Genomic DNA, 56558 nt, shown 5'->3' on the forward strand with positions numbered 1-56558 from the left:
CAACATGGTCCGCTGGTCAGAACTCATTCCAGTTGCTCCGTGGTCGATGATAGCAAAAGAGCAGTGCGAATCAGTTCTTGCTTCCCGCTCGACTGCCGCCGCGATGTGCTCCGGCTGTTCATGCTCGAGGCCGACCACGTGGTTTCGGGTCTCACGCATGGATACGATGATTTCGTCGAGCTTGGCGTGGATGGCGAAGTGTCGCGATAGCCTTGAATCAGCCGCTTAAAAGCTTGAAGAAGGGACGTTGCGCTTTCGCCTCAGTTGAGGGAGTCGCGTCATGTATCCTGCCAGCCAAGTCACTTATGAATCTCCTCTCGGACCGGACGACCTCTGTCTGCTGCAGAGAGTTTTCGACTGCGAATTGGAGCTTCGAAAGCTCCGGGCCGACAGCGAAGAAGCGGAAATACTCGCGCAAAGGCTGATCGACCTGTTCCAGTCGGGCATAAGGAGGGAGGAAGCCCTGCGAGACGTGCTCACAAATAGTAATTGGTAAACTGCCGATCGGCGGGGGCATGGTTCGAGCGGCGTTGTCCCTTACGGACTTCCGGCAGCGCCTTTCGAAAAGGTCGTCCAGTTCAGCGCTCTTTATCGAGAGCAGTTGTTTTCGATGTTGCGGCAGAGCCATCGCCAAGCGGGCTCTGCCGACTCGAACTCTAGACATGTTTTCGCCTGCGGAATTATCTTAAGCCGGCCTTCATTTAGCCGATTGAGCAGGGCGATGACTATTTCCCCGTCACTGATACCGCTTTCGGGAGACAGATAGTTTCTAATGTCCCGCCGGCAGGGAACCCGCGAACGCCATCTTCGTTCTCCTGAACTACAAGGGAGGGCTCAATGTATCGCCTGCATCGTCAAGATATGCCCGAAAAGAAGGCCTCAACCGCGTTCCCGATCAGCCTGCTGTTGCTCTCGGTTGGCGTTATTCTGGCTTACCTCGCGATCGGCGGGGCTTGGTCGGAAAATAAAACGGAAATGGTCGTCTACACACCGCAGACCGCAGAGGTCCCGAACCCCCGCTAGGACTTGTCGTACGCGCCGGCTTTCCATGTTCGATGTAAGTTTGCGTGCATTTGGGAGGAGCCTTGATGGCGCATTCAACAAGAAAGATTCAGATTGCACCGACGATGGAGACCGAGGTCGAGCTTGTTGAGCAGGTCGTCTCCGACTGGTGCGAAGTGCACCAGGTCGACCCGAAAAGCCACACGGCGGTGATGGAGGGCTTGGGGGTCCTGTACCTGATGCGAGAGTTCGATATGAAGAACAGAAGGCAGCTTCTGAAAGCGCTACTCGACAGCGACGAAGGGATTAGTCCCGAAGCCTAGTATGTATCTAAGGCTTAATCGACAAGCCTGCCGCGCCTGTTAAGATGAACCCGCAGCAAAAATCACTTCCCGTCTCGACTGATGAGCTCGCTGGTCCCCCGTAAGCGATCGGGCTCATCTTTTCTCCACGAAATTTCGAGGGGGCGATCCGATTGGGGGCGTTTGCGTGTGAATGCACGAATGGCAAGAGCGTTCTCGAGGAAACCGCCTGACCCACCTACGCCCGGCTCCGTGCCGGGACGCGTCGATCCATACCTGGCGACGCTTGTCGACAGACCACCTTCCGGGGCCGGACTGGACCTTTGAGGTGAAGTGGGACGGGTACAGGCTAGCCGTTCAGTCCGGCCAGGTACGGATCATGACGCGGGGCGGCTATGACTGGACCGATCGCTTCCCGGCTATCGCAGCCGAGGCGCGGCTTCTTGGGCTGAAGACCGCAATCCTCGACGGCGAGGCGGTCGTGCTCGACGAGCACGGCCGCTCCGAATTCGGCATGCTGCAGCGTGTCCTCGGCTCGCACGCGAGCGCGGCCTCGAGGGGATAGTCCCCAACCGCCGTGACAAGCCCTATCACTCCGGCCGTCGGCCCGACTGGCAGAAGATCACGGGCGTGCGCAGCGACAGCTTCGTGATCGTTGGGTTCGAGCCGCCTACCGTACCTGGCGCGATCGGGCGGCCGCTGCTGGCGGCAAGGAGGAGGGGTGGGCTTGTCTATGTCGGCGGCTGCGCAACCGGCTGGACATGCGCGGAGTCGGCCAAGCTGCGCGAATTGCTCGAGGCAATCCGGACGGATTCGCCGGCGGTGAACCTGAAGAAGAAGAGGGCCGTCTTTGTCGAGCCTGTGCTGGTCGCTGCGGCCGAGAGCCGCGCCACCGAGAACCGCAGCAGAAAACCAGAGTAGATCTTGCACGTTCACTTCCTCGACCGACACGTAGCTGCGCCCGCTTCGGGAGAGAGGCTGGCCGGTCAGAACACCGATCATGAAGGGAAGTGCTAGGACCACGAGGAATATCCGTGCGGCATGGATCAACGAAATCATCCGCTCGTCCCCTCCGCGCTCGGCTCCTAGCGTGACCATCTCCACGAGGCCACCGGGCATGCCGGCAAAGAATGCTGCCGGCTGGTCAAATCCGGCAATCCATCTGAAGTAGAGGTAGGAAATCCCGCCCGCTGCACCGATGAAGACAGCCATGCCCGCCAGTGCTATCAACCAAGACGGTGCGTGCGCAAAGACTGCGGGAGAGAAGGATGTGCCAAGCATCGCGCCGATAGCAGCCGTCATTGCGGCCGCGGGACTGGCGGCATGGCGATAGGGAGCCGCATCAGCGCTGCCAAGCATTAGCGATCATTGCTCCGAGCAGCCAGGCGAGGGGCATGTGGAAATGCCACATGACCCAGCCGCCGCCATTCCTGGAAATCAGCAGAGTTGCGGAAATCGATCATGTGATTTTCGACTGTCTCCCATTTTACCAGAAGCCGCTAGATATTGGCGTTTCGACGACTCGGTGGAGGGACACGCCATGGCAACCCTTGGCGCGGAGGAAGAGCGACGCGGCTTTTGCCACGCCCGCCTCGAAGGCGCCTTCCTGTCCTGCCACAACCGCAATTTCCGCGACCTCAACAAACATTCCGGATCCCCTTATGGGTTTGCGGGGCTGTGCTCGGCATCGATCGTGCGGGTCTCTCCAGTCGCAATCATCGTCCGGGTCGCGTCAATGGACGCATAGGTCCAGAAGATGCGCATTGGCTTGTCGGTGGCGTTGATGAACCGATGCGGAACGTTTGCCGGAATCCAGGTCGTGTCATTGGTATCGAGGTGATGCTGGACGCCGTCTATCTCGGCAATCGCCTTGCCCTCGATGACCATTACGCTTTCTTCGCAGTTGTGCTTGTGCAGGCCGATGGCCGCTCCGGGATCGAACGCTGTGATGCCGTTGATCATGCTGGTGGAGCCGCAACCGCGGGTCACAAGCGGTGTGGTGCGAGCACCGCCCCCGCGATCGTTCGTCTTCAACTCCTTGGGCCGCAAAATTGCCGCTTGTGCCTTCGGCGGGCCGATCCAGACGGTCTTGATGTTGACGAACTCGCGAATGCCATAGACGCCGAGCTCGCGGCCATAGCCGGAGCGCTTGATGCCGCCGAAGGGGTAACGCGGGTCAGAGGCGACCATGCCGTTAATGAAGACCGCACCCGCCTCGATCTCGCGGGCGAGGGTGCGGGCCCGGTCTACATCGCGGCTCCAGATCGCCGAGCCGAGGCCGAATTCGGTCTGGTTGGCGAGCCGGATCGCCTCGCCGGCGTCCTTCACCCGAATGATCGCGGCGACGGGTCCGAAGGTCTCTTCTCGGAACGCCGTCATCTCCGGCGTCACATGGTCGAGCACCGTCGGCGAATAGTAGAAACCTTCTCCGTCGATCGGCCTGCCGCCCATCCTGAGCGTTGCGCCGGCAGCGACGGTCTTTTCGACCTGCGCATGCAGGCCGCCCATCAGATTGGCGCGCGCCATCGGACCGATGTTCGTGTCGCGCTTCATCGGATCGCCAATCTTCAGCTTTGCGACACCCGCGCAGAAAAGCTCGACGAAATGATCAGCGACCGCCTCCTCGACGATGAATCGCTTGGCGTTGACGCAGGACTGGCCGACATTGATGTAACGCGCCTTGACGGCGCCGGCGGCAGCCTCCTCGAGATCGGCATCGGCGAGCACGATGAACGGGTCCGATCCGCCGAGTTCGAGCACCTGCTTCTTCAGCGCCTTGCCAGCTTGCGACGCGACGATCGCACCGACTTCGGTCGACCCGGTCAGGGTGACTGCGGCGATCCGGTCATCGGCGATGATGGCGGCCACTTTTGCAGGCTCGATCAGCAGCGTGGCGAACAGCCCTTCGGGGCAGCCGGCCTCCTTCATGATTTCTTCGATCGCCAGCGCGCATTGCGGCACGTTGTTGGCATGCTTGAGGATCGCGCCGTTGCCGGCGGCAAAGGCCGGAGCGGCAAAGCGGAAGAACTGCCAGAACGGATAGTTCCACGGCATGATCGCCAGAACCACACCCAGCGGGTCGAAGGCGACGACGCTCTCCGACGCATTCGAGGCCACCGGTTCATCGGCGAGATACTGCGGCGCATGTTCGGCATAGAAATCGCAGTTATAGGCGCATTTCTCGATCTCGGCTTCCGATTCGACGATCGGCTTGCCCATCTCGAGGGTAATCATCTCGGCATATCTGGCCTTGCCTGCCCGCAGTACCCTTGCCATGCCGCGCAGCAGCCCGACCCGCTCTTCGACCGGCACCTTTCGCCAAGCCTTCTGGGCATCCGCCGCGGCGCTCAGCGCGGCATCGACATAGGCGTCGTCATGGGCTTCGAACCGTGCCAGTTCGCCGCCGTTCGCCGGATTGATTGCTGTGATCATGCGGGTCTCCTGTCTTGCCTCTTTTGCTCGAGCTTGACCGCCATGAGTTGCTTCCAGCGAGGCAGGAAGGCGGCGCTGTCGACTGTGGTCGTGGAAGGGGTGTATTCGAAGCCGATCGCGCCCCCGTAGGCCTGTTCTGCAAGAGTGCCGAGCAGCTCTTCGAAATCGATCGATCCGGTCCCCGGCTCATGCCTGCCCGGATGGTCGGCGATATGGACATGACCGATCCTGTGGGCATTGGCCGGAATCCAATTCTCCAGCGCGACGCCGTTGGCGCGGGCGTGGAATGCGTCCAGCAGCAGCGAGAGATTGCCGGGACCGAAGATATCCTGGATGCGGCTGGCATGGTCGAGCGTCGACATGAAATAGCCTGGCACCGCCGCCTCGCTGATCGCCTCGACCAGGATCTTGACGCTCGTTCCTGCCGTCCGCTCGACGGCATAGCCCAGATTGCGGTGATAGGTTTCCGCCACGGCGGAGACTTCGGCGTTTGTCGGAGCGCCTGCCATCGGATGCACAAAAGGGCAATCGACGGCGATCGCGTAATCGAGCGCCCGGTTGAATCCTTCGCGGAAATCCGGTTCCCGCCCGGGAAGCGCCGCGAGACCCTTCTCGCCTTTGCTGGAATCTTCCATGCCGGCGGCGACTTGCGACAGCACCAAGCCATGGCGGGCAAGTTCGGCCCGCATCTCGGTTGCGGGGATTGCAAAGGGCTGCGGATGCTCGACTGCGGTGAAGCCCGAGCCTGCGGCAGCCGCTATCCTCTCCAGCAGGGGCAGCTCGGTATAGAGATAGCCGATATGGGCGGAGAACAGATTGAGAGCCATCAGGCAGCCTCGCCAGACGACCGCCCAATGGGGAACATCACGCCGATGCGTTCGCCTTCCTTGGTCAGGTCGGCAATCACATTCTCGGTGATCGGGATGCCGGTTCTGAGCCGTTCTTCTTCCCGGCGTTGCTCCGGCTCGCCGGGCATCATGATTTCCTCGACGCCCGCTGCCTTGGGCAGCGCCTTAATGCGCTCGTAGAACTCGTCCATGCGCGCGGCGAAATTCTCGATCGACATGAAGAGGTCGGGCTTGATGGCGAAAAACAGGTGGCCGACATTCTGCGGCTCGCTGTGATCGAAATAGAGACTCTTCACGTCGCCGCCGAAATTCGCCCCGGTGAGCACGCCGGACATCAGGTCCATCAGTGTCGCGAGCACCGAGCCCTTGACGCCGCCGAAGGGCAGGCAAACGCCTTCGAAGGCCTTGGCCGCGTCCGTTGTCGGATTGCCGTCGACGTCGAGGGCAAGTCCTTCCGCGATGCTCTCGCCTTTCATCGCCGCCAGCCGGATCTTGCCTCGGGCAATCACCGTCATTGCCATGTCCATGACGTAGGGAGCGTATTCCCCGCCCGGAATGCCGGCCGCAATGGGGCTCGCGCCGAGGAAGGTGGTGCGGCCGCCCCACATCGGGATCGCCGGCGACGAATTGGTGAAGATCATGGAGATGTAGCCCGCTTCGATCGCTTGCAGCGCATAGAGCGCCCCCATTCCGAAATGCGTGCTGCGGTGGACGCCGACGAGGCCGATACCGTTGGTCTTGGCGAGTGCGATGGCTTCTTCGGTCGCTCGGTGCGAGGCGATGAAGCCCATGCCGTTGTCCCCATCAACGAGGGAGACTGCTCCAGCGACTTTCGACACGGTGACATTAGGCCTCGGATTTACCAGCCCCCGCTGTAATCGTTCGACATACATCGGGATCCGAGACACGCCATGAGAGTCGATGCCGCGGAGGTTGGCCTTGACCAGATCGCCAGCAATCGTCGCCGCATCGGCGTCGGACATTCTGGTCGCCGCGAATATCTTCGTCGCGAAGGCCATCAGTTCGTCGGCCGGGAGGTATTTTACGTTCGACATGGCGGTGTTCCTGGTTGATCGATGACAGACGGCATGGCTCAGACGTGGTTCGCGGCTTCTCTCGCCTGCCGCGCGGCACGCCAGCGCAAAGCGGTGGGAACGAGGACGAGCGTTAAGGCGATGACGATGAGCGCCAGCGAAATCGGATGGGTGAAGAAAACGCTCGCATCACCCTGGCTGATTGTCAGCGCACGGCGGAACTGCTGTTCGGCGAGCGGCCCGAGGATGAGACCAACAATGCAGGGCGCGACCGGGACGTTCAGGACCCGCATACCGAAGCCGATGAGACCGATGATCCACAGCAGCGCCACGTCGACGATGTTGTTGTTGAGGGTATAAGTACCCATCGTCGCAAACAGCAGGATTCCCGAGTAGAGCCAGGGGCGCGGGATGGCCAGCAGCTTCACCCAGACGCCGGCCAGTGGCAGGTTGAGCAGAAGCAGCATGACATTGCCGATATAGAGGCTGGCAATAAGCCCCCAGACGAGCTCGGGATTGCTGTCGAAGAGCAGCGGCCCGGGCTGGATGCCGTATTGCTGGAACGCCGCCAGCATGATCGCCGCCGTCGCGGAGGTCGGCAGACCGAGAGCCAACAGCGGAGCGAGCACGCCGGCCGCAGAGGCGTTGTTGGCTGCCTCCGGCCCCGCCACCGCCTCGATTGCGCCATGACCGAACTCTTCCGGGTTCTTCGAAAGACGCTTTTCGGTCAGGTAGGAGAGAAAGGTCGGAATCTCGCTGCCGCCCGCCGGCAGCGCGCCGATCGGAAAACCGAGCGCAGTTCCGCGCAGCCACGGCTTCCAAGAGCGGCGCCAGTCCTCGCGGCTCAGCCATTTCGAGCCCTTGAGCTGGTAGATTTCCTCGGTCTCGAAACAGTGGCGCGCGACGGTGAACAGCGTTTCGCCCACGGCAAAGAGACCCACGGCGACGACCACCACGTCAATGCCGTCCAGAAGCTCGGCAATCCCGAGCGTGAAGCGTGCCTGGCCCGTCTGCAGGTCGAGGCCGACAAGGCCGAGCGCCAGACCGAACAACAGGCTTGCGAGGCCGCGCGAGAGCGAGTCGCCCAGGACCGCAGTGACGGTCGTCAGCGCAAGCACCATGAGTGCGAAATACTCGGTGGGGCCGAAGAGAAGCGCCATCTTGACCATCAGCGGCGCGACGAAAGTGAGCGCGACCGTTGCAATGGTACCGGCGACGAAGGAGCCGATCGCGGCCGTCGCGAGCGCCTGCGCCCCGCGGCCCTTCCGGGCCATGGCATGCCCGTCGAGCGCCGTTACGATCGATGCGGATTCGCCCGGCGTGTTGAGCAGGATCGAGGTCGTCGAGCCGCCATACATGGCGCCGTAGTAGATGCCGGCGAACATGATGAAGGCGCTGGTCGGCTCGAGCCCGTAAGTGACGGGCAAAAGCAGGGCGACCGTGAGCGCCGGGCCGATGCCGGGAAGGACGCCGATTGCCGTGCCAAGCGTCACGCCGACCAGGGACCAGAACAGGTTGTAGGGCGTGACGGCAACGGCGAAGCCGTGGAAGAGTGCTGCAACGGTATCCATGATCAGTGCGCCCCTTGGAGAACTGGGCTCGGTATCGTCGACGTCGTTGGGTTGGCTGGGGTTCGCGGGTGCATCACACCGATCCTCCGAACATGATGATCAGCTCCTCGACGTAGCTGCCGGTTGGCAGATCGAGATCGAGCCCATAGTCGAACACGAGATAGGTGATCGCCGTCAGTGCCAGTCCGATCAGGACATTCCGGACATGCGCGCGGCTACCGAAAGCGATTGCCGAGACGGCGAACAAAAGCGTCCCCGAAATGACCCAGCCCAGCCGCTCCAACAATACGAGTTGCGAGGCAAAAGCGGCGGCGACGATGATCACCGCCTTCCAATCGAGTTCCGGAAACTCCTCCACCTGGAAGCGGTGGAGGAATGCCTCGTAGAGCAATTGCAGGCCGACGGGGACGAGGCCGGTGGCGATCAGGGCCGGAAACAATCCCGGTCCAATGACCGCCTGCGCCGCGATGGGAGGGGTCATCCATGTTTCGATCGCGATGAACAGTCCAAGACTGAGCGTGGCAAGTCCGAGGATTGTCTCACCGATACGGAGACTGGCCGACTTCGACATTGATGATGCCTCCCGATTGGGCGGGACGCTCGTCAGAGCAACCCGACTTCCTTCAGCGCGCTCTCGACACGTTTCTGTTCGTCCGCCAGAAAGGCACCGAATTCTTCGGCCGGAAGGTAGGTGTCGATCCAGCCGCGCTTCTCGAGGGCCGCCCTCCATTCGGGCGTCTTGACGAGCGTTGCGATCGCCTTTCCGAGCGCTTCGCGGTCTTCGTCGGCGAGCTTCGGATGGGCCATGATGCCGCGCCAGTTCATCACGGCGAGGTCGACGCCCGCTTCCTTGAGCGTCGGCACATCGACGCCCGGAATGCGCGCATCGCCGGTGACGGCGAGGGCGCGCAGTTGTCCGGCCTCAACCTGGGCGCGGAATTCCTCGTAGCCGCTGATGCCGACGGTCGCGTGGCCGCCGAGCGTTGAGGCGAGAACCTCGCCGCCACCGGCATGCACGACGTAGTTGATCTTCTTCGGATCGACGCCGACGGCTTTGGCGATCAGGCCGGCCGCGACGTGGTCGATGCCGCCGATCGAGCCGCCGGCCCAGGCAACCTTCGACGGATCGGCCTTCAGACGTGCCACCAGATCATCCATCGTCTTGATGTCGGAGTTCGCCGGAACCACGATGGCATCAGCCTCGCCCATCAGGCGGGCGACCGGAACGGTCTGGTCCAGCTTTACCGGAGACTTGGTCGTCAATACGCCGCCGACGAGGGCAAAGCCAATGACCATGGCGCTCGGGTGTCGCGGCTTTGTCGTCACGAACTGCGACAGGCCAACCGTTCCGCCGCCGCCGGCAACATTCTGCACCTCGACGGGTCCGGTGATCTTGTCCTCCTGCAGGATGGTCTGGACGGCTCGCGCCAACTGGTCGTAACCGCTGCCCGGACTGCTGGGCGCCATGATGTGCAGGGACTCGAGCTGTTCTTCCGCGAACGCGGGGACAGCCGTCTGGTGGATCAGCATTGCTGTCGCTGCAGCGGCGAGCAGTGTTGAGAAAACGCGTCGTGTCACTTTCTTCATGGAAATTCCTCCCATCCATGCGTTGTGTTGTTCGATCCCTGTGACCGCCACTCGGTCCCTTCCTCCAGGATCGCCGGAACACATTCCCGGCTTGCCCTTTCGGGATTTGCTGAGACCGCTTCAGGCGGCCGTGGTCGATGCGCCTGCGGCGCGGACAGCTTCGACCACCCTGGCGGTGAAGGCGTTGGTATCGAGCATTCCGCCGAGGTCGCGTGTACGCGATTGCGGCTGCTGCAACACGGCCTCGATCGCCTCCTCTATGAGGGCGGCGGCGCGCACCAGACGCTGGTCGTTTCGCCTGCGGCCGAGCCAGTCAAGCAGCATGGCGGCGGAAAGAATGAGCGAGGTCGGGTTCGCGACGTTCTTGCCAGCGATATCGGGGGCAGAGCCGTGCTGGGCCTGGGCGACGCAGATGTCGTCACCGGCATTGATCGAGCCGCCGAGACCGAGGCTGCCCGAGAGTTCCGAAGCCTCGTCGGAAAGAATGTCGCCGAACATGTTGGTGGTAACGATGACGTCGAACCGATCAGGCGACCGGATAAGATGCGCGGCGGCGGCATCGACGATAAGTTCTTCGAGGGCGACGTCCGGATAGGCTTCGGCCACCTTGCGAACCTCCCGCAAGAAGAGGCCGTCCGACAGCTTGACGACATTGGCCTTGTGGACCGCGGTCACCTTCTTGCGGCGGTGACGCGCCAACTCGAAGGCCGCCTCCGCCACACGCGAAGACGCCTTTGCGGTCACCTTGCGGATCGAAAATGCCATGTCCGGATCGGGCATGAATTCTCCCGCGCCGGCGAACATGTTGCGGTCGGAATAGAACCCTTCGGTGTTCTCGCGCACCAGGACGAGGTCCATGGGCTTGCGTAGGATGGTCAGCCCTTCGCGCGAACGGCAGGGGCGGATGTTGGCGTAGAGCTCGAATTTGGTCCTGAGCTCGGCGGAAGGATTGATGCCGCCCTTGTCGCGCGATGGGTACTCATAATGCGAAACCGGTCCGAGGATGACGCCATCCGCCTCCGGCACGCGCTTCATGACCGCATCCGGCAGCGTGGTGCCTTGCTCGGCAAGGGCCTTGAGGCCGATATCCTGCAGCTCAAAGTCAAGGCCCAGTCCGATTTCGGCATCGGCGGCCTTCAGAACCTCGAGCGCCGCGGCAGTGATGTCCGGCCCGATCCCGTCACCCGGCAGCACGAGAAGCTTCAAGGTCATGTTTTTTCCTCACCTCTTATGGAGAGTCGAGAAGACGCACGAGATCGTTCGCCGACATCTGCCGGCGTTGCGGAAACAGCGATCAAGATGGAGTCCTCCAGACCAATCGTGGTCTTTTTCTCCTCTAAAGTACCAAGTAAGGGAGGGAATGGTATTTTGCAAGTGGAAAATACCAAAAACGCTTGGCGCCGGCTTGGGCATATGGCATAGATGAGAAAAATCGGGAGCTTAGCCTTGCAGACGACACCCTTGATCGCCAGCCTTGCCGACCAGATCGTTGCCCATATCCGCACCGACAAGCTTGCCGAGGGCGATCGCCTCGTCGAGCGCAAGCTCGCCGAACAGTTTCGCGTTTCGCGGTCTCCGGTCAGAAATGCAATGAAACTCTTGCACGACGTCGGCGTGCTGAAGCACGGTGAAGGCGGCGGCTATCTGATCGCCGACGTCGAAGCCGCCGAGAAGCTGTCGCTGGAGTCCGCCTCGGCGGAGGATGACGAGCAGATCTATCTGACGATCGCGGATGACCGGCTGCATGGCCGGTTGCCGGAAAGGATCACCGAGAGCGAATTCCTGCGGCGCTACGACCTCACCAAGGGTCGCCTATCAAAGATCCTGCTGCGGATGGCCAACGAGGGCTGGATCGAGCGCCTTCCCGGCCACGGCTGGGCTTTCCTGCCGGTGCTGACTTCGCTCCAGGCGTACGAAGACAGTTACCGGTTTCGCCTGCTGATCGAACCTGCAGCACTATTGGAACCGACCTTCAGGCTGAATCGGCCGGTGCTATTGCGTTGCCGGGAGGAGCAGGAGTGGCTGGTGAACGGCGGCATCTGGACGGTTTCGGACGCGAAGCTCTTCGAACTGAACAGCGGCATGCATGAGGCGATCATTGAATGCTGCCACAACAGTTTCTTCATCGATGCGCTGAAGCGGCTGGATCGGCTTCGCAGACTGATCGACTATCGACAGATGCTGGATCGGGAAAGCGCTCGGGAGCGCAGCCGGGAGCACATCGAGTTGCTCGACCTCATTCTAGCCGGGAAGAACGAAGAGGCCTCACGCTACATGGCTCGGCACCTCCAAGATCTAAGTCGATTGAAGATCGTTGCACGGGAGCAGCGCGGCTAATACCTTGTCGGTCTGAGCGCTCAGGCTCTGAACGCATTCGAACTGACGCCCATTGCAGAAGAATGGCAACACACGTCAGCGGAGCTGGCATTGCCGCTGATCCTGCATCGCACGCTGCTTGATCCTGCGCTGAAATTCGGTTTCTGGCGCGAGAGCGGGCGTTTGGATGTCAAATATTGAACTTCCGCAACGGGTCGGTCATTCCGGTTTAAAAGTTTGCGGTTAGAAATTCCCGTACTTCGTCCGCTATCCGATTTCTGAATGCGCGAACCTTCGGGTGGTCTTGATTGCCCATCTGGTAAACAAGGTCGTATCCCCATTCGACCTCCAGCCTGGCTTGCGGGAATATCGACGCAAGGCGGCCTGCCACAAGGTCTTCTGCGACCAGAACGCTCCGCCCCAGGGCCACTCCTTCACCCCGGTAGCGCGCAGCCGATCCGACGTTGAGCGGGGCGATCTAATTAATAAGACTGCGCATGTTTCCGATGGACCGACTTGCCGTCAGTGCGCCGCCCGCTTGGATCATCAAGGATGCGGCGCAGTGGGCGGAAGTTCGGCTGTCTCGGCCGGTGAGATCGGAATGTGCCCAACAGCGGCCATCGCGCTAATAGGCACCGGTTACATCCGCCAAGCGGCTACCTCACATTCCACCGGCTCTGCCGGGCGCCACTCGTGCGGCACGTCTCCGCAAATGCTCCCGAAATAAGGTTCGAAGGTCTCGAAAGTTCTCGAAGCCGAGGAAGCCGGCGAGCCGAACGACGGTTGTCGGAGACACCGAACAGGCAAGCGCCACCGAGTTGGAACTACCAAAAGCAATTAGTTCCGGCGTGAGAAGCGCGTGGCGGATAACCCGTTCAAGCTGGTCTGGGAAGACGATCTCTCTCGAGGCAATCATCGACTTCAGCTCCGAAAGGCTGCTTGGTGGTGCGCTGTCGTGCCAATCTCGCATTGTCGCTGTTCTCCAGATGTGAGCGCACCGGCCGCCCTCCAATTCCCAAGGGCTTGACGCTCGTGTCCAAACGCACGCCGCGAAGCATGCCAGGAAACCGAGTTCGGGGAACTGCTTCACCCGTCCGAGGATGGGAGCGAACGGACACCATCTCGGCGCAGGCGACGAACGTGAACGGGAGGGTTGGGGGGACTATGTCAGCGCTCATAACCGCATTCCTTTACTAGCGATGGCGAGGTGGATTCGGATCGCGCCGGTGCGTCGTTCGAGCGTCAGATTGCCTGCGGTTTGAAGTCGCTTGGCGCGACGGGCATCACCCCCTTGAGCAGGGCGACGGATTTCTCCAACCCTTCGAGGCTATTGAGCAGCACATCCTCATGCTCGACCGACAGCCAGCCGTCATAGCCGGCCATCTTGAGCCGATAGCAGAATTGCCGCCACCATTCCTCGCCGTGGCCGAAGCCGAGCGTGATGTAGGACCAGCTACGCGCCGGGATGTTCATCAGCGAGCCGTTCTCCAGGAGCGAGGTCGTCGCCTGGATAGGAGCGTTGAGCATCGTGTCCTTGGCATGGACGTGATAGACCGCTTCTCCAAGGGCCTCGGTCGCGACGAGCGGATCGGCGCCCATCCAGAACAAATGCGAGGGATCGAGGTTGGCGCCGATCACCGGACCAATGGCGGCGCGAAGCTTCAGAAGGGACGGAACGTTGTAGACGCACTGATTGCCGTGCAGTTCCAGCGCGATGCGCTCGACGCCGCTCGCCCTGGCAAGCGCAGCAATCTCCATCCAAAACGGCAGCAGCTTCTCCTCCCATTGGTATCGCAGGATCTCCTGGGTCTCCGGCGGCCAGGAGGAGACGACCCAGTTCGGCATCAGGTCGCCGGCGCGGCCGGCCGGAAGGCCCGACATCGCGCAGACCGTCTTGATGCCCATCCCGCCGGCAACGCGGATCGTATCCTTGAGGCACTCGCCCTGTTCCGGCTGGGTCGGATGCAGGGGATTGCCGTTGGCGTTGAGCGCGATGATCTCAAGCCCGCGGCTCTCAAAGGATTTCATGAAGCTGCGGCGGGCATCGGCGCTCGCCTTCATCGCCTCGAGGTCGAAATGCGGCGCTGTCGACCATCCCCCGGTGTTCACCTCGACACCCGAGACGCCCAGGCGAGCGGCATTGTCGAGAAGCGCATCGAAGGCTAGGCCGCCAAGACTGTCGGAAACGAAGCCAAGTTTCATGTCTCTGTCCTTTTATCGGTTGTACAGGGACGGCTTTTCCGCCCTTGCGATCGTAACGCGCTCGCCCTTGCGCAGGGCCTCGACGCCGGCCTCGGCGACCAGGGCCGCGCAATAGCCGTCCCAGGCGTCGGAGGCGCTCGCCGGGAAAACGCCGGTTCGAACGAAGTTCAGGAACGCCTTGTTCTGCAGCCGGTACGCCTCGGCAAAGCGCGGGCGCCAATCGGGCGCATAGCGCTCGTAGGCCATCAGGTCGCCGTTGTGGCGCGTGTAGACGGGTGCGTTCAGGGAAATCGATCCCTTCTCGCCGATCAGTTCACCGCGAACGTCGTAGCCGTAGGCGGCGTTATTGTTGATCTCGATGTTGACGAGCTGTCCCTTGTCGGTTTCGAGAACCATGAACACCGGAGCGCCGGTCCTCGTTGCGTCGACGCCCGTTGGCTGGAAAACGGTGATGGCCGTATAGTCGGCGCCGAGCACGAAGCGAGCGACATCGAATTCATGCGGTGCGGAATTGGTGATTGCCATCTGACCGGTAAAATTCGCCGGTGCTTCGACGTTGCGATGGAAGTTGTGCATCATGATTGCGCCGCCGAGGGAACCGTCGTCGAGCAATGCCTTCATGTCACGGTATGACGGATCGAAGCGCCGCATAAAGCCGAGCTGGACGAACTGACGGCCGCGCGACACTTCTGCGTGGATCACGCCGAGGCACTCCTTCGCGCGCTGCGACAACGGCTTTTCACAGAGTACCGGCTTGCCGGCCTCGATTGCGGCGAGCGACAGCGACGCATGGGTTTCGTCGGGGCTGGCGATCAGCACGGCATCGACGTCCCCGCGCGTGATCGTTGCGAGGGGGTCGGAAGAGAGATCGGCCGCACCGCATTCCTCAGCCACCTTTCGGGCGCGCTCCGAAGAGGCATCGCACACCACCTGAAGGATTGCACCCGGCAAGTCTTCGGAGACAATCCGGGCATGGTCCGCGCCCATGATACCCGCGCCGATGATCGCTATTCTGACAGACATTAAAGACCTCTATTTCCGGAGTGCCCACTGACGCAGCGACCGGTCGCCATAGGCGGCGATCACCACGATGAGGCCCAGGATCAATATGAACCATTGCGGACGAACGCCCGTGACGACGAGATAGGATTGGATCGAGGACAGCACGAACGCGCCCATCAGTGCCCCGATCAAGGACACTCGCCCCCCAGCGAGCAGACAGCCACCCAGCACGCAGGAGGCAATCGCCTGCAGTTCCATCAGGCGGCCCATGGAACCGTCCGCGAAGCCGAGCTTGCCGGCCTCGAGCGTTCCGGCGAAAGCGGCGAGGACACCGCAGAGGACAAAGGCCGATAGCTTGACCCGACTGACCCGCACGCCGCGGGAATGGGCGCTCTCGGCCGAACCACCGACCGCAAGCAGCCGATTGCCGAAAGGCATCGCCTTCAGCATCACCGTCAGAATGACGAGCACGATAATCAGCCAGTAGAGCGCGGTGTTGAAACCGAGGAACTCGCCGCCCCCGAGCCCGAAGTAGGCCCAGCCTTTGCGGGCCGCATAGGGGATGGAAAAGGAGAATCCTTCGGTCAATGCGATCGCAATGCCGCGGAAGATCATCAACGTGCCGAGTGTGATGATAAGGGACGGCGTCCCCGTCCGTGTGACGAGCAGTCCGTTGACCAGGCCGATCGCGGCGCCGACAGCGATCGCGGCCACGGCGGCGAGCGACGGGTCAACGTGCGCGGCGAGCCAGAGATAGGCGAGCGCACCCATGCCGAAGGTCGAGCCGACGGAAATGTCGATCTCGCCCGTGCCTATCACCAAGGCCACGCCGAGGCTCATCAGCCCGAGCGTCGCGGTCACCTGCAGGATCGTTCCGATGTTGTAGAGATTGGCCCACTTTCCGTCCGAGGTAGCGGCGAATATCACGACCAGAATCGCCCCGATCAGAAAGATGCCTATGTCCGCATGACGCCTGATGAGGGGTTTGGCGGCCGAAAGTGTCATCAGACCGCCTCCCGCTTCTCAACAAGGCGGCCGCCCTGCCGGATGACCTCTTCGAGTTCTTCCGCCGTCATCGCGTCGGTCGAGGCATCGGCGACCTTCTCGCCGTTCTCCATAATGACGATGCGATCGGCGAGTTTGTGCACCTGGAAGATGTCGTGTGTGATGTAGATGACCAGCAGACCTTGCTCCTTGAGCTGCACCGCAAGCTCGTTGACATGCTCGCGCTCGCGCACCGACAGGTGGTTCGTCGGCTCGTCCATGATGACGACCCGGTTCATGAACTCGACCGCGCGGCCGATCTTCACCGACTGACGCTCGCCGCCGGAAAGGCGTTCCACCTCGTCGTCGGCCGAGACGTTGTCGCGCAGGCCAAATTGCCGGATAACCCGTGTCGATTTCTCCCGCATCTTGGCAAGGTCGAGAAAGGGGATGCCGAGGATCCGCTTCACCGGCTCACGTCCAAGATAGAAGTTACGCGCGATCGACAGATTGTCGCAAAGCCCGACAGACTGCTGGATCGTCTCGATACCCTGGTCGATGGCGAGCTTCGGGTGAAACTTTTCGATCTTCTTGCCGTCGAAAAAAACCTCTCCTGAACTGGGCGCGTAGATGCCGCAGAGTACGCGGATCAGCGTCGTCTTTCCGGCACCGTTGTCGCCGACCAATCCGATCAGCTCGCCGGCATGGAAGTCCACCGAGACGTTTTTGAGGGCATGGAAGGCGCCAAAATGAAGGTCGAGGTTCTTGACCTGAATGAGGGGGTGGGTGTTCGTCATTGAGCGTCCTCCCGCGTCAAGCGCTGTGCCCGAGAAAACGGGCCAGCTTCTGGTTGAAGATGACCGCGACGATGAGCACGGCGCCGATGAAGGTGATGTACCAGGACGACGGCGCGCCAAGTGCGATCAGTTCGTAGCGGAAGCTCACGACGATCAGCGCTCCGAGAATGGCGCCGAGGATCGAACCGCGCCCGCCGGTCAGCAGGCAGCCTCCGATGACTGCCGCGGCAATCGCCTCAAGCTCCATGTTTTCGCCGAGGGTGACATGGGTCTGCGGCTGATTGCAGAGAGTCAGGATGCCGGCGAAGCCAGCCAGCAATGAGCAGAGAATGAAAGCGGCGATCTTGATGCGATCGGTGCGCACGCCGCGCGATTCCGCGCTCTCGCGGCTGCCGCCGGTGGCGAGGAGCCGATTGCCGAACGGCGTCGCCCACAGCAGAAGACCGAGGATTGCTGAGACGGTGATCAGCCAGAGAATGGCGGCGTCGATGCCAAAAAGCTCGCCGCCAAACAGGCGTGTCATTGGGTGACTGCGTGCCGCCGGCGAGAAATTGTGCACGGAACCGCCCGTCCACACATAGATGATCCCGCGCGCGGCGAAGAGGCCGCCGAGCGTGACGATCATCGACGGCAGTTCGCCCTTGACCACCGCGATCGCCTGAAGAAATCCGACGAGCGCCGCGACGGCAAGCGCCAGAACAAAGGAGCCTGGCACGCCGAGCGCCGGTTCCATCGTGATGAAGGCGACACCCGCCAATCCATAGACCGATCCCACGGACAGGTCGATTTCCTTCGTCATGATGACCAGTGCCTGGCCCATCGCCACAAAGGCAAGAATGGCGGTGAACTGGCTGACATTGGCGACGGTCTGATTGGTCCACCAGCCGGAAAAATCGATCAATGTGAAGACGACAAGCATGACGACGACGCCAATGATCGCGCCGAAGCCTTGGCTTCGCACAAGCTGTTTCATGACATTATGCTCGCTGGTTCAGTACGCGGCGGGAGGCACATCCAAACGATCGAGGGCAGCCGGCCCGTGTGGTGTCCGGCCGCCCTCCGGGAGGAACCCTTACCAGGTGTTCTGCTCGTCGTAGGCCTTGTCGCCGAAGACGCCCCGGACCAGTTCGGCCCACTGATCGGCATTATCCTTGTTGATGATGACCGGGCCCGTCAGGATGTTTGACTGCGGTGCGTAGCCGAACTCTTTGTTCCAGTAGAGCCACTCCATCGGAGCATAGCCCTGCAGCCAGAAACCCTGGCTGTTCGTCGCCAAGACGTGGCCGGCGCGCACGCCTTCGATCGAAACCGGTCCCTCGTCGACCGTCAGGACGGTTACGCCCTTGTCGTCGACTTCCGGGTCAAGCTTCATGTCGTTGGCGACACCCCATGCCCAGGGCGAAGACCAGCCGGCAACCGTGAAGATGTAGTTGGTGTCCGGATTGGCCTGCAGGAAGGCCTGAAGCGCGTTGCGAGCAGTCGCCGGTTCGGCGCCGATGAACAGTTCATCGACTTTGGCGCCGGCCTTCTCCATGGCATCCTTCATTCCGGCACACCGAGCCTTGAGGCCTTGATGGGCCGAGTCATGGCTGGCGCAGACGACGCGGGTCGGCTTCGGGATTTCTCCGGCTTCCGCCTTTTCAAGCGCGTACTCGCCGAGCTTCTTGCCGGTGAGATACTCGTCGCCGCCGACATAGGTGAGGTAGGGAATACGCTCAGCGTCGGGGCGTCCATCGGGAATGTTGAAGGCGACGACCGGGATTCCGGCCTCGATCGCCTTGCGCAGCGGCGCTTCGAAAGCATCGGAGCTGACGATCGGCACGGCAATACCGTCCGGTTGAGTTGAAATCGCCTGCTCGAGAAGACGCACGTGCTCCTGGACCGAATAATTGTTGGTGGAGATATATTCGGTTTTGACGTTCGGATATTTCTTCTCGAACTCCTCCATGGACTTCGTCAGCCAACCCATGTTCGGATCGTTCGAGCCGATGTGAGAGACCATGACGAAGCGATATTGCTTTTCGCCGTCCTGCGCATTGGCTATGCCTCCGAGTGCGGTGGCGGCCATCAAGGCAGAAAGCAGAATCGAATTTCCGAATTTCATGGGGTTCCTCCTCCGTTAACGATGTGATTATCCAGATTGGAATCACATCAGACAAGGAAGATGAAGCGCATTACCTGATGCAAAAGACATCATAAAGTCCATAGGGCCCAACATAGTGGCAAGCCGCTCAAAAAATTGACGTTGCAATGAATGACGACTTCCAAGATGATGTTTTTACCATCAACTTTAACCGGAAACTGGAGAAAGCTGTGGTCGATCACCTGCAAAATCGAACATGGAAAGGCCCCAAGGTCCAGGAAATTGCCAAGCTCGCAGGAGTCGGTCCTGCGACGGTCGACAGGGTCCTCAACAACCGCAGCGGCGTCCGAGAACGAACGAGAGCCCGCGTCCTGGGGGCGCTCGAAAAGCTGAAGAACGAAAGCGCGGACCGCGACATCCCTTTGCATGTTCGTCTATTTTGTGACTCTGGCGAAACCTTCAATGCAGCAATGGCGGCCGCTGTAACGGAGGTCAACCGAACCGTTGCCGGCATCGAGATTGAGGGAGATTACGTAACCACGAGCGAAGTCGAGCCCTCATCATTCGCGCGCCGGATTGAGCAGCAAGGCAGCGCTGCGGATGGCGTCGTGGTCATCGCTCGCGAGCATCCGGCGATCAACCGCGCGATACGAAAGCTGCGGACCATCGATATTCCCGTCCTCTGCCTGACGACCGATCTGCCGAGCTCCCGTCGCAGCGCCTACATAGGCAATGACCAGTACGCCGCTGGCAGCGTGGCCGCTTTGTTGATCGGCAATGCGCTTCCGAAGGAGCGTAGCAATATTCTGATCGTCATGAGCGTGGCGTTCCGCTGCCAGCAGGAGCGTGAGATGGGGTTTCGGAGGGTGCTCCGTTCCGATTTTCCATATTTGAAGATCGAGGAACGTGTGATTTCGGACGACAGACCGGAGAGCACTTGTGAGCAGTTAACCCGCTATTTCGAGGCACATGGTTACCCCACCGCGATCTACAATGTCGCCGGTGCCAACCGCGGCGTCGCAAAGGCACTGGAACACGCCGGAAAGGCCCGCGATACGGTCTTTGTCGGCCACGAATTGACCAACCACTCACGAAACCTGTTGGAATCCGGCGTCATGGACTATGTTATTTCGCACGACTTCAGCGGCGAGCTGACGGCGGCCGCCAAATGGATCCGTGACAACGTCGGGGGCGTAACCGTGGAGCCTTCTTATTCGCAGATCCTAGTGCACACCCGATACAATTGCGGTCTGTGACGAAAGAGACTCCGGTAAACGGCCATTTGCCCGCAGAGAAGCTCGCGGCCAGCTAAGCGACCCTGAGACCAGCGGCTGTCACGTCACCTATGCCGCTCCCCCTCGTCCGGGCCGACGGATCCGATATCAACTGTTCTACCGCCAACGTGCTCGCCCCGGACTGCATAATATGGGCGCCGTTTGCCAAGCTGAGTGATCGGGCGTGGGGGCCCTCTCGTACAGGAACAACGCCGAGGCAATAAGCCTTGGCACGCGATGAACGCTCCACGCCTCCCTTGCGCAGCCATGGCAGCGGTTACAGCATTTGTCCACCCGAGATATCGAAGGAGGTGCCGTTCGCCCAACCCATGTCGTCAGAGAGGATTGCGGCGACCGCGCTACCGATATCGTCTGGCTGCCCGACGCGACCCAGCGCGATACCCTGTGCGACGAACGTGTTAACAGCCTCGTTATCGCGCACCACGCCTCCTCCAAAGTCGGTCGCGATTGCACCGGGGGCAATAGCGTTCACCCGAATTCTGCGGTCGCCCAGTTCGACGGCCATGAAGCGCGTTAGTACCTCGGTCGCCGCCTTCATTGCCGCGTAAACGCTATAGCCAGGCAGAGTGAACCGTACGAAACCGGAAGAGACATTGAGGATACGACCACCGTCCTTCATCAGCGGCAAAAGCTTTTGAGTGAGAAAGATCGGACCACGCAGATGTGTCGCCACCAGCGTGTCAAACTGTTCTTCCGTGGTCTCCGTGAAATTGGCGAACACACCGATACCAGCGTTGTTGAGGAGATAATCGAACTGCGGGCGGCCGAAGGTGTCGCCTAGCGCCGTGGCCACTGCTTCGATAAAGAGCGGAAAGCTCGACGTTTTAGTCACGTCGAGCGGGATCATAGCGGCCTTGCCGCCCTTTGCTTCGATTTCGCGCCTCAATGCATCGGCTTCGGCCGCGCCGGTGCGGTAGGTGCCGATGATGCCGACGCCACGGTCGGCGAGGTGAAGCGCCATGGCGCGGCCTAGACCGCGGCTGGCGCCGGTGATGAGAGCGATTCTGTCAGTCATGTTCGGGCCTTTGAGAGAGATTATTTGGCGAGCGGCAAATCGCTCACGACGAGCGCTGCCTGCCTCTGCAAGATAGCGGCAAGCCGTCACCCGAACCCGTCTGATCGGATCAACATCTTGCCCAATTGTCTCAAGTGGCTTGTCCCGTGCCAGAGATACTGACATAGTCCCGGAATGACGGATGTCTTCGAACCGCATCTTGAAATCGCCTTGCGCCACGCGAAGCCTAATACGGTGCTCACGCCGATTCCGCGCGTCGAGCTGCTGGTCGGACATCGCCCGACCGGTGAGACGCCTTGCCTTTATCGGTCGATGGTCTGCTTCATTCTTCAGGGCTCCAAACGGGTCGCCTTCAACGACAGCGTTCTGAACTACGACAGTTCGCAATATCTGGTCAGCGCCCTCGATCTGCCGCTGACGGGCCAAGTGTTAGATGCCGACCAGCATCGCCCTTATGTCGCCGTCTCACTGACACTCGATCCCGCCTTGCTGGCAGAACTGGCGGCTGCCATGCCGCCCAAGCGGGAGAGCGACGGCGAGCAGATCGGTCTGTCGATCAATCCGATGACGGCCCAGCTTCGCGATGCGCTGCTTCGGCTGCTTTCGCTGCTGGACAAGCCCACCGACATTCCTGTTCTCGCGCCCATGGTTGAGCGAGAATTGCTTTATCGTCTCCTGCAAGGCCCGCAGGGGCGCCTTCTCCGCCAGATTGCGCAACCGGAGGGGCCGCTGGTTCGCATCCGCCGCGCCATCGCATGGATCAGGGACAATCGCGACCGGCAATTGCGGATTGATGCCCTGTGCGAGGCAAGCGGCATGAGCCGAGCGAGCCTGCACCGGCACTTTTCGGCGATCACGGGCCTCAGCCCGCTCCAATACCAGAAGCAACTTCGCCTCCAGGAGGCACGCCGGCTGCTCCTGGGGGGCGAGTATAACGCATCGGTCGTCGCCTTCGCGGTCGGGTATGAAAGTGCATCCCAATTCAGCCGCGAATACCTCCGGCAATTCGGGGCGCCGCCCGCCCGCGACATCCGCCGGATGCGGAAACAAATCGCTGCCGCTTTGGCCAACTGATCCGCCCTTAAACAGCGCTCTCCAGCAACCTACGTCTCTGGCATTTGCGTCTATCGGCCAGGCTTCCTTCACAGCCCCTTCAAGCTTCAGAAATCGAGTTTCCTGACGTCGTCGACGGTTAGCTCCGACACCGCGCTCGACAGACGCGGCAGGCCGGAGAAAGAGACCTTCGGCGCCGGCATCGTCGTCAGGCCTTTCTTCAAGGCGCCGACGTCGATGGCGTCGCAGGCCGACCGGACGAGGCGGGCCGCCAGCTTGCTGCTCAGTTGCGCGCCTTGTTGGCGTTCTTCAGGACTGACGCTCCGGCATCGAACGCGCCTGTGCCTGGAGCGAGCATTGCCATTCCAAACAGGGAGGCACCGAGAGTGAAGCGGTCGTAATCGGTGCCGACGAGAAGCTTGCCGCCCTCCGTATAGGTGTCGCGGACGTCGCCGAACACGAAGTAGTCGGCTGCCACCACGCCGAAGATGCTCGGTATCGAATCGACCTCGCCCTTGACGAAACCTTGCGCAAATCCCGTCGAATTCCGCCACGCCGCGTCCGTCACCGGTTCAACCGTGGAGGCAATGACATCGGGCGGAATCGTGGCCGAGCTCCTGCCCAATCCTTACCACGAGCCCATTGTTCCCCCTGATTTCGAACGAGTTTGGACGCACCAACTGCATTTTAGCACTGGATAACCCTGGCTCCGCCAAGGCGGTTCGCAGAGAAGATGTCTTTTCGCGCGGAGGACAAGCTGTCGGAGTATGGGAGGAAATCAAAGATTGCCTACAGCGCCGCGCGTCTTATCAGACGCGCAAAGGTCGCTGTAGAACTTTGATTTGCTGCATGTCTTTGTCCTTAAATCGAGGGTCGATTTAAGGACAAAGACATGCCGTAGGCCGAGACTAGGGGGAAGGGCCTGTCTCGATCGTGACCCATCCCGGATCTTCAAGTGTTTTGCTCCTTCTTCGCCGGGGCTCGCCGCTCGATGAGTTGCTGAAAGATCTCCGCCTGCCGCTCGGTCGCAGCGCGGATCGCAACCAGGTGATCGAGCATCCCGCCAAAGGCCACCAGCACCAGCCCGCCGGCAATCGTCGCAAAGGCCCAGGGAAGAACGGCGAGCAGGGTTCTGACATCGGGCGAGGGCAGCAGCATCGTGGCGAGCACGACAAGCGTACCGATGACGATCGCGCCGCCGAGGAATTCGAGAAACTTTCCCATCCATGGCTCCCCTATCTCGTTGCCCAGTCCGACTCGCTGCACCCTTCTGCCGCATCCGCTGCATGATTCCTCAATCGGACGACAATTCAAAGTGATACTGCATGTCTCCTCAAAGCGACCCGATTTCGGAGACATGCAGCAATTCAAAGTGCTACAGCGACCTTTGCGCGTCTGATAACGCGCGGCGCTGTAGGGCACCGGGTTTCCGCGCCGATTGGACGCGCTGCACTCATTTAAGGGGGCTTGGCCGCGCCACCGGTTGCACGCTTCTCAGAAAAAACCCGGCCGGGCGCCGGGGAGGGTGAGACGGGTGGCAATAAGAAAACTCAGAATTTTACGCCGACGCCCACCGTAAACTGGTGTTGGTCGAGATCGACATTGACGCCGCCGACATCCTTGTCGCTGAAATCATTGTAGCGATACTCGGCGCGGCCGAACATGCTGTTGGTGAAGGCGTAGTCGATACCGCCGCCGATCGTCCAGCCGTTGAACGTCTCCTTCTCCTTCGGCGCCCCGGCTACGTCGACGAAGCCGCGGGTAACCGCCCAGCCGCCGGTGCCGTAAAGAAGTGCCTTCTCGCCAAGTGTATAGCCGACCCGGCCGCGCACGGATCCGGAGACATCCGTTCCGACCTCCGTGCTGGCGCCGAAGACCGTGAAGCTCTTGTCGTTCCAGTTGTAGCTGACGTCCCCCTCGACGCCGACGACCCAGTCGCCCATCTGGTAATTGTATCCGGCGAAGGCGCCGAAAAGGCCGCCGTTGAAATCCTCCGAGGCGCTGGCGCCCGGAACGCTGAGATCGCTGTTCAGCCAGCCGCCTCCGCCCTGCAGACCGACATAGCCGCCGGTCCAGACGAAGGTGGGGGTCGTTTCAATGGCGGCCGGGGCCGGTTCCGGGGCTTCGGTGATGTCTGCTGCATAGGCTGGCGCGGCGGCCAGGGCGGCGCCGAACATTGCAACAAGCACGTTTCTGATCATCACAGATGCCTTCTGTTGTCCGAGAACGAGAGTAGCAACTAATCGGGAACAAGTCTGCGAAAAATGGCGCTTTTCGGAATCACGTGCGCCGGCGGGGAAAAAACAGGCCGGTGGACTAAACTCCAGCCGGCCCGCCCGGAAATGATCGCGGAAAAAGGGGAACGTCTCTTTGTTTGGCGACAAGGCCGCGCGGAAGAGACCGATTGCCACCTGATAATGCCTGAACGGGCTTTTACGAGTTGACACCGTGCGCATGAAATTTGACATTATACGCATGACTGCGGCAGCCGAAAAGAGCAATCCGATCGAGGTGATCGTGGTGGTTCTCCCCGAATCCTCGATCATGTCGCTCGCCTCGGTGCTCGACCCGATGCGGGCAGCAAATCGCGTCGCCGGCCGGCCCGTCTTTCGCTGGCGCCTTCTCTCGGCCGACGGACAGGCTGTGAAGCTGACCTGCGACATCCCGATCCCCGTCGACGGCCGGTTTTCGCTGCCGCTTGCCGGCGACCTTCTCCTGGTCATCGGCGGCTTCAACCTCGACCGGCACGTTGGCAAGCGATTTCTCGCCGCCCTGCAGGAATGCGCCCGTCATTTCGACATCGTCGCCGGTATCGAATCAGGCTGCTGGCTGCTTGGCCGATCGGGACTGCTCAACGACCGCAAGGCGACGGCCCATTGGGAAGAACTCGAGGACTTCAGCCAGGCGTTTCCCGCCTTGACGGTGATCGGCGACCGTTTCGTGACGGATGGCAAATACTGGACCTCGGGCGGCGCATCGCCGACCTTCGACATGATGCTGCACCTGATTACCGAGCGGCTTGGCCCGGCCCTGGCCCTCGATGTCGCGAGCATCTTCGTCTACGACCAGATGCACAGCCCGACCGATATTCAGCCCTTCGTCTCGCTCGGCCGCATCGAGGCGCGCGATCCCGAGCTTGCCGGCGCGATAAGGCTGATGGAGCGCACGCTGGAACGGCCGATGACGGTCGCGGCCCTGGCGCGGCGGCTCGCCATTTCGCAGCGCAAGCTCGAATTGCTTTTTGCAAGGGGGCTGTCGATCAGCCCTGGCGCCTATTATCTGCGCCTGAGATTGCAGGTCGCGCATCGGCTCGTCCGCGACTCCGGCATTCCGATGCGCGATATCGCGCTGCGCTGCGGCTTCGACAGCCTATCGGCCTTCTCGCGCGCCTACCGGCGGGAATATGGGGCGAGCCCATTGAAGATGCGCAGCGCCAATCGTCCGGCGAGCGGTCGATCAGAAGGCGGCTAATGCATGTCGCCCAAAAATGTGCAGCGGGCCCAAAAATGCAGCGGTTTTGGGATGACGACATGCACAAAAACAAAGACCTAAAGCGCGCCGCGGGAATGTGTTTGAACGCGACGCGCTTTAGTTTCGGGCGTGCGGACCGCCGGATCCGGTGAGCGCGCACGCCTTCTCGAATTCCTTGACCGTTTCAGGCGTATTGTCCTCGGGCAGCACCGCGTCGGCAACTTCCTCGGCCGCCGCCGCCTCGCCCTCGTAGACGAAGGACTGGATGTAGTAGGCGATTTCTCCCTTCCACACCTTGCGACCGTCGATCTGCTGGCAGGCGACCGCAGTTTCGAAATCCGCCTGCAGGTCATCGACGCTGGCCGGGGCGGAGGCGCCACCGGAAGGTGCCACGAGCGAGGCGATCAGCAGGGCTGTGAACATGGCGGCAGGCCTCCCGATGGGTCGACGAGGAAACTGCCGGGTCGTTTCCTCGGTCTCACTTGGTAGAGGGCGAATCTGCTCCGAACGAAAGGGGTATTTTGGCGTCGATGATTTTTGTTGAGCGGTCGATGTGTATAAGCCACAGTCGCGCTCGAGGGCAGCAATCCTGCCACGGGCGCGCTGAAAGAAAAGCCCCTCGCTGGCTGAAGCGAAGGGCTCTGGGTCGTTATTGTACGACCTGAACGACCGTATAGGTCTTCGGATCGACAATGACGCGCTGCTGGTTGACGACAGCATAAGCATAAGCCGGGTTCTCCGGAACGGGCGTCAGAACAACAGTGCGCGGCAACGGTCTACCGACGGCGATCTGTTCCTTGATCATGACCGTGTCGGCGGGGACGGGCTGCTGCTGCACGTAGGTCGTAACCTGCCGCGGCGGTGGGGCGATGACCGCACCGGCAACCAAGCCGACGGCGCCACCCACGGCTGCACCCACCGGGCCGCCAACAATCGCGCCAGTAACAGCACCACCCGCGGCACCGGTTACTGCCCCTTGGTTGCTGTCATTTGCAATAGCGGGCGCGGCAAAGATGCCCGTCGCGATCGCGGTAGTAATGATGATCTTGGCATTCATCTGTCGTACTCCCTTGCTATACGTGGGGTACAACGCCGCGTAATTTGATTTGTTCCTGAACGTGACTTTGAAAACGATGCATGTCCTGGTAGTAACGCAGTGTTACATATATGAAATCTTGTGAATACTAACGGAGGTTGGCGATCCTCAAAGGACTCTAACGGGGAGTTGCCGGCGTTCGCGCGAATTCGACCGTCGGAGCTCCATTTGCCACCCATTCCGCGACCGCAATCGCCGAGCCGAGCATGAGGACCGGCAGAGCCAACACACCGAAGAACCTGAGCACTTGCAGGCGCCGCGTGCGCCTTCCTTCGCGATCGTTCACCATCTTATTTCGCTGAACCGCATTCGAAGAACAGGTGAAGATGGAAGCAGATAAGCCCCGATCGGTCAGTCCCCTTGGGAACACGCTTGACGTGCTCGACTCCCTTCTCGGTGACCGGTGAGCCTCACGGCCGCCGATGCTCGAAGCAGAAAGCCTCGGCGCGCGGCGTTTTGCTGTTGGCTCCGATTGACGGGAAGGCCCGGTTTACTTGGTGGTTTTCGGGATTCCTATCATCTCCAGACCCTTCATCCAGTGCTCCTGATCCTCCGCTTTCACGAACGGCATTCGGTCAAGATGCGCGGGCGTCCATTCGGGGTCCTTGGAGCGCAATTCCGTCATGATATCGTCCGGTGCGATCGGATTTCCCATCCGTGCCCGGCTCATCGCCAACATCAAGTAGGCTTCGTTTGGCAGGTCGGACATTGCGGTTAGCAATTTGACTGTCTCATCATAGTTTCTGTCCTGAAAATGGGCCAAGGCAAGCGACCACTGGTACCATTCCGGAAAGCCCGGATTGAGACGCTTTGCCCTCTCGATATCTGCGATGGCGTTTGCGGTGTTGCCCTGGAAGCTGAGCATATCGGCCCGCTCGGCCAAAAGATCGGGATCGTTCGCATTCAGCTCGTAAGCGCGGTCGTATTCCCGCCGCGCTGCGGCCGTGTCCTTCAATTCCATGTAGACGGACGCGAGCGTCCAATGGGTGTAGTAGTCGTCTGGGGCGAGGCTGACCGCTTGCGTTGCCAGTCTGCTCGCCAGTTCGGGGCTGTCGGCCCATCCCTGCTTGTAGTCTTCAAGATGCGCGTATCCCGCCCAGGAATAGGCGCGGGCAAATTTCGGGTCCAACGCGATAGCTCTCGAAAATTCCTGCTTTGCACCGGCGTTGCCTTCCCGAGTGTACAAGTCGAACAGCTGGCGTCCCTTGAGATAGTGGTCATAAGCCTCGGCACTGTCGGTCGGGTCCTGCATGATACGTTCCCTTTCTGCGGCGTTGACCTGGACGGCGAGCCTGGCCACGACGGTCTCGATGATGTCGTCCTGGATCGCGAAGATATCGTCGCCCTGGCTGTCGTATCGGTCGGACCAAATCTGCCGTCGACTCGGCGCATCGACCAATTGTGCACTGATCCGCACGCGGCTGCCGTCCCTTTGCAAGGTCCCCTGCAGAAGATACCGGACTCCGAGCGCACGTCCGACGGTTTGCACGTCGACCGGCTTGTTCTTGTAGGCAAAGCTCGAATTGCTCGCGATCACAAACAGGTTCTTGAAGCGTGACAGTTCGGCAGTGATGTCCGTGGTGAGGCCGTCGCACAAGTAGTCTTCCTGTGAATTATCGCCTAGCGCCTTCAGGGGCAGAACAGCGATCGACGGTTCCTCCGGCAGCCCCTCGATACGACTGGTTACGAAGTTCCAGATCGCAGCCGGGGAGAAGACAAAAGTCAGGATGGCGACGATCGCTACGGCTGTCCCGGCGGCGACGGTCAACGGCCGGTGATCGCCCGCTCGGCGAAGCAATCGCTGCAGCCAAGACCGTGATTTCGGCAGAACGCGATAGATCGGTATCGGCGTGGAGATGTTTTTCAGCCTCCTTCTGCCCAGGCTTTCGAAGGCGGCATCCAGTTTTCCTCGGATCTGCCGATAGACGTCGTCGGAGATCAAGATACCGCCTGCGTCTGCCTGGCTTTGAAGTCGCGCGGCGACGTTTATGCCGTCGCCCTCCAGGTTGTTGTCTTCTACCACGACATCGCCGAGGTGGATTCCTATTCGAAAGTGTATTTGCCGGTGTTTGGCGATGCTCTGATTTTGCTGCTCGATTTCCCGCTGCATCTCCAGCGAAGCTCGAACCGCCTCGACCGGACTCGGAAATTCGGCAAGCAGGGCGTCACCCGCCGTATTGAAAATCCGGCCGCCATGCGCCGAAACGAATCCGGCGACAAGCTCGGCGTATTGGTGAAAGAGATGAAGTGTGCCTTCCTCGTCATTTCCGACGAGTTTGCTGTATCCCACAACGTCCGCCGCTACGATCGCTACGAGCTTACGCTTCAGGGGACGCGCCGTTGTAGCTCCTGAACTGGGCACATCATTACCCACGCTTATCTTGCTAGGTCGGGCATCTATCTGCGGAAAGGCTAATATAATAGTCCCGAACGCCCACTTTACAAGCTCTGCGTGTTTTTTCCGTCAGAGAACGTGGAGCCGCGAGCCAGCATCCAGAGAAGAAAAACGTCCGCGTGCTCACACTCCGACGCACATTCTCGAGCCAGCGCTTCGTCGAGAACGCATTCCGTGGTCATCGGCGGGAATATTTGGAGCGCCGACGATGTCATAGCGCTGTCGCGCCTACACGGGGAGATGCGCCATGCAAATTGAAACTCCCATCGCCCTTCACGATGTCGACATGCTCAGCGTGGTGTTCGAAGAGTTGTTGCAGGACCATCAAACGTCTCGCGACAGCGCTGCAGCAGAGGGCATCCTCGCACGCCTGATCTTCACCTACGACCTCGGCGTTCGCGATCCCGTGCTGCTGAAGATGTTTGCCGTGCCGTTTCTGCGGCAGCGTTTGACAGGAACGCAGTGACGAGCACTACGAAAAAGCCCCGCACGAGGGCGGGGCAAGTCCGCACCCCGTTGCCTTCAGCGGATGCGGAGACGTAGCCCACAGATGCGAGCTACGCAGAGACGCTATCTACGGTTTGATCAGAGAGGAAGATCTGATTCCGTGATTCCGGTACGCCTCTTGAAAAAAGCTGTGGGCGAGGTTGACGCTTGTTCACGCGGATGCTTCGAAATTTAGCTTCCCTAAACGTCGAGCGGAGATTGTTGGCGCTGAGATTTCCCGCAAAGCAGCCATGCGCGGACCGGCCGACCCGGGGGATTCAGCCCAGATGTCGCCTTGCCATCAGGCACAAACTTCGACGTCACGATCACATCGGCGGCATTGGCCAAAGCATTCCGGATCTCTTCGGAACGCCTGGTGCAGGTGGTTCGAGCACGCCTTAGCGGAATAGGATTGAGCCCCAGTGACCCCGACAGAGTAAAGCATTGAATTTATTGGGTAGGTGGTGAGCGCGCAGGGATTCGAACCCTGGACCTACTGATTAAAAGTCAGTTGCTCTACCGGCTGAGCTACGCGCTCCCAAGCCCGGCTTGTCAAGCCCGGCGGAAGTGGGCGGACATATGCACGCGAGCTTCGCGCCGGTCAACCGAAAAATTGCGCCGGACCAGGAATCTGGCCCATTCCCGGTGACGGCGCTGCCGAAGACGCGGTGCGGCAAAATGATCGCCGAAAGGTGATTGGTGTCGCAGTATACATGCGGGTAAGAAGGCCACCAACCGTGTGCCGGAGTTCCGAATTTGTCGATTGCCGATGTCTCCATCTGGACCGCCGTTCTTGCCGGCGCTCTGTCCTTTCTTTCACCCTGCGTCCTGCCGCTCGTCCCGCCCTATCTCTGCTACATGGCCGGCGTATCGGTCGATCAGTTCCGCGGCGGCGATGCCGCGACGGTCGGCAGCACGCGGCGCGCCGTGCTGTCGGCGGCTCTGTTCTTCACGCTCGGCTTCGCGACGGTCTTCGTGGCGCTCGGGGCAGGGGCCTCCTCGATCGGCCTCCTGCTCAGGCAATATATCGATCTCCTCTCACGCATCGGCGGCATCATCATCATCGTCATGGGGCTGCACTTCCTGGGTGTTTTCCGCATCGGGCTGCTTGCCCGCGAGGCGCGCTTTCACGGCGGCGGCAAGCCGGCGACGCTGTCGGGAGCCTATATCATGGGGCTCGCCTTCGCCTTCGGCTGGACGCCCTGCATCGGCCCAGTGCTCGGCACCATCCTCGGCGTCGCGGCGGCGCGCGAAACGGTCGGCGACGGGGCGATGCTGCTCGCCATCTATTCGCTCGGCCTTGCCGTGCCGTTCTGGATCGCCGCCGGCTTTTCCGGCGCATTCATGCGCTTCCTCATGCGTTTCCGCCGGCACCTCGGCCTCGTCGAGAAGCTGATGGGCGCGCTTCTCGTCCTCGCCGGCCTTGCCTTCCTCTTCGGCTTCATCAGCTCGGTTGCGATCTGGTTCCAGCAGACCTTCCCGATCCTGTCGCAAATCGGCTAAGCAAAGCCGGTGCCGGATCGGAGGGAAGAATGGCGGACATTGCGGGCCTGGTGCTGCCGTTCTTCGGGCTCATCTTCCTCGGCTATCTGACGGCACGTTTCGTCGAGCACGCCGGCGAGGCGATGGGCTGGCTGAACACCTTCATCGTCTATCTGGCGCTGCCGGCCCTCTTCTTCAAACTTGTGTCGCGCACGCCCGTGGAAGAGCTGACGCGCGCCGACTTCATCCTCACCAGCGTCGGGACGACCTATGTCGTCTTCGTGTTGATCTTTGTCATCGGAGTGTTCCTGCGCCGAAGCACGATCGCGGGGGCGACCATCCAGGGCTTTGCCGGGGCCTATGGCAATATCGGCTACATGGGGCCCGGTCTGGCGCTGCTCGCCTTCGGGGAAGCGGCCGCTGTGCCGGTGGCGCTCATCTTCTGCTTCGAAAATGCGGCGCATTTCACCGTCGCTCCGGCGATGATGGCGTTTGCCGGCGGACGCAGGCAGAAACCGGTATCGCTCGTCCTCGGCATCGCGCGCCGGATCGTTCTTCACCCGTTCATCCTGTCGACCTTCGCCGGGGTGGCGGCCGCCTTCCTGGCGATCGAGCCGCCGGCACCGCTGCAGCGATTGATCGATTACCTTGCGCAGGCGGCCGCTCCATGCGCGCTGTTCGCGATGGGCGTGACGCTGGCGCTTCGGCCGCTGACGCGCATTCCCGTCGAGATCGGCTACATCGTTCCGGCGAAGCTCGTGCTTCACCCGGTGCTCATGTATCTGGCGTTGAGTCTTGCCGGCAGCTACGACCCCGTGTGGATGCAGACGGCGGTGCTGCTCGCCGCCCTGCCGACCGCCACCAACGTCTTCGTGATCGGCCATCAATACGGGATCTGGCAGGAGCGGGCCTCCGCGACCATCCTGATCACCACGCTGTTTTCCGTCGCGACCGTGACCGGATTGCTCTACCTCATCCGATCAGGCGCGCTGCCGGCCGACCTTTTCCCATAAGCTTTCCTTGAGCGAGCGCAGCGCGCTGCCCGGATGGATGCCTTCGCGCATCAAGAGGCCGCGGAGCGGACCGGCCGAGGCGATGAATTGCAGGCCCACCGCCCTGAGCGCCTGGATGGGCAGGAAATCCGAGAGCAGCGATCGGTTGAGCAGGTCGACGCTTGCGGTTCGGCTGACGATGTCCATGCGCCGGCGGCCGTCGAATCGGTCTCCGATATCTGCCGTCAGTTGCCCGCCGGCTGGGCGGCCGACGAGTTCGACCAGCGTCATCACGTCCCGGAGACTGAGATTGAGCCCCTGGGCGCCGATCGGCGGGAAGGCATGTGCGGCTTCGCCGACAAGTGCGGTGCGTCCCTTGCCGAAGCGGCGGGCGGTCATGCCGGAGAGCGGAAAGGATTGGGGCGCCCCTTCGGCCGTCACTTTCCCGAGAATTGACTGCATACGGTCCTCGATGGTGCGCGACAGGGCATCCCTCGGAAGTTTCAGGGTCTCCTCCGCGTCGCGCGGCCTTTGGACCCAGACGAGGCTCGAGCGGTTGCCCGGCAGCGGCACCTGTGTGAACGGTCCGCTTTCGGTGTGGAACTCCGTCGATATCTCCTGGTGCGAAAGTTCATGGCCGAAGTTCAGCACCACCGCAGTTTGCGGATAGGACCAGGTGAAGGTCTCTATGCCCGCCGCCTCGCGAACCGCAGAGCGCCGGCCATCGGCGCCGACGACAAGATCCGCGGCAATCGTTCGCCCGTCCTCGAGGCCGATCCGCGCTTCGACTTCGCCGATGTCGAAGGTCATGGCTGAGGCGGTTATCCGCTCGAGCGTCGCCAGGCTCGCTTCGTGCCTCTCCAGGATTTCGAGGAAAGGGGCATTTGGAGTGTTGTAGCCGAAGGCGTCGAGCCCGACCTCGGCAGCACGGAAATTGACCGGCGGTGCGCGCAGGAGCCGCCTGGTTCCGTCGATGATGTGAATGGCGACGAGCGGCGCCGTCAGCGGTTCGACCTCGTCCCACAGACGAAGTCCCTTGAGGTACTCGATCGATTGGTCCATGAGGGCCGTGGTACGTCCGTCGGCGATCACCGGTCTCGGCCCAACAAGCGCCACCCGGTGGCCGTCGCGGGCGAGTGCGATCGCCGCGAGCGAGCCGGCAAGTCCTGCGCCGATGATGGCGATGTCATAATGTTGCATGGCCGTCGCTTTCCCGGGCGGTTGTCCGCCTTGATGTCGATACCGCAATCTCTTGTAGCCCCTTAGCTCATTGAAATAAATGGGATGGAACGGCGCAGACGCGTTTGCCGCGTGTCCACAGGACAATGCCGCTTGAGGGTTGACGAAGGTGAATTTTGCTGGCGATGCCTCGTAAAGGGTGCATATTAGCCGTCGATCGCGGGTCAGCGGCGGTCTGGCGACGGCGCGAAAAGACGAACCGAAGGAATGGGCGGCAGTCGCAGATGAAATTCTTCAACTACAGACGCGTTCCCTACGCTGAAATCCGCGCCTTTTCCGTGCATATCCTCACGGCGTCCGGCTCCTTCCTGGCCTTTCTCGGCGTCGTGGCGGCTGCGGAGCATCGTTTCATCGACATGTTCTGGTGGCTGGGGCTGGCGCTGCTCGTCGACGGCATCGACGGCCCGATCGCGCGCAAGGTGCAGGTCAAGGAAGTTCTGCCGAACTGGTCGGGCGATACCCTCGACAACGTCATCGACTACGTTACCTATGTGCTGCTTCCCGCCTTCGCGCTTTACCAGAGCGGCATGATCGGCGAACCCTGGTCCTTCGTGGCAGCCGGCGCCATCGTCGTGTCGAGCGCCATCTACTATGCCGATATGGGCATGAAGACGGATGAGTATTTCTTCTCCGGGTTCCCGGTGGTCTGGAACATGGTCGTCTTCACGCTGTTTGTCATCCAGGCGAGCGAAGTCACTGCATCAATTGTTGTTTTCCTTTCCGTCGTGCTGACCTTTTTGCCCATCAACTTCCTGCATCCGGTGCGGGTGAAAAGGTTGCGACCGCTCAATCTCGGCGTCTTCCTCGTCTGGTCGGTGCTCGGCATGTACGCCTTGCTGCTGCATTTCGAGACGCCGCCCTGGGTGGTCCTTGGCGTGGTGGCGACGGGGATCTATCTCTACGTCATCGGATTCGTTCTGCAGATTTTTCCCAATCTCGGCCGCGTATAGGAGTTGTTCATGCCACAGGCGATCGTCGTTCGCGAACTCGGCGGACCGGAAGTGCTGAAGATGGAGGGCGTGACGCTTGCCGCGCCCGGACCAGGCGAAGTGCAGATCCGGCAGGTCGCCATCGGCCTCAACTTCATCGACGTCTATTTCCGGACCGGTCTCTACAAGTCGGCAACCGGCCTGCCCTTCATTCCGGGCAAGGAGGGCGCCGGCATCGTGACCGCCGTCGGCGACGGTGTCGGCATGTTTTCCGTCGGTGACCGCGTCGCCTATGCTTCGGCCGATGGCGCCTATGCAAGCGAACGCAATGTCGACGCTTCGCAGCTTGTCAAGGTCCCGGACGGAATCAGCCTCGAGACCGCAGCGGCGATGATGCTGAAGGGCATGACAGCGCAATATCTGCTTAACCAGACCTTCAAGGTTGGGCCCGAGACGACCTTGCTGTTTCACGCGGCTGCCGGCGGCGTCGGGCTGATTGCCGGACAGTGGGCGAAGGCGCTTGGCGCGACCGTCATCGGCACGGCCGGATCGCAGGACAAGATCGATCTGGCGCTTGCACATGGCTACGATCATGTCATCAACTATCGAACGGAGAATTTCGTCTCACGCGTGAGGGAACTGACCGGCGGCAAGGGCGTCGATGTCGTCTACGACTCGGTCGGCCGCGACACCTATCCGGCCTCGCTCGACTGCCTGAAGCCGCGCGGCCTGTGGGTCAGTTTCGGCAATTCCTCCGGACCGGTGGATGCGTTCAATATCGGCATTCTGGCGCAGAAAGGGGCGCTCTACGCGACCCGTCCGACGCTTTTCACCTATGTCGCGGCCCGGCCGGCGCTGGAGGCATGTGCAAACTCCTTGTTTGATGTTGTGCAAAGCAACAAAGTGCGTATCAATATCAATCAGACCTATCCGCTCGCCGAGGCCGGCCGAGCGCATACGGATCTTGAAACAAGAAAAACGAGTGGAACGACATTGCTGATTCCCTGACCTGTTTAAGCAGCAGGGGATTCGAAAGAGGGGAAAAGAGGGCAGCGTGCCTGTTACGGGACAAATTGCGAGCGGCCCGCTGCTGGCCGTGAGCAACCTGACGAAGTTGTTCGGCTCCTTCGCGGCCTGCAATGCGATCAATCTGCACATAGAACCCGGAGAAATTCACGCGCTTCTCGGCGAGAACGGGGCGGGGAAATCGACCCTGGTGAAGATGCTGTTCGGCGTCCTTGCGCCGACCGCCGGCGAGATCTCGTGGATGGGCGACACTGTCCGGATCTCCAGCCCCGGTGACGCGCGCAAGCTCGGCATCGGCATGGTCTTTCAGCATTTCTCACTCTTCGAGGCGCTGACGGTCGCCGAAAACATCGCGCTTTCGATGGATCGCAGCATCTCGCTTGCACGGGTTGCCGAAGAGGCGGCGCGGCTGTCGCGCCTCTACGGGCTGCCGCTCGATCCGAGCGCGCATGTCGCCGATCTTTCGGTCGGCGAACGGCAGCGCATTGAGATCGTGCGCGCGCTGCTTCAGAACCCGCAGCTGATCATCCTCGACGAGCCGACCTCGGTGCTGACCCCGCAGGAGGCGGACCGGCTGTTCGAGACACTGTTGAAGCTGAAGGCGGAAGGCCGCTCGGTGCTCTATATCTCCCACCGTCTCGAGGAGGTGCAGCGCATCTGCGACCGCGCCACCGTCTTGCGGCACGGCAAGGTCACCGGCGCCTGCGACCCGCGCGCCGAGACGCCGGCCTCGCTGGCGCGCATGATGGTCGGCAACGATGTGGCCGTGGTGACGCCGGAGGGCACGAGCACCAGGGGCGACGTCCAACTCGAAGCCCGCGACCTTTCCGTCGCGGCGCGCACGCCCTTCGCGGTCTCGCTCAAGAACGTCTCGCTCAAGGTGAGAGCCGGCGAGGTGCTGGCGATCGCGGGCGTTGCCGGCAACGGCCAGAGCGAGCTTTTCGACGCGCTTTCGGGTGAGTATCCGGTGGCCGACGACAGTGCCGTGCAAATTCGCCAGAGGCCGGTTGGGACCAAGAATATCAATGCCCGACGGTTGATGGGCGCCGGCTTCGTGCCGGAGGAGCGGCATGGGCATGCGGCGGTCTCCTCGCTCTCGCTTTCCGACAATCTCGTGCTGGCGCGCAACCAGTCCGACAAGCGCGCCTTTCTCGGCGGCGGTTTCCTGAAGATCATCCGACAGGGCGCGGTGAAAGCCGCAGCCAAACGCATTTCCGAGGCGATGGACGTGCGCAAGAGCGGCGAGGATCCGCCGGCGGGCTCGCTTTCGGGCGGCAACCTGCAAAAGTTCATCGTCGGCCGCGAACTCGACCGGCAGCCGGCGGTGCTCATCGTCAACCAGCCCACCTGGGGCGTCGACGCTGGGGCGGCGAGCCGCATCCGCCAGGCGCTCGTCGACCTCGCCAAGGGGGGCTCCGCCGTGCTGGTGATCAGCCAGGATCTCGACGAGATCTTCGAGGTGGCTACCGAAATCGCCGTCATCAGCGAGGGAAGGCTCTCCGAGCCCTATCCGGCCCGGGAACTCTCGCGCGAGAAGATCGGCCTCCTGATGGGCGGCATGCATGGCAAGACGGAAGGTGCGGGAGCGGCACATGCGCATTGAGCTCGAAAGGCGTCCCAAGGTCTCGGCGCTGTTTTCCATCCTGTCTCCCTTCATCGCCTTTGCGCTGACCATCGTCTTCGGCGGCATCATGTTCGCGCTGCTCGGCAAGAACCCGGTCGCGGCCCTCTACAGCTTCTTTGTCGAGCCGCTGAGCGAGGTCTGGTCGCTGCACGAACTGGCGATCAAGGCCGCGCCGCTGATCCTGATCGGCGTCGGCCTTTCCGTCTGCTTCCGCTCCAACAACTGGAATATCGGTGCCGAAGGTCAGTTCATCATGGGGGCGATCGCCGGCTCCATTCTTCCGGTGGTCTTCTATGATTGGCAGTCGCCACTCGTCCTTCCGCTGATGCTGCTGCTCGGCATGATCGGTGGCGCGCTCTTCGCGGGGATCCCGGCCTTCCTCAAGGCCCATATGAACACCAACGAGATCCTGACGAGCCTGATGCTGGTCTATGTCGCCCAGCTCTTCCTCGACTGGCTCGTGCGCGGCCCCTGGCGCAACCCGCAGGGCATGAACTTTCCGGAAACCCGCAGCTTCGGGGTAGAGGCCATCCTTCCCGAAATGATCGCTTCCGGCCGTACGCATTGGGGATTTGCCTTTGCGATCCTTGCGGCGCTCGCGGTCTGGTTCATGATGCGCTACACGCTGCGCGGCTTCGAGATCACCGTCCTCGGCCAGTCGGAGCGGGCAGGGCGCTTCGCCGGCTTCTCGTCACGCAAGATGATCTGGTTCTCGATGCTCTTTTCGGGCGCGCTTGCCGGCCTCGCCGGCATATCGGAGGTCAGCGGCGCGATCCAGCAGCTGAGGCCGGTCATCTCTCCCGGTTACGGCTTCACGGCGATCATCGTCGCATTCCTCGGAAGGCTCAACCCGCTCGGCATCATCGCTGCCGGTCTTGTGCTCGCTCTTACCTATCTCGGCGGCGAGGCGGCGCAGCTTTCGATCGGCGTCTCCGACAAGGTGACGCGCGTCTTCCAGGGGTTGCTCTTGTTCTTCGTGCTGTCCTGCGACACGCTCATTCACTACCGCATCCGGCTCGTCCGCGAGAGATTTGTGGCGCTCAAGACGGATGAGGCGCACTGATGGGTATCGTCGAAGCAATCCTCCTGAGCGTCATTACCGCGGCGACGCCGCTCGTCCTTGCCGCTGCCGGCGAACTGGTCGCCGAACGGTCGGGCGTGCTCAATCTCGGCGTCGAGGGGATGATGGTCATGGGCGCCGTCTGCGCCTTCGCCGCCACGCAGCTCAGCGGTTCGCCCTATGTCGGGGTGCTTGCCGGTGTAGCGGCCGGCGCGTTGTTCTCGCTGCTCTTCGGCGTCCTGACGCTGACGCTCGTCGCCAATCAGGTGGCGACCGGTCTTGCGCTGACGCTGCTGGGTCTCGGCGTCTCCGGCATGCTGGGCGAGAGTTTCCTCGGCATGCAGGGCATCAAGCTGCAGCCGATCGCCGTTCCGCTGCTTTCCGATGTGCCGTTTATCGGACCGCTTCTCTTCCGCCAGGACGCAATCTTCTATCTCTCGATCGCGATCGTCGCGGGCATCCACTGGTTCCTCTTCAGGACCCGTTCGGGACTGAAGCTGCGCGCGGTGGGCGACAGCCACGGCTCGGCGCACGCTCTTGGCGTCGACGTCATCCGCACCCGTTACCTGGCGGTGCTTTTCGGCGGTGCCTGCGCCGGGCTTGCCGGCGCGCAGCTGTCGCTCGTCTATACGCCGCAATGGGTCGAGAACATGTCGGCCGGCCGTGGCTGGATCGCGCTTGCGCTGGTGGTCTTCGCGTCATGGCGCCCTTGGCGGGTGGTTGCCGGCGGCTATCTGTTCGGGGCCGTGTCGATCAGCCAGCTACATGCCCAGGCCTTCGGGATCGGTATCCCGTCGCAGTTCCTTTCCTCGCTTCCCTATGTGGCGACAATTATCGTACTCATTCTCATATCCCACAACCGGCGCATGACCCTGATCAATACGCCGGCATCGCTCGGCAAACCGTTTGTGCCGGACCGGTGAACAACAACAACCAGACGGAATTCTCAAACCGACAGAGGTCAAAAATGAAAAAACTACTCCTCGCCCTCGCAACCACGACTGCGGTGCTCGGCTTCGCTTCAGCCGCGGGCGCCCAGGAAAAGGCCAAGATCTGCTTCGTCTACGTGGGCTCGAAGACCGATGGCGGCTGGACGCAGGCGCATGACATCGGCCGCCAGCAGGTCGAAAAGGAACTGGGAGACAAGGTCGAAACACAGTTTCTGGAAAACGTTCCGGAAGGGCCGGATGCGGAACGCGCCATCGAGCGCCTGGCACGGTCCGGCTGCGGTCTGATCTTCACCACGTCCTTCGGCTTCATGGACGCGACGATCAAGATCGCCCAGAAGTTCCCGGATGTGAAGTTCGAGCACGCAACCGGCTACAAGACCGCGCCGAACGTCGCGACCTATAACAGCCGCTTCTACGAAGGCCGCTACATCCAGGGCCAGATCGCCGCCAAGATGTCTCAGAAGGGCGTTGCCGGCTACATCGCCTCCTTCCCGATTCCGGAAGTGGTGATGGGCATCAACTCCTTCGTCATCGGCGCCCGCTCGGTCAATCCCGAGTTCAAGATCAAGGTCGTCTGGGCGAACACCTGGTTCGACCCGGGTAAGGAGGCGGACGCCGCCAAGGCGCTTATCGACCAGGGCGTCGACATCCTGACCCAGCACACCGATACGACCGCTCCGATGCAGGTTGCGGCCGAACGCGGCATCAAGGCCTTCGGCCAGGCCTCCGATATGATCGCCGCCGGGCCGCAGACGCAGCTGACGGCGATCGTCGACACCTGGGGCGCCTATTACGTCAAGCGCACCCAAGCCTTCCTCGACGGCAAGTGGGAAACGACTTCCAGCTGGGACGGTCTGAAGGACGGAATCCTGACGATGGCGCCCTACACGAACATGCCCGATGATGTGAAGGCGATGGCGGAAGCGACGGAAGCCAAGATCAAGTCCGGCGAGCTGAAGCCGTTTACCGGTCCGCTGAACAAGCAGGACGGCACGCCGTGGCTCAAGGAAGGCGAATCTTCCGACGACGCCACGCTCCTCGGCATGAACTTCTACGTCGAAGGCGTCGACGACAAGCTGCCGCAATAGGGCGGGAAGGACATCCGCATTCGAACCATCTGCAAACCCCGCGCCAAGGCCGAGGGGTTTGTTCTTGCGGGGATATCCAATATTGGGGCGTCGGATCGCGCCGGCGGCCGCCCGCAGTTTCTTCGTCGCACTTTCGGGAATCGTATATTCGATCTACTGTTATACAAAGCTTCTCCTCTCGGAAGGAGAAGCGGCGACGACATGAAAAGAATGGCGCCTGCCCGCAGCAGGAGGGCACTCTGGAGGGGGACGGGGTTGAAGAGCCTGCTTGATACGGTGATATCCAAGACGCCGAAACGAACGAGCCATGCACAGGTCGTGGATCAACTCGGCAAGGCGATCGTTTCGGGGGAGTTTCCGGTGGGCAGCATTCTGCCCGGCGATCCTGAACTTGCCCTCCGCTTCCGCGTGTCGCGCACTGTCTTGCGCGAGGCGATGAAGACGCTTGCGGCGAAGGGGATGGTCGTTCCGCGTGCCCGCATTGGGACGCGCGTGACACCCAGGAAAGACTGGAATCTGTTCGATGCGGATATCCTCACCTGGCATTTTGCCTGTGGGGTGGACGAGGATTTCCTCTATCACCTGAGCGAGGTTCGCCTCGCCTTCGAGACGCACGCCGCCGCCCTGGCTGCGCGCAACGCGAGCGACGCCGAAATCGCCACGATGATGCGGCTGGCAGTCGCCATGGGGGATGCCAGTCACACGGCAGAAACCCTCGCTGTCGCCGACCTGAAATTCCACCTCGCAGTCCTCGAAGCGTCCGGCAATCCGTTCCTCAGAACGGTCGGCGGCCTGATCGAGGCGGCTCTCGTCGGCGTCTTCAAGTTGAGTTCCCCGACGGACGAGAAGGGCGGCATAGACGAGGTGGCCCGCAACCACATCCGCATCGTCGAGGAGATCGGCAGAAGGGACGAGCTCAAGGCGCGGCAGGCGATGGAATACGTCATCACATATGGTCGCAATCGAATCCAGAAGGCCTTCAATCCGGACCAGAGCGCCAAAATCTGAGACAGCCCGGCGCCTCTGCAACCGTCGCTATGTGCTCAGACGATACAGATCGCCGGACTGGCCTTGCCCGCACAGTCGGCCTGGCCTATCTGAGACGGCAGTCGTCTCATCTGGCGACCTACCTACAGCGCCACGCGTCTTATCAGACGCGTAAAGGTCGCCGTAGCACTTTGAATTGCTGCATCTCTCCTTAAATCGAGGTCGATTTAAGGAGACATGCAGTAGAGCGGTGAACGGAGCCTATGTCCGAGCTTTTTGTCATTTTTCTTCTGCTTTTGATCAACGCCTTCTTCGCGCTCTCGGAAATGGCAATCGTTTCGGCAAGCAAACCCTTGCTGCGTCAGATGGTGAAGCAGGGAAACCATGGCGCGGAAGCCGCCCTGAGGCTTGCCGAGGAGCCTGGAAAATTCCTGTCCACCGTTCAGGTCGGCATAACCCTCGTCGGCATCCTGGCCGGCGCCTATGGCGGCGCGACTATCGCAGCGAAGCTCGCACCGACCCTGGACCAGATCGCCTGGATCCACCCCTATGGCAACACCGTTGCCGTCGCCCTCGTCGTCACGCTCATCACCTTTCTGTCGGTGGTGATCGGAGAACTGATTCCGAAGCAGCTCGCGCTCAGGAATTCTGAAGGCCTGGCGATTTTCGTCGCGCGGCCGATGACCCTGCTGTCGCGGATAGCCGCGCCGGTCGTGTATCTTTTTGAGACCGCCGCTCGCCTGGCGATGCGGCTGATGGGCATGAAGGCGGAGGACCCAGATCACGTCACCGAAGAGGAAGTGCATGCGATCATGGCGGAAGGCGTGGAGAGCGGCGCGATCGAGAAAAGCGAACACGAAATGCTACGGCGCATTATCCGTCTCGGCGATAGGAACGTCAAATCGATCATGACGCACCGCACCGAGGTCAGCTTCATCGACGTCAATGACAGCATGGAGACGATCGGCCGCAAGATTCGGCAGTTCGGCCATTCCCGTTATCCAGTCATCGATGGTCCGGCGGGCGACGTGATCGGAGCGGTGCTGGCCAAGGAGATACTGAACGCCACGGTCGCGGCACCCTTCGATATCCGCAATTATGTCCGCGAGATCCTGACCCTTCCGGAGACGGCTTCCTGCCTGAAGGCCCTCGAAGCTTTCAAGGCCTCCAGCGTCAACATGGCGATGATCGTCGACGAGTACGGCAGCACCGAAGGCATCATCACGACTGCCGATATCCTGGAGGCGATCGTCGGCGTCATCCCGTCCAACTACGACGATATCGAGCACGCCCATATCCGAGCCCGCGAGGACGGCAGCTACCTTGTCGACGGCCGAACGCCGATCGACGAGATCCACCTGCAGATCGGCATTGAGGGGATAGACAGCGACGGCGATTTCGAAACCATTGCCGGTTTTCTGGTGCAGCAGTTGCGCAAGACGCCGGAGGAGGGCGACTGCGCCGAGGCGCACGGCTACCGCTTCGAAGTGCTCGACATGGATGGCCGCCGCATCGACAAGATCCTCGTCAGCCGCCGCGCCGAGGAGCACCCGGCCTGAGATTATACGCCCAAACGTCCGGCAAGGGCTTAGGCGGGATCCCGGAGCTTGAGAACGGTGCAGGGGTCACCCGCTCCCGCGGCCGGTGTTTGCGGAGGGCGAACGATGAGGCCGTCCGACTGTGCGAAGACCTTGGTCATCGACGAGTCCTGGCGTTGGAAGGGGTGCGCCATGAGCGAGCCGTCCGGCTCGCTGGAGAGGCGCGCGCGAACATAGTCCTGGCGGCGGTCGTTGGCGGGCAGCGGTGCGCCGAGCTTCGCCGATGCCAGTCGTGAGCGGTCGGGAAGATGTGCGAGCTTGCGCGTCAACGGTTCCAGGAAGAGCAAGGCGCAGACGAGGCTCGAGACCGGATTGCCGGGCAGGCCGAGCACCGGCATGCCGGCGAGGTCTCCGACCATCAGCGGCTTTCCCGGCCGCATGGCGATGCGCCAGAAATCGAGCGTCATGCCACAGGCTAGGAGCGTCGATTGGACGAGATCATGGTCTCCAACCGAGGCTCCGCCGAGCGTGACGAGTACGTCGGCTCGCGCCGCCTGCGCTTGCGCGACGGCAGCGGCAATCGCCTGCCGGTCGTCGCGGGCGATGCCGAGATCCAGTATATCCGCGCCATTTTCGCGAGCGATCGCCGCGACGCCAAAGCTGTTCGAGGCGATGATCTGGTCTGCGCCTGGCGAACTGCCGGGCGGCAGCAATTCGTCGCCAGTGGCAAGAATTGCGACCTTCGGGCGCAGGAAGACCGGCAGGCTCGGGTGATTCATGCTCGCCGCAAGCGTCAACCGGCCGGCGTCGAGCACGCTTCCGGCAGAAAGTGTAATTTCGCCCCGCTCGAAGTCCTGGCCTGCCAGACGGATATGTCGGCCCTTCGCCGGCGCGAACAGGGTGCGGATGCGATTGCCCTCGAGGCGCTCGGTGTCTTCCTGCAGAATGACTGTATCGGCACCGGCCGCGAGCGGCGCGCCGGTAAAAATGCGCACTGCCTCGCCCGGTCCAACCCGGCCCTGAAATCCACGGCCCGCCGCAGATTGCCCTATGACGGACAGTTCGGCGCCGATAGCGGCGATGTCCTCATGGCGGACGGCGTAGCCATCCATGGCGGAATTGTCGAAGGGAGGGTGAGTGAGCAGCGCGTTCGTGTCCTCGGCAAGCACGCGGCCGAGGCAATAATGCAGTGCAAGCCGCTCGGTCTCCGAACGGGGTTGGGCCTGGGCGAGGACCCTTCTCAGCGCCTCTTCGACCGGGAGCAGCGACATCAGCCCTGGTCTCCGTCCCGGCGATAGTCGCCGGATCGCCCGCCCGACTTGCTGACGAGGCGAATGCCGCCGATCTCCATCTCGCGGTCCGCAGCCTTTGCCATGTCGTAGATCGTCAGGCAGGCAATGCCGACCGCGGTCAGCGCCTCCATCTCGACGCCCGTCCGCCCCTTGAGCTTCGCCATCGCCTCGACGCGCAAGCCGGGTAGGGCGTCGTCGGGAAGGATATCGACCGAAACCTTCGTCAGCATCAGCGGGTGGCAGAGCGGAATGAGGCTGGACGTCTGCTTGGCGGCCATGATCCCGGCGAGCCGGGCCGTGCCGATGACGTCTCCCTTCTTGGCATTGCCTTCGAGGATCAACGCCAGCGTCTCCGGGTGCATCCGGACGAAGCCTTCGGCGACGGCAACACGCACGGTCTGCGCCTTGTCGCCGACATCGACCATATGGGCTTCGCCGGCGCTGTCGATATGGGTGAGTTGCGGGCCGCTCATCACTCGGCTGCCAGAGCGCTTCGGGAACCGGTCAACAGCGCGCGCGTTGCCGCCCCCACGTCGTCCTTCCGCATCAGGCTTTCCCCGACGAGGAAGGTGGTGATACCGCACTTTTCGAGGCGCCTGCAGTCCTCGTGGGTGAAGATGCCGCTTTCGCCGACCAGCAGCCTATCGGCCGGCACCATCGGTGCGAGCTGTTCCGAAACGGCGAGATCGACCTCGAAGGTCCTCAAGTTGCGATTGTTGATCCCGATCAGGGGAGACGAGAGACGCAGCGCGCGTTCCATTTCCTCCGCATCATGCACTTCGACGAGCACGTCCATCCCGAGCGCCGCTGCGGCGTCCTCGAGACGATGCGCATCCTCGTCGGTGAGCGATGCCATGATCAAGAGGATACAGTCCGCCCCCCAGGCGCGCGCCTCGAAGACCTGGTAGGTGTCGAACATGAAGTCCTTGCGCAGCGCCGGCAGCGAACAGGCGGCCCGCGCCGCCTCCAGAAATTCCGGGGCGCCCTGAAAGCTCGGTGTGTCCGTCAGGACCGAGAGGCAGGCAGCACCGCCCGCAGCATAGGCTTTCGCCAGCGCCGGCGGATCGAAGTCCGGGCGAATCAGGCCCTTCGACGGGCTGGCCTTCTTGATCTCGGCGATCAGTCCAAACTCGCCTTTCTGGCGGCGCGCCGCAAGCGCGGCGTGAAAGCCGCGCGGCGGCGACTGGTCGGCGATCCGCGCCCTTAGCTCGTCGAGCGGCACCCGCGCCTTCGCGGCAGCGATCTCGTCACGCTTGTAGGCCTCGATCCTGCGCAGAATATCCGTCATGTCCTCTCCTCAAGCGGCGTTCGAGACGGTGATCAGCCGCTGCAGGGCAGTCTTGGCGCCGCCGCTCGCAAGGGCATCGCGGGCGATCGCCATGCCTTCTGCGAGATTCTTGGCGCGCCCGGCTATCATCAACGATGCGGCGGCGTTCGCAAGGGAAATGTCCCGATAAGCATTCTCTTCGCCATCGAGCACCGCCTGCAATGCTGCCGCGTTATGGGCTCCGTCGCCGCCCTTCAGGGCATCGAGAGTGGTGCGCGCCAGGCCGAAGTCGTCCGGCGTCAGCTCGAAGCTGCGAATCTTGCCGTCCTTCAGCTCGGCAACCTTGGTGACCCCGGTCGTGGTGACTTCGTCCAGACCTTCGCCGTGCACGACCCAGACGCTCTCGGATCCGAGGTCGCGCAGCACTTCCGCCAGCGGATCAACCCATTGCGGCGCGTAGACGCCGACGAGTTGGTGTTTGACCCCGGCCGGGTTGGAGAGCGGGCCTAAGAGATTGAAGATCGTTCTCGTGCCGAGCTCGACGCGGGTCGGTCCCACATGGCGCATCGCCGAATGGTGCTGCTGGGCGAACATGAAGCCGACGCCCGCTTCGCGTATGCAGCGGGCAATCGCTTCGGGGCCGATGTCGAGCTTGACGCCGAGGCAGGAGAGCGCGTCGGCTGTTCCGGATTTCGAACTCAAGGCCCGATTGCCGTGCTTGGCGACCGGCACGCCGGCACCGGCGACGATCAGCGACGCCAGTGTCGATATGTTGTAGGTCCCGGCACCGTCGCCTCCCGTTCCGACGATGTCGATCGCGTCCTCGGGCGCCTCGACCGGGAGCATGCGCGCCCGCATCGCGCCGACGGCGCCGACGATCTCGTCGACCGTCTCGCCGCGTACCCTGAGCGCCATGAGGAAGCCGCCGATCTGCGACGGGGTGGCCGCTCCGGACATGATGATCTCGAAGGCCGCGCGGGCGTCTTCGCGGCTGAGGGCCTCGCGCGCTGCGACTTTTGCGACGAACGGCTTCAAATCAGTCATGCTTCGATTCCTCGTCCGTCAGCGCTGCGCCAATGCCTGCTCGGCAAGCGCCTGGTTGATCGATACGCCATAGACCGACTGCAGCGTCGAGACCATCTGATCGAGTATGTCGTCGCCGCTGGCACGGGCCATCGCTTCGATCTGGCGGCTGTCATTGTCGAGCGCGTTGGCGGGAGCACTGTCGTCGACGGCCATCACTTGCATGAGGATCTGGCCTTCGCCGCCCATGCCGGCTGCATTGGCGACATGTCCATTAGGCCCCGCAAAGGCCGCCGCAATGGCGGCCTGGCTCAGAGCGGCGTCCTGGGTTGACCGGCTCAACCCGGTCTTCGTTTCGACGACGAGGCCGAGTTCGCTCGCAATGTCCGCGAGCTTCGCGCCCTTCTTGACCCGATCCTTCAATTCGGTCGCCTTGGCGGCCAGCGCCACTCGCTGCTGTTCGGCCGTCCAATCGGCAGCCACCTCGTCGCGAACCTCGTCGAGGGTGCGGTCGCGGGCAGGGATCACCTCTTCGAGGTCGAACCAGGCATAGCCGTCGCGGCCGATATGGACGGCCAGCGTCTCGAGGCCGACTTCAGCCTTGAACACTTCCTGGAGAAGAGTGCGTTGCTCCGGCAGGCCGGTCACGTCGTCCCCATTCTGGTCCTTGCCGGTGGCGTCGATCGCCTCGACGGTTGCGAGCTTGAGTTTCAGCTGGTCGGCGACCTCCTTGACGGTCGCGCCGGCGGCCCTTTCGTCCTCGACCTTATCATGCAGGCCGACGAGCTGGTCGCGTGCGACCGAGAGGGCGATCTCCTTGCGCAACTCCTCCTTGACTTCATCGAAGCTGCGAACGGCTTCCTGGCGTATATTGGTGACGCGCAGGATGACCGGGCCGAAAGCGCCTTCGACCACGGGTGTCACGCCGCCGTCCATTGCGACAGCGAAGGCTGCTTCGGCGACTTTCTGGTCGGGCATCTGCTCCTTGGTGAAGTCACCGAGGAGGACGTCCGCCGCACTCTTGCCTTCGCCCTTGACGAGATCGTCGAAGGAAGTGCCGGCTGTGAGCTTGGCAGCAGCGGCGTCGGCGGCTTCGCGGGACGGGAAGGCGATCTGCTCGATTGTTCTCGTCGCCGGCGTGCGGAAGCTTTCCTTGCGCTTTTCGTAGTCGGCGCGCAACTCTTCCTCCGTGACCGCATCGGTGGCAACCAGGTCCTCCGGCTCGAGCTTGATGTAGCTGAACTTCCGATATTCAGGAGCGCGATAGTTCGCCTTGTGGCTCTCGAACCAGGGAGCGAGCACATCGTCGCCCGGCGCCTTGACCGGATCGATGTTCGCGTTCGAGAGCAGCAGATAGTCGATCGTGCGGGTTTCATGCCGGTATTTGCCGACGGCGTCGACCAGGACCGCGGGTGCAGCGAACCCGTCCGAGAGCGCATCGACGATCTGCGAGCGGACGGCCACCTGGCTGCGGTTCTTGATGTAGTCCTGCTCCGTCAGGCCGGCGTTGCGTAGCACGCTCGAGAAGGTCAGCCGATCGAATTGGCCGTTCGCCCCATGAAAGGCGGGGTCCTCGCCGATGAGTCTCGCGAGCCGGTCTTCGGAGAGGCCGAGATTCATGTCTTCGGCGAGCTGGTCGAGAGCGGCGCCCGCGACGAGCTGCGAGTAGACTTGCGCCTCAACGCCGAATGCGCGGGCCTGCTGGCGTGTGAGAGGCGTTCCAAGCTGCCGCGAAAGCAGGCTCAACTGACGCTCATAGGCAAGCCGATAGTCGCTGGCGGTGACCTTCACGTCTCCGACCGTTACCACCGCATCGGGCGTGCCGGTAACCATCAAGGTCTGTCCGCCCCACACCATGAATGAGAGGATGAGAATGGCCAGGAGGCCTTTGACGATCCGCGTCTGGGCGGCGTTTCTCAGGGAGTCGAGCATGGGGGGCAGAAACCTCGTTCAGTGCAGCGGCGTTACGCCGAATGATTTCGTTCCTTAGAACAATCCAAATGGGAATTGAAGGCCGATCCGTCGTAAATCGCGATGCTTTGGCGAGTGGACCGACAGACCCGTTGCTCCGGAGATTCAGGGACCCTAATTGGCACCTTCGCAGGGGCATCGCCGTCTAGACAAATTTGGGATTGCCGCGAACGGAAAAGCCCATGTCGGATTCGTTAGCCGGCAATTGAAATCAGTATGCAAAATTGTCGGTTTCAGGCTGGTCTCTCTATGGTCAACGAGAGGGAATCGTGTCTTCGATATTGTTGGAAACTTGAAGCCCGACGGCCGTTGCGGAATTTCCATGCCATGCAATCCACCATCGTAATGGTCAATCTCTTCGGTGCCGTCGCACTGCTCCTGTTCGGTCTTTCACTGGTGAAGGAGGGTGTGACACGCGCCTTCGGATCACGTCTGCGCGCCGGCCTGGCTCGGGGAACGAATGGCTCGTTACGCGCATTCATGACGGGCCTGATCGCCACGCTCGCCTTGCAAAGCTCCACGGCCACGGCCCTGATGACGGCATCCTTCGTGGAGAAGGGCCTCGTGCGGTCGCGGATGGCGCAGATCGTGCTGCTCGGCGCCAATATCGGCACGGCGATGACGGCCTGGATCGTTGCGATCGGCATCGGCTGGCTGGCCCCCTTGTTCATTCTCGCCGGTGTCATCATGCACCGGATGAGCCGATCGAGCGCACGCCAGGGTGCAGGCTTTGCGCTGGTCGGTATCGGCCTGATGCTTCTGTCGCTTGAACTGCTCGGCACGGCCACTGAGCCGATGCGGGAGTCACATGCCTTGGCGGCCTTTCTGGGTATGCTGGACAATGCCTGGCCGGTCGCCCTGCTCATTTCGGCGGGGCTCGCCTTCGCCTCGTCTTCGAGCCTCGCCATGGTCATGCTGGTCCTGTCGCTGTCCTCCGCAGGCGTGCTTTCACCGGGGCTGATCGTGGCGCTGGTGCTCGGCGCCAATCTGGGCGGCGCAATCCCACCGGTGATCGCCACGCTTGGCTCGGCGCCCGGTGCCCGCCGGGTCGCGATCGGCAACTGGATCGTCCGCGGCATCGGATGTCTCATCGCACTCCCGCTGGCCGGTCTCAACGCCGACATTCTGCAGAGCCTGCCTTTGCCGCGACAGAACCTGCCCGTCGATGTCCACCTGCTTTTCAACCTGGTGGTCGCGCTGATCGCCTGGCCCTTTGCCGGCTTGCTGTCGCGGATGATGAGCCGCCTGGTCCCGGACGAAGAGGTGAGCGAGACGGGGCCGCGCTATCTTGACGATGCGGCGCTCGATACGCCTGTGATGGCGCTTTCCGGGGCGACGCGGGAGGTGCTCAGGGTCGGAGACGTGATCGAGGGCATGCTGCTGCGCGCATCGGCCGCGTTCAACAAGAACGACCTCGGCGAACTCGGCGATATCGGAAAGATGGAGAAGCAGGTCGATCTGCTGCAGCAGGAGGTGAAGATCTTCCTGTCGCGGCTGGGCCGCCACGGGCTCAATGAAGAAGACGGGCGTCGCTCGATCGTGATCATCGACTATGCGATCAACCTCGAGCACATGGGCGACATCATCGAGAAGGGCCTTTGCGAGCAGATCCGCAAGAAGGTCATCAACGGTCTGAAATTTTCCGACGACGGCTATCAGGAACTGAAGAACCTGTTCGACCTGACGCTCGACAACTTGCGGATCGCCCAGACGATCTTCGTCTCGCGCAATGCGGACCTCGCCCGTCACCTTATCGAGGTCAAGGTCGATGTCCGCCATATGGAAAAACGCTCGGCCGAACGGCATCTGGAGCGCCTGCGTGACGGCCTGCTCGAAAGCCTGCAGACGAGCTCGCTGCATCTCGACATGCTGCGGGACCTGAAGCGCGTCAATGCGCACATCGCCTCCGTCGCCTACCCGATCGTCGAAGAGAGCGGGCTATTGACGGAAAGCCGGCTGCGGCCGCAGGCATGATGTCGCCGCCCGGCGCAAAGCGGACTGCGCCGAGGAGTTTTCCCGAGACGGAGAGGCATCGCCCCTTGACCGGGGTTAACGCGATGTGATTGTGCGATATATGCATTTCGCAATATTTTGCTGACAGCACGCGTAGAATCGGGCGACGGGCAGGCCGCGGAATACCCGAAGCATACGAAGGAGATCAGAGAATGGAACGCACTTGCCTGGCGATCATCCTGGCGGCGGGGGAAAGCACGCGGATGAAATCCGCCATGTCGAAGGTGCTGCATCCGGTGGCCGGCCGGCCGATGATCGCCCATGTGGTCGACGCTCTGGCAAGCGCTTCCATTTCCGACGTTGCCCTGGTCGTCGGCCGCGACGCGGAAGCCGTTTCGGCTGCCGCAAGCACCGGTGCGGTCCAGGTTTCCTCCTTCCTGCAGAAGGAACGGCTCGGTACGGCGCACGCCGTTCTTGCGGCGCGTGAGGCGATCGAGAAGGGCTATGACGACGTCCTGGTCGTCTTCGGCGATACGCCGCTCATCACCGCCGCACCGCTCAAGGCAGCGCGCGAACGCTTGGCGCAAGGCAATGATGTGGTCGTCATCGGCTTCGAAACCGCCGATCCGACCGGCTATGGCCGCCTGATCGTCGAGAATGGGGAACTGCTGGCGATCCGGGAGCACAAGGACGCCACCGAAGAGGAACGGCGCATCACCTATTGCAATGGCGGCCTGATGGCGATCAGCGGCGGTAAGGCGCTCGACCTGCTTGCACGCATCGGCAATGCCAATGTCAAGGGCGAATACTACCTGACCGACCTTGTCGAGATCGTCCGTTCCATCGGCGGCCGGGCGATTGCCGTCGAGGCGCCGGAGGAGGAGCTCACCGGGTGCAATACGCGGGCCGAACTCGCCTATATCGAACGCCTTTGGCAGCAACGCCGCCGCCACGAGCTGATGCTTGCCGGAGTTTCAATGATCGCCCCGGAGACCGTGTTCCTCGCTTGGGACACCGAACTGGCCCAGGACGTCCTGGTGGAGCCAAATGTGGTTTTCGGCCCCGGGGTGCGGGTCGATAGCGGCGCTGTCATCCACGCTTTCTCGCATGTCGAAGGTGCGCATGTCCGCGCAGGTGCGACGGTCGGTCCCTTCGCCCGTCTCCGTCCTGGCGCCGATCTCGGTCCCAAATCCAAAGTCGGCAACTTCTGCGAGGTGAAGAAGGCGGAGATCGGCGCCGGCGCCAAGGTGAACCACCTCACCTACATCGGCGATGCCGTCGTCGGCGCCGGATCGAATATCGGCGCTGGCACCATCACGTGCAACTATGATGGCGTGAACAAGCACCTCACGCGCATCGGAGAGAATACCTTCATCGGCTCCAACTCGTCGCTCGTCGCTCCGGTGGCGATCGGCGACGGCGCCCTTGTCGCCTCCGGCAGCGTGATTACGGAGAACGTCCCGGCCGATGCCGTTGCTTTCGGCCGGGCTCGGCAGGAAAACAAGCCGGATCGGGCTCCCCTGTTGCGGGAGCGCTACGAGGCGGAAAAGGCAGCCCGGAAGAAGGTCAAGGCTGCCGAATAGTCTCGTTAAACATTGAAACTGAAAGTGAAATCGCAGCGGATTGTTTCCCGCGATAATTTCGCTACCAAGGCTGCGACATTGGCGACGGGGTCGCCGCATTTGAGCTGACACGCCCGGCTGGCGTGCGAGGGAACGCGGAGAGCATTATGTGCGGGATTGTGGGTATCGTCGGGCAGCAGCCGGTCTCGGAGCGGCTGGTCGATGCGTTGAAACGCCTTGAATACCGGGGATACGATTCAGCCGGCGTTGCGACGATCGAGGGTGGAGCGCTGGATCGCCGGCGCGCCGAGGGCAAGCTCGCCAATCTCGAGGCGAGACTGAAAAAAGAGCCGCTCGCCGGCAGCATCGGGATCGCGCACACGCGCTGGGCGACCCACGGGGCGCCGACCGAGCGCAATGCCCATCCGCATTTCACCGACGGCGTCGCTGTCGTGCACAACGGCATCATCGAGAATTTTGCCGAGCTGAAGGACGAGCTGTCCGAGGCGGGTGCCGAATTCCAGACCGAGACCGACACCGAAGTCGTCGCGCAGCTGCTGGCAAGATTTTGCCGCGACGGCCTTGGGCGGCGCGAGGCGATGCATGCGATGCTGAAACGGGTGAAGGGCGCCTATGCCCTTGCCGTTCTTTTCCAGGACGATCCCTCGACGATCATGGCGGCCCGCAACGGCCCGCCGCTGGCGATCGGCCATGGCAACGGCGAGATGTTCCTGGGCTCCGATGCCATCGCGCTAGCGCCCTTCACCAACGAAATCACCTATCTGATCGACGGCGACTGGGCGGTGATCGGCAAGACCGGCGTCCATATCTTCGACATGGATGGCAATTCCGTCACCCGCCCGCGCCAGGTATCCTCGGCGGCCGCCTATATGGTCGACAAGGGCAACCATCGCCATTTCATGGAGAAGGAAATCTACGAGCAGCCGGAGGTCATCTCCCACGCGCTCAGCCACTATGTCAACTTCATCGACCATCGGGTGCTGCCGGTTTCGGAGGCGATCGACTTCGCCAAGGTGCCGAGCCTGGCGATCTCCGCCTGCGGCACTGCCTATCTGGCCGGGCTGATCGGCAAATATTGGTTCGAGCGCTATGCGCGCCTGCCGGTCGAAATCGATGTCGCTTCGGAATTCCGCTACCGCGAAATTCCGCTTTCGCCAGAGTCTGCCGCTCTCTTCATCTCGCAATCGGGCGAGACTGCCGACACGCTTGCCTCGCTGCGCTACTGCAAGGAACACGGCCTGAAGATCGGCGCGGTCGTCAACACGCGCGAATCGACGATCGCGCGCGAGTCCGACGCCGTCTTCCCGATCCTCGCCGGGCCGGAGATCGGCGTGGCGTCGACCAAGGCCTTCACCTGCCAGCTTGCGGTTCTGGCTTCGCTCGCGATTGCTGCGGGTCGAGCGCGCGGCACTGTCGGCGAGCTGGAGGAGCAGGCGCTGGTGCGAAGCCTGGCCGAGATGCCGCGCCTCATGGGCCAGGTGCTCAACAGCATCCAGCCGAAGATCGAATTTCTGTCCCGCGAATTGTCGAAGTGTCGCGACGTGCTCTATCTCGGCCGCGGCACGAGCTTCCCCCTTGCCATGGAAGGCGCCCTGAAGCTCAAGGAGATCTCCTACATTCACGCGGAAGGCTATGCCGCCGGCGAACTGAAACACGGACCGATCGCGCTGATTGACGAGAACATGCCGGTGATCGTGATTGCGCCGCATGACCGCTTCTTCGACAAGACCGTCTCCAACATGCAGGAAGTGGCCGCGCGCGGCGGACGGATCATCCTGATCACCGACGAGCGGGGTGCTGCCGCTTCGAAGCTCGACACGATGCATACGATCGTGCTTCCGAATGTCGACGAGATCATCGCGCCGATGATCTTCTCGCTACCCGTCCAACTGCTCGCCTACCACACGGCGGTCTTCATGGGCACCGACGTCGACCAGCCGCGCAATCTCGCAAAATCGGTCACCGTCGAATGATCATCCGGCCGGAGACGCAAGGGGACATCGAGTCGATCCAGCGCGTGACGGAGGCTGCCTTTGCCGGTCAGCCCTATAGCGATCAGACCGAGGCGCGGATCATCGAACGTCTTCGCGCCGAGGGTGCCCTGACGCTGTCGCTGGTCGCCGAGGACGATCGTGAGGTGATTGGCCACATCGCTTTCTCGCCGGTGACGATCATGCCCTTTGCGGCGGATTGGTATGGACTCGGTCCCCTGTCCGTGCGGCCGGACCGGCAGGGTCGCGGCACGGGCAGTGCGCTCGTCCGGCAAGCGCTTGATAGAATGCGGACTTTGGGCGCATCCGGCTGTGTCTTGGCGGGCAATCCGGCTTTTTATGGCAGGTTCGGGTTCCGCAACGATCCGGCTCTTGTCTTTCCCGGTTGTGCGCCGCAATATTTCATGGTTCTACCCTTGGCGGAAACACACGTTTCCGGCACGGTCAGTTATCATCCGGCCTTCGGGTCGGTTTGACGAGATCGATGGCAACGGCATGACGGACGGTTCCAAAAGCGGCATCATCGCAGCCCGGCTGCGCAACTATTTTCTCACGGGCCTTATCATCTGCGCGCCCGTGGCCATCACCGTTTGGCTAGTGCGCTCGTTCATCGAATGGGCGGACAGTTGGGTGAAACCCTATTTGCCGAGCTTCTACAATCCGGACACCTATTCTCCGGTGGCCATCCCCGGCTTCGGCCTGCTCGTCGCGATGGTCGTCATCACCCTCGTCGGTTTCCTGACGGCGAACATCATAGGGCGTTCGATCATCCATTTCGGCGAGTCGCTGCTCAATCGCACGCCGCTCGTCCGGACGATCTACAAGTCGCTGAAGCAGATTTTCCAGACGGTGCTGCAGGACCAATCCTCCTCCTTCAAGAAGGCCGGGCTGATCGAATATCCAAGCCCCGGGCTTTGGTCGCTGGTGTTCATCGCGACCGACGTGAAGGGCGAGATCGCTTCCAAGTTTGACGAGCGCGGCATGGATATGGTGGCCGTTTTCCTGCCGCCGACGCCGCTGCCGACCGCCGGCTTCCTGTTGTTCGTGCCTCGCGACAAGATCGTGCCGCTGCAGATGAGCGCCGAGGATGCGGCCAAGCTGTTGATTTCCGGCGGCCTGGTCACGCCGGATCACAAGCCGCTCGCCAACGCCCCGCCGCGGACAATCACCCAGCAGAAAAGGGCGTGACGTCAGCCTCGGGTCAAGCGCTTTTAGCGGCGCCCTCAACCGGCCCGCAGGAAGCGGATCGCTTCGTCTCGCCGGTGGAGGTAGAGCAGTGTTCGCAACGCCTCGCCGCGCTCCGTCGTCAGCTCCGGGTCGCGCTCGATCATATAGCCGGCGTCCTTCCGGGCAATTTCCAGAAGATCCGCATGCGCCTCGAGGCTGGCGATGCGAAATCCCGGCGTGCCGGATTGCCGCGTGCCGAGCAGTTCACCTTCGCCGCGCAGTTTCAGGTCCTCTTCGGCAATCACGAAACCGTCTTCAGTCTCGCGCAGGATAGACAGGCGGGCGTGCCCGGCTTCGCTCAGCGGTCCCTTGTAGAGCAGGATGCAGGTCGAAGCCTCGTCGCCGCGCCCGACGCGGCCGCGCAATTGATGCAGCTGCGCAAGCCCGAAGCGCTCCGCATGCTCGATCACCATGATCGTCGCATCCGGAACATCGACGCCGACCTCGACCACCGTCGTCGCCACCAGCACGCGAATCTCGCCGTTCTTGAAGGCGAGCATGACGGCGTCCTTGTCCGGCCCGGCCATGCGGCCATGGACGAGGCCAACGTCCTTGCCGAAACGCTGCACGAGGCCTTGATAGCGCTCGTCGGCGGACATCGTGTCGGTCTCTTCGGATTCCTCCACCAGCGGGCAGATCCAGTAGGCCTTCTTGCCCTGGCGAAGCGCCGAAGCGAGCCGCTCGACGATTTCGTCGGTGCGTTCGGCCGGAATGGTGACGGTCTGGATCGGCTTTCGCCCCGCCGGCTTCTCCGTCAGCTTCGAGACGTCCATGTCCCCGAAGGCGGCCAGCACCAGCGTGCGCGGGATCGGTGTCGCCGTCATCACCAGCATATGCGGGGAGATGCCTTTGGCGGTGAGCCGCAGCCGCTGGTGGACGCCGAAACGATGCTGCTCGTCTACGACGGCGAGCACCAGCTGCCGATAGTTCACTGCATCCTGGAACAGCGCATGCGTGCCGATGACCATCTGCGTCTTGCCGGAAGCGATGCGCTCGAGGATCGCGTCGCGCTCCTTGCCCTTCGTCCTGCCGGTCAGGACGTCGATCGTGATGCCCGCCGGCGCCGCCATCTTCTGGAGCGTTGTATGGTGCTGGCGGGCGAGGATCTCCGTCGGGGCCATCAGCACCGCCTGGCCGCCGGATTCGACAGCGGCAAGCATCGCCATCAGCGCGACGGCGGTCTTGCCGGAGCCGACATCGCCCTGCAGCAGACGCAGCATGCGCTCGGCTCCGGACATGTCGGCAAGGATGTCGCCGACGGCGGCCGACTGGCTGGCCGTCAAGGAGAAGGGCAGGGCGGCGATGACCGGTCCGCTCAGCTTGCCCGTGGCACGCACCGGCGTTCCGGCAACCTTGCGTAAGCGT

52 protein-coding genes, 1 tRNA gene and 3 pseudogenes (1 of these 56 running past the window's edge) are annotated in these 56558 nt (G+C 62.1%); 24 read left to right on the top strand and 32 right to left on the bottom strand.

Annotated features, from left to right (window positions below):
- Positions 1-84 precede the first annotated feature (84 nt).
- Positions 85-221: pseudogene (locus CO656_RS31370) on the bottom strand (low affinity iron permease family protein); the annotation flags it as partial.
- A 59-nt stretch (positions 222-280) separates the two neighbouring features.
- On the opposite strand from CO656_RS31370, the gene CO656_RS30440 reads away from it, so the two are divergent.
- The 4 genes and pseudogenes from CO656_RS30440 to CO656_RS02705 all read left to right on the top strand — a co-directional run.
- Complete coding sequence (locus CO656_RS30440) at positions 281-496, top strand: hypothetical protein (RefSeq protein ID WP_095678043.1); 216 nt, start codon at positions 281-283, stop codon at positions 494-496.
- Positions 497-837: 341 nt separating this feature from the next.
- Positions 838-1023 (top strand): hypothetical protein, encoded by a 186-nt coding sequence (locus CO656_RS02695; protein ID WP_103451176.1) that lies wholly within the window; start codon positions 838-840, stop codon positions 1021-1023.
- Between the two features lie 65 nt (positions 1024-1088).
- The gene (locus tag CO656_RS02700) at positions 1089-1325 is read left to right on the top strand and encodes a hypothetical protein (protein WP_097524738.1); all 237 of its coding nucleotides are present in this window, start codon (positions 1089-1091) and stop codon (positions 1323-1325) included.
- A 180-nt stretch (positions 1326-1505) separates the two neighbouring features.
- A pseudogene (locus CO656_RS02705) lies at positions 1506-2195 on the top strand (ATP-dependent DNA ligase); the annotation flags it as partial.
- 595 nt (positions 2196-2790) lie between these two features.
- Here CO656_RS02705 and CO656_RS30675 read toward each other — a convergent pair.
- From CO656_RS30675 to CO656_RS02750, 9 genes and pseudogenes are all read right to left on the bottom strand, one after another.
- The gene (locus CO656_RS30675; protein ID WP_234819673.1) at positions 2791-2952 is read right to left on the bottom strand and encodes an antibiotic biosynthesis monooxygenase; all 162 of its coding nucleotides are present in this window, start codon (positions 2950-2952) and stop codon (positions 2791-2793) included.
- Positions 2953-2963: 11 nt separating this feature from the next.
- Positions 2964-3266, bottom strand: coding sequence for a cupin domain-containing protein (locus tag CO656_RS30680; protein ID WP_272938886.1), 303 nt, complete (start codon positions 3264-3266; stop codon positions 2964-2966).
- Positions 3267-3368: 102 nt separating this feature from the next.
- Positions 3369-4736: pseudogene (locus CO656_RS02720) on the bottom strand (NAD-dependent succinate-semialdehyde dehydrogenase); the annotation flags it as partial.
- Positions 4733-5563 carry a TIM barrel protein gene (locus tag CO656_RS02725; protein ID WP_097524740.1) on the bottom strand — a complete coding sequence of 277 codons (831 nt, stop codon included), beginning with the start codon at positions 5561-5563 and terminating at the stop codon, positions 4733-4735. The gene CO656_RS02725 and the pseudogene CO656_RS02720, both read right to left, overlap by 4 nt.
- Positions 5563-6639 (bottom strand): Ldh family oxidoreductase, encoded by a 1077-nt coding sequence (locus CO656_RS02730; protein WP_097524741.1) that lies wholly within the window; start codon positions 6637-6639, stop codon positions 5563-5565. The genes CO656_RS02725 and CO656_RS02730 overlap by 1 nt, the downstream gene beginning before the upstream one ends.
- 38 nt (positions 6640-6677) lie before the next feature.
- Entirely contained in the window at positions 6678-8189 is a 1512-nt protein-coding gene (locus CO656_RS02735; protein WP_097524742.1) for a tripartite tricarboxylate transporter permease, read from the bottom strand.
- Positions 8190-8262: 73 nt separating this feature from the next.
- Positions 8263-8760, bottom strand: a complete 498-nt coding sequence (locus CO656_RS02740; protein WP_097524743.1) for a tripartite tricarboxylate transporter TctB family protein — start codon at positions 8758-8760, stop codon at positions 8263-8265.
- A 32-nt stretch (positions 8761-8792) separates the two neighbouring features.
- Positions 8793-9776: a tripartite tricarboxylate transporter substrate-binding protein gene (locus CO656_RS02745; RefSeq protein WP_097524744.1), complete on the bottom strand. Its 984-nt coding sequence runs from the start codon at positions 9774-9776 to the stop codon at positions 8793-8795.
- 120 nt (positions 9777-9896) lie between these two features.
- Positions 9897-10988 (bottom strand): isocitrate/isopropylmalate dehydrogenase family protein, encoded by a 1092-nt coding sequence (locus CO656_RS02750; protein ID WP_097524745.1) that lies wholly within the window; start codon positions 10986-10988, stop codon positions 9897-9899.
- Positions 10989-11222: 234 nt separating this feature from the next.
- Between CO656_RS02750 and CO656_RS02755 the strand changes: the two genes are divergently transcribed.
- Entirely contained in the window at positions 11223-12113 is an 891-nt protein-coding gene (locus CO656_RS02755; RefSeq protein WP_234819674.1) for a GntR family transcriptional regulator, read from the top strand.
- A gap of 640 nt (positions 12114-12753) precedes the next feature.
- Here the strand turns inward: CO656_RS02755 and CO656_RS02765 are convergent.
- From CO656_RS02765 to CO656_RS02795, 7 genes are all read right to left on the bottom strand, one after another.
- Complete coding sequence (locus CO656_RS02765) at positions 12754-13062, bottom strand: transcriptional regulator (RefSeq protein ID WP_337441774.1); 309 nt, start codon at positions 13060-13062, stop codon at positions 12754-12756.
- Between the two features lie 272 nt (positions 13063-13334).
- Positions 13335-14294 (bottom strand): sugar phosphate isomerase/epimerase, encoded by a 960-nt coding sequence (locus CO656_RS02770; RefSeq protein ID WP_097524747.1) that lies wholly within the window; start codon positions 14292-14294, stop codon positions 13335-13337.
- 12 nt (positions 14295-14306) lie between these two features.
- Positions 14307-15317: a Gfo/Idh/MocA family oxidoreductase gene (locus CO656_RS02775; protein ID WP_097524748.1), complete on the bottom strand. Its 1011-nt coding sequence runs from the start codon at positions 15315-15317 to the stop codon at positions 14307-14309.
- A 9-nt stretch (positions 15318-15326) separates the two neighbouring features.
- Positions 15327-16301, bottom strand: a complete 975-nt coding sequence (locus tag CO656_RS02780; RefSeq protein ID WP_097524749.1) for an ABC transporter permease — start codon at positions 16299-16301, stop codon at positions 15327-15329.
- Positions 16301-17077: an ATP-binding cassette domain-containing protein gene (locus tag CO656_RS02785; RefSeq protein ID WP_097524750.1), complete on the bottom strand. Its 777-nt coding sequence runs from the start codon at positions 17075-17077 to the stop codon at positions 16301-16303. The genes CO656_RS02780 and CO656_RS02785 overlap by 1 nt, the downstream gene beginning before the upstream one ends.
- 16 nt (positions 17078-17093) lie before the next feature.
- A complete protein-coding gene (locus tag CO656_RS02790) occupies positions 17094-18050 on the bottom strand; it encodes an ABC transporter permease (protein WP_097524751.1) in 957 nt (318 codons plus the stop codon).
- Positions 18051-18149: 99 nt separating this feature from the next.
- Complete coding sequence (locus CO656_RS02795) at positions 18150-19181, bottom strand: sugar ABC transporter substrate-binding protein (protein ID WP_097524752.1); 1032 nt, start codon at positions 19179-19181, stop codon at positions 18150-18152.
- A 146-nt stretch (positions 19182-19327) separates the two neighbouring features.
- Here CO656_RS02795 and CO656_RS02800 point away from each other — a divergent pair, with 146 nt between their 5' ends.
- On the top strand, positions 19328-20416 hold the full coding sequence (locus CO656_RS02800) for a LacI family DNA-binding transcriptional regulator (RefSeq protein WP_234819675.1): 1089 nt from the start codon (positions 19328-19330) through the stop codon (positions 20414-20416).
- 295 nt (positions 20417-20711) lie between these two features.
- Here the strand turns inward: CO656_RS02800 and CO656_RS02805 are convergent, their stop codons facing one another.
- On the bottom strand, positions 20712-21470 hold the full coding sequence (locus tag CO656_RS02805; protein ID WP_097524753.1) for an SDR family oxidoreductase: 759 nt from the start codon (positions 21468-21470) through the stop codon (positions 20712-20714).
- Between the two features lie 174 nt (positions 21471-21644).
- Between CO656_RS02805 and CO656_RS02810 the strand changes: the two genes are divergently transcribed.
- Complete coding sequence (locus CO656_RS02810; protein ID WP_097524754.1) at positions 21645-22544, top strand: AraC family transcriptional regulator; 900 nt, start codon at positions 21645-21647, stop codon at positions 22542-22544.
- 262 nt (positions 22545-22806) lie between these two features.
- Here the strand turns inward: CO656_RS02810 and CO656_RS30685 are convergent, their stop codons facing one another.
- The 3 genes from CO656_RS30685 to CO656_RS02825 form a co-directional block, all read right to left on the bottom strand.
- Complete coding sequence (locus CO656_RS30685) at positions 22807-23091, bottom strand: hypothetical protein (RefSeq protein ID WP_234819676.1); 285 nt, start codon at positions 23089-23091, stop codon at positions 22807-22809.
- A 383-nt stretch (positions 23092-23474) separates the two neighbouring features.
- Positions 23475-23747: a hypothetical protein gene (locus CO656_RS02820; protein WP_037421696.1), complete on the bottom strand. Its 273-nt coding sequence runs from the start codon at positions 23745-23747 to the stop codon at positions 23475-23477.
- 326 nt (positions 23748-24073) lie between these two features.
- Positions 24074-24724: an outer membrane protein gene (locus tag CO656_RS02825; RefSeq protein WP_037421699.1), complete on the bottom strand. Its 651-nt coding sequence runs from the start codon at positions 24722-24724 to the stop codon at positions 24074-24076.
- A gap of 253 nt (positions 24725-24977) precedes the next feature.
- Here CO656_RS02825 and CO656_RS02830 point away from each other — a divergent pair, with 253 nt between their 5' ends.
- Positions 24978-25994 carry a GlxA family transcriptional regulator gene (locus CO656_RS02830; protein WP_097524755.1) on the top strand — a complete coding sequence of 339 codons (1017 nt, stop codon included), beginning with the start codon at positions 24978-24980 and terminating at the stop codon, positions 25992-25994.
- A 117-nt stretch (positions 25995-26111) separates the two neighbouring features.
- On the opposite strand, the gene CO656_RS02835 is transcribed toward CO656_RS02830, so the two are convergent.
- The 3 genes from CO656_RS02835 to CO656_RS02850 form a co-directional block, all read right to left on the bottom strand.
- A complete protein-coding gene (locus tag CO656_RS02835) occupies positions 26112-26417 on the bottom strand; it encodes a hypothetical protein (RefSeq protein WP_037421705.1) in 306 nt (101 codons plus the stop codon).
- Between the two features lie 226 nt (positions 26418-26643).
- The gene (locus CO656_RS02840) at positions 26644-27051 is read right to left on the bottom strand and encodes a DUF1236 domain-containing protein (RefSeq protein ID WP_097524756.1); all 408 of its coding nucleotides are present in this window, start codon (positions 27049-27051) and stop codon (positions 26644-26646) included.
- A gap of 529 nt (positions 27052-27580) precedes the next feature.
- Positions 27581-29464, bottom strand: a complete 1884-nt coding sequence (locus CO656_RS02850) for an adenylate/guanylate cyclase domain-containing protein (protein WP_234819677.1) — start codon at positions 29462-29464, stop codon at positions 27581-27583.
- 268 nt (positions 29465-29732) lie between these two features.
- Here CO656_RS02850 and CO656_RS02855 point away from each other — a divergent pair, with 268 nt between their 5' ends.
- Positions 29733-29951 (top strand): hypothetical protein, encoded by a 219-nt coding sequence (locus CO656_RS02855; protein ID WP_037421717.1) that lies wholly within the window; start codon positions 29733-29735, stop codon positions 29949-29951.
- 482 nt (positions 29952-30433) lie between these two features.
- Here the strand turns inward: CO656_RS02855 and CO656_RS02860 are convergent.
- A tRNA-Lys gene (locus tag CO656_RS02860) sits at positions 30434-30509 on the bottom strand.
- Positions 30510-30727: 218 nt separating this feature from the next.
- Between CO656_RS02860 and CO656_RS02865 the strand changes: the two genes are divergently transcribed.
- Positions 30728-31474: a cytochrome c biogenesis CcdA family protein gene (locus tag CO656_RS02865; protein WP_037421778.1), complete on the top strand. Its 747-nt coding sequence runs from the start codon at positions 30728-30730 to the stop codon at positions 31472-31474.
- Between the two features lie 29 nt (positions 31475-31503).
- Entirely contained in the window at positions 31504-32466 is a 963-nt protein-coding gene (locus CO656_RS02870; protein ID WP_097524758.1) for an AEC family transporter, read from the top strand.
- On the opposite strand, the gene CO656_RS02875 is transcribed toward CO656_RS02870, so the two are convergent.
- Positions 32434-33645, bottom strand: a complete 1212-nt coding sequence (locus CO656_RS02875) for a UbiH/UbiF family hydroxylase (RefSeq protein ID WP_037421784.1) — start codon at positions 33643-33645, stop codon at positions 32434-32436. The two genes, CO656_RS02870 and CO656_RS02875, sit on opposite strands and share 33 nt — an antisense overlap.
- 263 nt (positions 33646-33908) lie before the next feature.
- Between CO656_RS02875 and pcsA the strand changes: the two genes are divergently transcribed.
- From pcsA to CO656_RS02915, 8 genes are all read left to right on the top strand, one after another.
- Complete coding sequence (gene pcsA, locus CO656_RS02880) at positions 33909-34634, top strand: phosphatidylcholine synthase (protein WP_097524759.1); 726 nt, start codon at positions 33909-33911, stop codon at positions 34632-34634.
- A gap of 9 nt (positions 34635-34643) precedes the next feature.
- The gene (locus CO656_RS02885; RefSeq protein ID WP_037422196.1) at positions 34644-35621 is read left to right on the top strand and encodes a quinone oxidoreductase; all 978 of its coding nucleotides are present in this window, start codon (positions 34644-34646) and stop codon (positions 35619-35621) included.
- 46 nt (positions 35622-35667) lie between these two features.
- Positions 35668-37242 (top strand): ABC transporter ATP-binding protein, encoded by a 1575-nt coding sequence (locus CO656_RS02890; RefSeq protein WP_097524760.1) that lies wholly within the window; start codon positions 35668-35670, stop codon positions 37240-37242.
- Positions 37232-38326, top strand: coding sequence for an ABC transporter permease (locus CO656_RS02895; RefSeq protein WP_097524761.1), 1095 nt, complete (start codon positions 37232-37234; stop codon positions 38324-38326). The genes CO656_RS02890 and CO656_RS02895 overlap by 11 nt, the downstream gene beginning before the upstream one ends.
- Positions 38326-39246: an ABC transporter permease gene (locus CO656_RS02900; RefSeq protein ID WP_097524762.1), complete on the top strand. Its 921-nt coding sequence runs from the start codon at positions 38326-38328 to the stop codon at positions 39244-39246. The genes CO656_RS02895 and CO656_RS02900 overlap by 1 nt, the downstream gene beginning before the upstream one ends.
- 44 nt (positions 39247-39290) lie before the next feature.
- On the top strand, positions 39291-40361 hold the full coding sequence (locus tag CO656_RS02905; RefSeq protein WP_037422198.1) for a BMP family ABC transporter substrate-binding protein: 1071 nt from the start codon (positions 39291-39293) through the stop codon (positions 40359-40361).
- Positions 40362-40616: 255 nt separating this feature from the next.
- On the top strand, positions 40617-41369 hold the full coding sequence (locus CO656_RS02910; RefSeq protein ID WP_037421797.1) for a FadR/GntR family transcriptional regulator: 753 nt from the start codon (positions 40617-40619) through the stop codon (positions 41367-41369).
- A gap of 242 nt (positions 41370-41611) precedes the next feature.
- On the top strand, positions 41612-42907 hold the full coding sequence (locus tag CO656_RS02915) for a hemolysin family protein (protein ID WP_097524763.1): 1296 nt from the start codon (positions 41612-41614) through the stop codon (positions 42905-42907).
- 29 nt (positions 42908-42936) lie between these two features.
- Here the strand turns inward: CO656_RS02915 and glp are convergent, their stop codons facing one another.
- From glp to CO656_RS02940, 5 genes are read right to left on the bottom strand one after another with little or no spacing between them, the layout of a single operon-like run.
- On the bottom strand, positions 42937-44157 hold the full coding sequence (glp, locus tag CO656_RS02920) for a gephyrin-like molybdotransferase Glp (protein WP_097524764.1): 1221 nt from the start codon (positions 44155-44157) through the stop codon (positions 42937-42939).
- Positions 44157-44651, bottom strand: a complete 495-nt coding sequence (gene moaC / locus CO656_RS02925) for a cyclic pyranopterin monophosphate synthase MoaC (RefSeq protein ID WP_097524765.1) — start codon at positions 44649-44651, stop codon at positions 44157-44159. Before moaC ends, glp begins: the two co-directional genes overlap by 1 nt.
- Complete coding sequence (gene trpC, locus CO656_RS02930) at positions 44651-45466, bottom strand: indole-3-glycerol phosphate synthase TrpC (protein WP_097524766.1); 816 nt, start codon at positions 45464-45466, stop codon at positions 44651-44653. The genes moaC and trpC overlap by 1 nt, the downstream gene beginning before the upstream one ends.
- Before the next feature lie 9 nt (positions 45467-45475).
- Entirely contained in the window at positions 45476-46489 is a 1014-nt protein-coding gene (trpD, locus tag CO656_RS02935; protein WP_097524767.1) for an anthranilate phosphoribosyltransferase, read from the bottom strand.
- A gap of 18 nt (positions 46490-46507) precedes the next feature.
- Positions 46508-48400, bottom strand: coding sequence for a peptidylprolyl isomerase (locus CO656_RS02940; RefSeq protein WP_097524768.1), 1893 nt, complete (start codon positions 48398-48400; stop codon positions 46508-46510).
- A gap of 366 nt (positions 48401-48766) precedes the next feature.
- Here CO656_RS02940 and CO656_RS02950 point away from each other — a divergent pair, with 366 nt between their 5' ends.
- From CO656_RS02950 to CO656_RS02970, 5 genes are all read left to right on the top strand, one after another.
- On the top strand, positions 48767-50413 hold the full coding sequence (locus CO656_RS02950) for a Na/Pi cotransporter family protein (RefSeq protein ID WP_097524769.1): 1647 nt from the start codon (positions 48767-48769) through the stop codon (positions 50411-50413).
- A gap of 191 nt (positions 50414-50604) precedes the next feature.
- Positions 50605-51975 carry a bifunctional UDP-N-acetylglucosamine diphosphorylase/glucosamine-1-phosphate N-acetyltransferase GlmU gene (glmU, locus tag CO656_RS02955; RefSeq protein WP_097524770.1) on the top strand — a complete coding sequence of 457 codons (1371 nt, stop codon included), beginning with the start codon at positions 50605-50607 and terminating at the stop codon, positions 51973-51975.
- A gap of 146 nt (positions 51976-52121) precedes the next feature.
- Positions 52122-53948 (top strand): glutamine--fructose-6-phosphate transaminase (isomerizing), encoded by a 1827-nt coding sequence (glmS, locus tag CO656_RS02960; RefSeq protein ID WP_097524771.1) that lies wholly within the window; start codon positions 52122-52124, stop codon positions 53946-53948.
- On the top strand, positions 53945-54442 hold the full coding sequence (locus tag CO656_RS02965; protein WP_097524772.1) for an N-acetyltransferase: 498 nt from the start codon (positions 53945-53947) through the stop codon (positions 54440-54442). The genes glmS and CO656_RS02965 overlap by 4 nt, the downstream gene beginning before the upstream one ends.
- A 19-nt stretch (positions 54443-54461) precedes the next feature.
- Entirely contained in the window at positions 54462-55154 is a 693-nt protein-coding gene (locus CO656_RS02970) for a DUF502 domain-containing protein (protein WP_037421823.1), read from the top strand.
- 35 nt (positions 55155-55189) lie between these two features.
- On the opposite strand, the gene recG is transcribed toward CO656_RS02970, so the two are convergent.
- Positions 55190-56558, bottom strand: the 3' portion of a protein-coding gene (gene recG / locus CO656_RS02975) for an ATP-dependent DNA helicase RecG (protein ID WP_097525041.1). It continues 737 nt past the right edge of the window; only the last 1369 of its 2106 coding nucleotides appear in the window; its start codon lies beyond the right edge, outside the window — the gene reads right to left on this strand; the stop codon is at positions 55190-55192.

This window comes from Sinorhizobium sp. FG01 (genome assembly GCF_002531875.1).
Taxonomy (GTDB): Bacteria; Pseudomonadota; Alphaproteobacteria; order Rhizobiales; family Rhizobiaceae; genus Sinorhizobium; species Sinorhizobium fredii_C.

Coding starts and splice junctions, on each gene's coding strand:
- CO656_RS30440 (WP_095678043.1), top strand. CDS start 281: ATGTATCCTGCCAGCCAAGTCACTTATGAATCTCCTCTCGGACCGGAC.
- CO656_RS02695 (WP_103451176.1), top strand. CDS start 838: ATGTATCGCCTGCATCGTCAAGATATGCCCGAAAAGAAGGCCTCAACC.
- CO656_RS02700 (WP_097524738.1), top strand. CDS start 1,089: ATGGCGCATTCAACAAGAAAGATTCAGATTGCACCGACGATGGAGACC.
- CO656_RS30675 (WP_234819673.1), bottom strand. CDS start 2,952: ATGTTTGTTGAGGTCGCGGAAATTGCGGTTGTGGCAGGACAGGAAGGC.
- CO656_RS30680 (WP_272938886.1), bottom strand. CDS start 3,266: ATGATCAACGGCATCACAGCGTTCGATCCCGGAGCGGCCATCGGCCTG.
- CO656_RS02725 (WP_097524740.1), bottom strand. CDS start 5,563: ATGGCTCTCAATCTGTTCTCCGCCCATATCGGCTATCTCTATACCGAG.
- CO656_RS02730 (WP_097524741.1), bottom strand. CDS start 6,639: ATGTCGAACGTAAAATACCTCCCGGCCGACGAACTGATGGCCTTCGCG.
- CO656_RS02735 (WP_097524742.1), bottom strand. CDS start 8,189: ATGGATACCGTTGCAGCACTCTTCCACGGCTTCGCCGTTGCCGTCACG.
- CO656_RS02740 (WP_097524743.1), bottom strand. CDS start 8,760: ATGTCGAAGTCGGCCAGTCTCCGTATCGGTGAGACAATCCTCGGACTT.
- CO656_RS02745 (WP_097524744.1), bottom strand. CDS start 9,776: ATGAAGAAAGTGACACGACGCGTTTTCTCAACACTGCTCGCCGCTGCA.
- CO656_RS02750 (WP_097524745.1), bottom strand. CDS start 10,988: ATGACCTTGAAGCTTCTCGTGCTGCCGGGTGACGGGATCGGGCCGGAC.
- CO656_RS02765 (WP_337441774.1), bottom strand. CDS start 13,062: ATGCGAGATTGGCACGACAGCGCACCACCAAGCAGCCTTTCGGAGCTG.
- CO656_RS02770 (WP_097524747.1), bottom strand. CDS start 14,294: ATGAAACTTGGCTTCGTTTCCGACAGTCTTGGCGGCCTAGCCTTCGAT.
- CO656_RS02775 (WP_097524748.1), bottom strand. CDS start 15,317: ATGTCTGTCAGAATAGCGATCATCGGCGCGGGTATCATGGGCGCGGAC.
- CO656_RS02780 (WP_097524749.1), bottom strand. CDS start 16,301: ATGACACTTTCGGCCGCCAAACCCCTCATCAGGCGTCATGCGGACATA.
- CO656_RS02785 (WP_097524750.1), bottom strand. CDS start 17,077: ATGACGAACACCCACCCCCTCATTCAGGTCAAGAACCTCGACCTTCAT.
- CO656_RS02790 (WP_097524751.1), bottom strand. CDS start 18,050: ATGAAACAGCTTGTGCGAAGCCAAGGCTTCGGCGCGATCATTGGCGTC.
- CO656_RS02795 (WP_097524752.1), bottom strand. CDS start 19,181: ATGAAATTCGGAAATTCGATTCTGCTTTCTGCCTTGATGGCCGCCACC.
- CO656_RS02800 (WP_234819675.1), top strand. CDS start 19,328: ATGAATGACGACTTCCAAGATGATGTTTTTACCATCAACTTTAACCGG.
- CO656_RS02805 (WP_097524753.1), bottom strand. CDS start 21,470: ATGACTGACAGAATCGCTCTCATCACCGGCGCCAGCCGCGGTCTAGGC.
- CO656_RS02810 (WP_097524754.1), top strand. CDS start 21,645: ATGACGGATGTCTTCGAACCGCATCTTGAAATCGCCTTGCGCCACGCG.
- CO656_RS02820 (WP_037421696.1), bottom strand. CDS start 23,747: ATGGGAAAGTTTCTCGAATTCCTCGGCGGCGCGATCGTCATCGGTACG.
- CO656_RS02825 (WP_037421699.1), bottom strand. CDS start 24,724: ATGATCAGAAACGTGCTTGTTGCAATGTTCGGCGCCGCCCTGGCCGCC.
- CO656_RS02830 (WP_097524755.1), top strand. CDS start 24,978: ATGAAATTTGACATTATACGCATGACTGCGGCAGCCGAAAAGAGCAAT.
- CO656_RS02835 (WP_037421705.1), bottom strand. CDS start 26,417: ATGTTCACAGCCCTGCTGATCGCCTCGCTCGTGGCACCTTCCGGTGGC.
- CO656_RS02840 (WP_097524756.1), bottom strand. CDS start 27,051: ATGAATGCCAAGATCATCATTACTACCGCGATCGCGACGGGCATCTTT.
- CO656_RS02855 (WP_037421717.1), top strand. CDS start 29,733: ATGCAAATTGAAACTCCCATCGCCCTTCACGATGTCGACATGCTCAGC.
- CO656_RS02870 (WP_097524758.1), top strand. CDS start 31,504: ATGGCGGACATTGCGGGCCTGGTGCTGCCGTTCTTCGGGCTCATCTTC.
- CO656_RS02875 (WP_037421784.1), bottom strand. CDS start 33,645: ATGCAACATTATGACATCGCCATCATCGGCGCAGGACTTGCCGGCTCG.
- pcsA (WP_097524759.1), top strand. CDS start 33,909: ATGAAATTCTTCAACTACAGACGCGTTCCCTACGCTGAAATCCGCGCC.
- CO656_RS02885 (WP_037422196.1), top strand. CDS start 34,644: ATGCCACAGGCGATCGTCGTTCGCGAACTCGGCGGACCGGAAGTGCTG.
- CO656_RS02895 (WP_097524761.1), top strand. CDS start 37,232: ATGCGCATTGAGCTCGAAAGGCGTCCCAAGGTCTCGGCGCTGTTTTCC.
- CO656_RS02900 (WP_097524762.1), top strand. CDS start 38,326: ATGGGTATCGTCGAAGCAATCCTCCTGAGCGTCATTACCGCGGCGACG.
- CO656_RS02905 (WP_037422198.1), top strand. CDS start 39,291: ATGAAAAAACTACTCCTCGCCCTCGCAACCACGACTGCGGTGCTCGGC.
- CO656_RS02915 (WP_097524763.1), top strand. CDS start 41,612: ATGTCCGAGCTTTTTGTCATTTTTCTTCTGCTTTTGATCAACGCCTTC.
- glp (WP_097524764.1), bottom strand. CDS start 44,157: ATGTCGCTGCTCCCGGTCGAAGAGGCGCTGAGAAGGGTCCTCGCCCAG.
- moaC (WP_097524765.1), bottom strand. CDS start 44,651: ATGAGCGGCCCGCAACTCACCCATATCGACAGCGCCGGCGAAGCCCAT.
- trpC (WP_097524766.1), bottom strand. CDS start 45,466: ATGACGGATATTCTGCGCAGGATCGAGGCCTACAAGCGTGACGAGATC.
- trpD (WP_097524767.1), bottom strand. CDS start 46,489: ATGACTGATTTGAAGCCGTTCGTCGCAAAAGTCGCAGCGCGCGAGGCC.
- CO656_RS02940 (WP_097524768.1), bottom strand. CDS start 48,400: ATGCTCGACTCCCTGAGAAACGCCGCCCAGACGCGGATCGTCAAAGGC.
- CO656_RS02950 (WP_097524769.1), top strand. CDS start 48,767: ATGCAATCCACCATCGTAATGGTCAATCTCTTCGGTGCCGTCGCACTG.
- glmU (WP_097524770.1), top strand. CDS start 50,605: ATGGAACGCACTTGCCTGGCGATCATCCTGGCGGCGGGGGAAAGCACG.
- glmS (WP_097524771.1), top strand. CDS start 52,122: ATGTGCGGGATTGTGGGTATCGTCGGGCAGCAGCCGGTCTCGGAGCGG.
- CO656_RS02965 (WP_097524772.1), top strand. CDS start 53,945: ATGATCATCCGGCCGGAGACGCAAGGGGACATCGAGTCGATCCAGCGC.
- CO656_RS02970 (WP_037421823.1), top strand. CDS start 54,462: ATGACGGACGGTTCCAAAAGCGGCATCATCGCAGCCCGGCTGCGCAAC.